This window comes from Streptomyces canus (assembly GCF_041435015.1).
GTDB classification, from domain to species: Bacteria; Actinomycetota; Actinomycetes; order Streptomycetales; family Streptomycetaceae; genus Streptomyces; species Streptomyces canus_G.
Map to the genome: position 1 here is coordinate 1,880,004 of NZ_CP107989.1, position 56,478 is coordinate 1,936,481.

Here is a 56,478-nt window from a genome sequence, read left to right on the forward strand (position 1 = left end):
AGGTAGGGGTCCCGGTCGTGCAGGATCCAGTGCTGGGGGCCGTCCAGGCGGGGCGCCAGCCAGCGGCCCATCGAGCCGGTACCGCAGCCCAGGTCGTGGATGACGAGGCCGGCCTTGCCCGGTAGGTTCGCCAGGCGGATCCGCAGCGGGTCGATCAGATCGCCCGCCCGCGCGGCCGCATCGGGCCCCTCCCGAAGCTCGAGCCACTCGGGGGCATAACGCGGAGCGTCGTCGGGACCCGCGTCCCTGAGCCGTACGGTGGGACGCTCGCCGGGGTGGGTGCTGGGACCGGCCCCGGGGATGACCGATTCCGCGTCGGAAGGAACTCCGGGCCTCACCGACGCCACCTCTCGCGGCCCCGGCTGTGCCGGGATCTTCCCGCTCTGCTTGATCGCCGTCTTCCTCATGCCGCCCTCCTGGGCTCGCTCGGGAGTCGGCCGAGTACTCCGGCCAGGCTGCGGGCCGTGGTCGCCCAGCCGTCCAGGGCGGCCCGCCGGCCCCGGGCAGCCGCCTTCAGTCGGCGTCGTACGTCCGCCTCGCCGAACCAGCCGCGCAGTTCGGCGGCGAGGGCGGCGGGGTCCTCCGGCGGGACGAGGATGCCGGGCACGCCGCCGTCGGGGGCGCGGCCGACGGCCTCCGGCAGTCCGCCGACGTCGGTGGCCAGCACCGGGATGCCGCGCGCGAGGGCCTCGGTGACCGCCATGCCGTAGGTCTCGGCGTAGGAGGCGAGGACCATCAGGTCGGCGGCGGCGTAGCTGGCGTCGAGCTCGGCCCCGGCCTGCGGTCCCGCGAGATGCAGGCGGTCCTGGAGGCCGTACTTCTTGATGAGCATCCGCAGACTGGCGACGTACTCGGGATCCTGGGTGATCCCGCCGACGCACACGCAGCTCCACGGCAGGTCCTGCGCGCCGGCCAGTGCCTCGATCAGCCGGTGCTGTCCCTTGCGGGGGGTCACGGCGGCCACGCACAGCAGCCGTGAGACACCGTCGGTGCCGGAGGCGAGCGGGGCGATGTCGGCACCGGGGGTGGCGACGTGGACGCGCTCGGGGGCGAGGCCGTGGTGCGAGACGAGTCGCCGTACGGCCCAGTCGCTGGTGGCGATGACGGCGGGCACGGCCCGCAGCACCTCGCGCTCCTTGGCGTCCAGTTCGAGGGCGAGTCGCGGTTCGAGCCCGGTCTCGTCGCCGAGCGGCAGGTGGACGAGGACGGCGAGCCGCAGCCGCTCGGCCTCGGGGACGATGATCTCCGGGACCCCGCAGGCCACCAGTCCGTCGATCAGGACGACGGTGTCGTCGGGCAGGTCCCGCAGGGTGCGGGCGAGCTCGGTACGGGCCGGCGCTCCCGGCCGGGGCCAGCTGCCGGCCACCGCGTGCCGCTCGACCTGCCAGCCGAAGCCGGGCAGGTCCAGGCAGACCCGCCGGTCGTAGGCGTTGCCGCCGCTCGGCGCGGTCGAGTCGTCCACGCCACCGGGCATCACGAAGTGCACGGACCGCAGGGACATCGGGATGATCTCGGCCTTCTTGAGGGCGGAGTGCTGCACGGGTACGTAGTCCAGCGTGCCCGCCCGCCCGGTGGTCATGTCGGTCACAGGGCACGCTCGTAACTCGCCCAGGCGACATGCGACTCGTGCAGGCTGACGGTCAGGCCCGCGAGGCCCTTGGCGCCCTCGCCGAGAGCGCCCTTCTCGATGCGCTCGGCGAGCCGGTCGGCGATGACCTTCGCCAGGAACTCCGTCGAGGTGTTGACCCCGGCGAAGTCGGGTTCGTTGTCGAGGTTGCGGTAGTTCAACTCGCTGACGACGGCACCGAGTTCCTGGGTGGCCAGTCCGATGTCGACGACGATGTTGTCGTCGTCCAACTGTTCGCGCCGGAAGGTGGCGTCCACCAGGAACGTGGCTCCGTGCAGACGCTGCGCGGGGCCGAAGACCTCGCCGCGGAAGCTGTGGGCGATCATGATGTGATCGCGGACGGTGATGCTGAACAACGGACGACCCTCCAGGTGCGGCGCGTCTGGTCCCCCGGCTGATCCCTGCCGGGGGATACCGTTTAGTACGGCTCTTCGCGTCCCCTTGTTCAGCCGGCTCTCACTCTTTTCTCAGGTCAGGCGCTCTTGCCGTACCTCACGAGGTGACAGAGGGCCGGAATTTCCCCACGGGCCAGCTTCGGCATCACCTCGGGGAGTTCCTCGAACGCGCTTTCCCCCGTGATGAGGGCGTCGAGCGCCGGATCGGCAAGCAGCTTCAGCGCGAGGGCGAGCCGGTCGCCGAAGCTACGGTTGCCGCGCGCCGGGGACACGGTGCCGACCTGGCTGCTGCGGATGACGAGCCGCCGGGAGTGGAAGGCCTCGCCGAGCGGGAGGGCGACCTTGCGGTCGCCGTACCAGCTCAGTTCGAGGACCGTGCCCTCGGCGCTGAGGAGTTCCAGGGAGCGGGCCAGGCCCTGTTCGGTGGCGCTGGCGTGGACGACCAGGTCGCAGTCGCCGAGGGCGTCCGCGGGGGACGCGAAGCCGACACCGAGGGCCTCGGCGGTCTTGGCGCGGGCGGGGTCGGCGTCCACCAACTGGACCCGGACGCCGGGAAAGCGGGCCAGCAGCGCGGCGACCGAGCAGCCGACCATGCCGCCGCCGACCACCGCGATCCGGTCGCCGATCAGGGGGGCCGCGTCCCAGAGGGCGTTCACGGCGGTCTCGACCGTGCCGGCGAGGACGGCCCGTGCGGCGGGCACGTCGTCCGGTACGACCGTCACGGCGCTCGCGGGAACTACGTACCGCGTCTGATGCGGGTACAGACAGAAGACGGTCCTGCCCTTCACCGCGGCAGGGCCCTCCTCCACCACTCCGACGCTGAGGTAGCCGTACTTCACCGGTCCCGGGAAGTCGCCCTCCTGGAACGGTGCCCGCATGGTCGCGTACTGGCTCTCGGGCACCCCGCCGCGGAACACGAGTGTCTCCGTGCCCCTGCTGACTCCTGAGTACAGCGAGCGGACCAGCACCTCGTCCTCACGCGGGGCCGGAAGGGTGACCTCCCGTATCTCGCCCTCGCCCGGAGAGCGGAGCCAGAACGCGCGTGCGGCGGCCTTCATCGAGAACCTCCTGAACGATCGGGAACCCGGGCACGTACCTCGTCACGTACCGAGATGTGCACAGGCCGCGCACAGTACGCGGCCTTGATCGACTCTGTCATCTGGCCGGAGGAATGTGCGGTGGCCCTGAACAACACTTACGAAGCAAGGCTGGTCCAGCAGGAGACCGCTGTGGGAGCGGGTCTGCAGATCCTGTTGCTGGCCCTGCTCGGCACGGCGATAGGCATGGGGCCCGCGGGCTGGCTGACCGGCCTCGCCTTCGCCGTCGCCACCTGGGCCGTGCTCTCCAGGGCGTTGCACCGCACCCGGCCTCGCTCCTTCGGACCGGCCAACCGCGTGACCCTCGGCCGGGCGACCCTCGTCGGCGGAGTGACCGCGCTGGTCGCGGACTCCTTCCAGGACTCCCCGCCGGTGACGCTGTTCGTGGGCCTGACCGCGGTGGCCCTGATCCTCGACGGCGTCGACGGCAAGGTCGCCCGCGCCACGGGCACCTCGACCCCGCTGGGCGCGCGCTTCGACATGGAGGTCGACGCGTTCCTGATCCTGGTGCTCAGTGTGTACGTCTCGATGTCGCAGGGTCCGTGGGTCCTGCTGATCGGCGCCATGCGCTACGGCTTCGTCGCCGCGGCCCGTGTCTGGAACTGGCTGAACGCCCCCCTGCCGCCGAGCATGGCCCGCAAGACGGTGGCCGCACTCCAGGGGATCCTGCTGCTCGTGGCCGCGTCCGGGTACCTGCCGTACGCGGCGACCTTCGGGGTCGTGGCCGTCGCTCTGGGGACGCTGGTCTGGTCGTTCGGCCGGGACATCCTGTGGCTGTGGCGCACGCACCGGGCGGACCAGGCGGCGGTGGGCGAGTTGCTGGCGTTGGAGTTCGCGGCGGTGGAGCGGGAACGGGAGCCGGAGGCGGTGGCCTCCTGAAGCCCTGCCGGCTCGAAGGTCAGCTTTTGAGCGGCACCCGGTACACCATCGACTCCCGCTGCCGGAAGCCCTGCCGCTCGTACAGCCGGTTGGCCGCCGCCCGGTCCGGGCGGGAGGTCAGATCGACGGTACGGGCCCCGGCCTCCCGGGCGAGCCGGATGGCCTCCCTGATCAGCAGTCCGGCGATGCCCTGGCCGCGTGCCGCGTGATCGACGATCACGTCCTCGATACGGGCCCGCAGTCCCGCGGGCGCGGGGAACATGACCAGGGTGAGCGTGCCGACGACCGACCCCGCCGACGACCTGGCGATCAGCATGGTGTTGGTGTCACAGGCCAGGATGCGGTCGAGCGCCGCGAGGTCGAGCGCCTCGGCCGTCGAGGACAGCTGCGGCAGCATCCGCCCAAAGGCGTCGACAAGCTCCTGATCCGCGTCCCGGGCGATCTCCACCCGGATGTCCTGAGTCTCCATGGGGTGGACCCTATCGCCGAGAGCTCCTCGTGACGGCGGATCGAGCGGCCACGCCGACGGAGCCGTCCAGCGGGTTCGCGGCCAGGCGCGAGAGCGGTCCGCTGGGTTCCCGGCCGGGTTACCTGACCCGCAACGGTTTCCTGACCTGCGTACTGTCCCCGACGGGTCCTCGCCCCGCGCCAGGACCGGCACCCGCAGAACGGCGAGCCCGACCGCCTCGCCCCTGTCACAGGGTCCTACCGCCGCGGCCACAACCCGATCGCCGCGACCGAAACCGTGCCCGGCCGGTCCTCCCTCCGTGTCGGGGCCGACCCCGCGCAACGGCCGGCCCGACCAGAGCCAGAGCGCCTCGCCCCTGCCGCAGGGTCCTACCGCCGCGGCCACAACCCGATCGCCGCGACCGGTACCGCTGCCGGCACCAGCCACGGCACCGCGGTCGGCAGTCCGGCGGTCAGCAGTGAGCCGGTGACGGAGCTGCCGAGCAGGAAGCGCCCCGCCCACCACGAACAGCCCCTGCTGACTGAAGGTCCTCAGTCCCAGCACGAACCCGACCAGCCAGCCGGCCATGCCGACGGCCTGCCCCAGGTGCTCGGACAGAAAGGGCAGCACGGCGAAGAAGCCGATGTTGAAGGCGAGTTGGGTGACCATCAGCAGCCGTAGCAGCGGGGAAAGCTGGACTGTCCTCCGCAGATCGACCGGCGTGGACGTCATCCGGCCTCCTCCCGCGCGCGCCGTCGCGGCCACCGCACCCCGCCCGCCGCACTCACCGCCAGCGCGCCCAGCAGGGCGAGGGCGGCGGCGGGGGCGAGGACGGCCCAGGGCGCACGTTCGGCGTAGGGCTGGTTCTCGGCGAGGAGCAGGCCCCACTCCGGGGAGGGCGGCTGGGCGCCCAGGCCGAGGAAGCCGAGGGAGGCGAGGGCCAGGGCGACACCGGGCAGGCGCAGCAGGGCGTGTCGGGTGACGGGCGGCAGGATCGCGGGCAGCACTTCGTGTCGCAGGAGGTACCAGCGGCTCGCGCCCAGACCTCGGGTGGCCGTCAGATGCGGGGTGGCCTGTTCCTGGCGGAGCAGCGAGGAGGTGTGCGTGGCGAGCGCCGCCCAGGAGACGGTGGTCACGGCGATCGCGGGCGTGGCGGTGCCGCTCCCGGCGACGGCGGTCACGAGCAGCGCGGCGAGCACCGGCGGTACGGCGTTGACGGTGTCGACGAGCGGCCCGGACAGCCGGGGCAGCAGGCCGAGCAGGACGCCGACGACCAGTGCGGTGGCACTGATGACGAGGGCGACCAGCAGGGTGTCGAGGGCACCGTGACCGACCCGGGCGAGCAGGTCCCGGCCCAGCGCGTCGGTGCCGAACGGGTGCGCCCAGGAGGGGGATTGGAGTCGGCCGCCGGGGTCCAGGGCGAGCGGGTCGCGGAGCAGGCCGAGCGCGATGACGGCGATCAGGAGGCCGCCGTACACGAGAGGCAGGGCGCTGCGGTCGGACCGTCGCGGCCGGTGCAGGGAATTCAGGGCGCCGTCGCGCAGGGCCGGACCGGTCAGGCGGCGGACGGCGAGTGCCGCGAGGCCGGTGGCGGTGACGGCGAGGAGCAGGAGGGCGAGGGTGCCCGCCTGGAGTACGGGCAGGTCCTGTGCGAGGGCGGCCTGCAGGGTGGTGCGGCCGAGGCCCGGGATGTCGTAGATCTGCTCCACGGCGACGGAACCGGCCGTGAGGCCCACGACGAACAGGCCCAGGTTGGGCAGCAGGGCGGGGACACAGCGGCGGACCGCCTTGGCGGCAAGGCTTCGGCCCGGCAGGCCGCGGGCCTCCGCGGCCTGCGCCCAGGGTTCGGCGAAGGCACCGGGCAGCAGGTCGTCGAGGAGGCGCCCGAGCACGGCCCCGGCGGGCAGGCCGAGGGCGAGGGCGGGCAGGACCGTCCAGCGGGGTCCGTACCAGCCGAGGGCGGGCAGCCAGCCGAGTTGCACGCCGACGACGGTGGCCAGCACGGAGGCGGTGAGGAACTCGGGCAGTGCGGCAAGCATCGCCGAGGCGCTGCCCTGGGCCCGTCCCTCGTCGAGGCGTCGGTGCGCGCCGAGCCACAGCGTGCGGGCGCACACCAGGGCGGCGGTGGCGGCGGCGATCACGAGCGCCACCGTGACCAGTAGCAGGGTCGCCCCGAGAGCCTGGACGACGCTCGGGGTGACCTCCGTGCCGTTCAGCCAGGACCGGCCGGCGTCCCCGCGGGGCAGGCCGCCGAGCCATTGACCGAGCAGGTGCAAGGGGCCTTCTTCCAGGCCGAGTTGGGCCCGGATATCGGCCAGCACCCGCGGCGTCGGGTCGCGGTCCGCCGAGCGGGCCTTGAGCACGGTGAGCGCCGGGTCGGTGCGGGACAGCCAGGGCAGCAGGCCGATCCCGCAGACGAGGGCGGCCCCGAGCAGGACCCGCCACAGCAGGGTGGCCGTTCGGTGCCGCATGGATCAGCGTCGCGTTCCGGTGCCGACCAGCGTCCGCTCGTACGGGTCGAGGAGCACACCCCGCACGTCGGTGGCGACGCCGACGATGATCTCCTGGTGGGCCAGCGGGACCACGGCGTCGGTGCCGAGGATCGCCGCTTCGGCGCGCATGGCGGCGTCCTGGCGTTCACCGGTGTCGGCCACGGCGTCGGCCTCGGCGACCGCCCGGTCGGCCTTCTTGTCGCACAGGCGGGCGAGGTTGTAGCCGCCGGCGCAGGTGTAGTCGCTCGCGAGGACGCCGACGGGGTCGCCGGTGTCGACGAGGCTGTTGCGGGCGCCGATGAACGCGTCGAACTTCCCGTCGAGCGCGTCGCTTTCGAGACGTGAGTACTCGCGCACCTCCAGGGTGACCTTGAACCCGGCCTTCTGGAGCTGCTGTTGGAGGACCTGGGCGACCTCGGGGAGCTCGGGCCGGTTGTCGTAGGTGGCGAGGGTGACGGCGGTGCCGTTCGGCTTGGCGGCCCTCGCGCGTCCGGTGGGCTGTACGCGTTTGCCCTCGGCCCAGGTCACGGCCGGTCCGTAGAGGCCGGCGCCGGGATCGGCGTACCCCTCGAACACGCCCTTGACGACGGCGGAGCTGTCGACGGCCTCGCGGGCGGCGGCGCGCAGCTTCGGGTCCTTGAACGGGCCCGACCGGGTGTTGAGTTGCAGGCTCGTGGTGCGGGTGGTCGCGGTCCGCTCGAGGGTGGCCTGGTCGAGGGTGGCGGCCTGGGCGACGGGAATCGCCTCGGCGATGTCGACCTGGCCGGTGCGCACGGCGTTGGCGCGGGCGGTGCCGTCGGCGATGAAGCGGGCGTCGATGCCGGAGGCCTGGGCGCGGCCGCCCCAGTAGTCGTCGAAGCGGTCGAGGGCGGCGGAGGTGGAGCCGTTGACCTTGGTGAGCTCGAAGGGGCCGGTCGCGGTGCCGACCGGGTCGGCGCCGTCCTTGTATGCCTTCGGGGAGAGCACGCCGAGGCTGGGGCTGGACAGGCGCAGGGGCAGGACGGGGTCGGGGTTCGTGGTGGTGATCCGTACGGCGGTGCTCTGCGTCGTGACCGCGAGGGTGACGCCGGAGAGGGCGGCCGGGGCGGGCTTGGCCTCGGTGGCGTGGGTGAGTGCGGCGGCGACCGCGGCCGGGGTGACCTCGGAACCGTCCTGGAAGGTGGCCTCGCGCAGGGTGAACAGCCAGGTGCGGTCGTTCTCACGGCGCCAGGACTCGGCGAGCGCGGGAGCGGCGGCGCCGTTGGCGTCGAGGGCGGTCAGGCCCTCGGTGACACCGAGGCGGCTGAGGAGGGTGGCGTCGGCACCGTACGGCGAGAGGTTCTCGGCGGGCGGGAAGGCGAGGGCGACGCGGAGGCGGGAGCCGTCGCCTCCGGGGGCGCCGCCGTCGGAGCCTTCAGAACCCGCGGAGGCGAAACAGGCGGTGAGGACGGGGGCGAGCAGCAGGGAGCCAAGCAGGTGACGGCGTCGCATGGTTGTCCTATCGCCCCATCGGTATCTCGAAGTGGACGACGCCGCTCGCGCCGCCCGTGGTCTCGCGTTCGTCGTGGACGACCTTGCCGAGCGTGCGCCAGAAGGGTTCGGCGCCCGGGACCGCGGGGTCGGTGTGCAGATACACGGAGCGGTAGCCGCCGTCGGCGGTCGCGAAGGCGAGCAGCTCGTCGACCAGGCGGCGCGCGAGGCCGCGCCTGCGGTGCTCGGGGCGGACGTAGATCCGGCGCAGCTGGGCGGTCTCGCCGGAGGGGTAGCGCTCGGCCAGCTCGCGCGGGTTCGGCGGGTGGGCGGGGCCGCGGGAGTCGAGGGCGGCGGTGGCCACGACGGTCCCGTCCTGCGGGGCGAGGGCGACAAGGAGGGTGTGGCGGGCCGGGACGAGATAGGCGGCGGCCGGGTCGATGATGTCGCCGTGCCAGCGCGGCACGTACCCGGTTCCGAAGTCGCGGTAGACGGTGTCGAGCATCACGGCTCGCGCACCTCCGAGGTCGTCCGGGCACGCGGCCCTGATGCTGTAGTTATGCACTTGCACATCTTATGCATTAAGCCTTCCAGCTTGATCGCGGGGCGATTTGACAGTGATCGAATGGACGCCATAGAACCTACCAACATGACATCCATTTTCAAAAAGGTGGAGCGGTAGTGCGTATCGCGTTCGTCGGCAAGGGCGGCAGCGGCAAGACCACCCTGTCGGCGCTCTTCTCCCGCCAACTGGCCCGTTCCGGCGCACCGGTGCTGGCCGTGGACGGCGACATCAACCAGCATCTCGCCGAGGCGCTGGGCCACGACGGCGACGACCTGGGTGCCCCTCCGCTGGGCGCGCACATGGCCGACATCAAGGACTACCTGCGCGGCGCCAACCCGCGCATCGCCTCCCGCGAGGCGATGATCAAGACGACCCCGCCGGGCCGCGGCTCACGTCTGCTTCGGCTGCTGGGCGATGACGAACTGCACGCCAGACACGTCCGGCGGGTGGGTGACGTCCCGCTGATGGTGACGGGCGAGTTCGACGAGAGCGATCTCGGCGTGGCCTGCTACCACTCCAAGCTGGGCGGGGTGGAGCTGTACCTCAACCACCTGGTCGACGGCCCCGGCGAGTACGTCGTCGTCGACATGACGGCCGGCGCGGACGCGTTCGCCTCGGGCCTGTTCACCCGCTTCGACCTGACCTTCCTGGTGGCCGAACCCACCCGCAAGGGCGTCTCGGTCTACCGCCAGTACCGGGACCACGCACGGGAGTTCGGGGTCCGGATCGCCGTGATCGGCAACAAGGTGACCGGCGAGGACGACCTCCTCTTCCTCAAGGAACATGTCGGCGACGACCTGTTGACCCACCTGGTCCACTCGTCCTGGGTTCGCGCCGCCGAACAGGGCCGGAATGCAGGTGACTTGGGCAGTCTGGAGCCCCACAACCGGCACGCCCTGACGATCCTGCGCGAGGCCGTCGACTCCCACCCCCGCGACTGGTCGGCGCTCCACCACCACGCGGTCGAGTTCCACTTGCGCAACGCCCGCTCCTGGGCGAACGAGGCGACCGGCCTCGATCTCGCGGCCCAGGTGGACCCGGGCTTCGTACCGGGTCCCGCCTCCCTCGGCTGACCCCCTCCTTTCAGATCACGACAACAGGACAGGAACCCCCCTCACATGTCTCTCGACGTCTCCCCCAAGCTCCTCGCCGAAGCCGAACAGGGCGACATCCGCGAGGAGGACTTCGTGGCCACGGTCCGCACGTCCCTCCCCTACGCCTACGACCTGATCGCCTCCCTGGCCACTGAACTGCGCGACGGCACGGTGGAGTTCACCGACAACCAGACCCCTCCCCCGTCCGAGCGGGAACGCGGCCAACTCCTGCGCGCCCTCGCCAGCGACGCCATCCGCGGCAGCCTGGAACGCCACTTCGGCGTGGCCCTGGCCTTCCAGAACTGCCACCGGGTGGCGGCGTTCCGCCCCGAGTCCCTGGACAGCGAGGCATACGCCCGCTTCACGTCGGTGCGCTCGCAGGTGCTGAACCAGTCGCCGGAGTTCAGGGACTGCTGAGAACCCCGCGAGCGGACTGCCATGCTCGCGCCCACTCGACGCCCGTGGGGTCGAGTGGACGCGGCCGGTCTTCGCAACCGTGGCCGAGGATCACAGCAGGCGAGCGGACGTCGGGAACGGGTGGGCCACGATCTCCGACCCGCCCCCGTCGTCCACCAACGCGAGGCGGTGGCGGACGGCGGGGCGGGGGCTGAGCGGAATCGTCCCGCGCGGCCCCATGTCCGTCGGCACTCCGGCTGTCCCGGATCCCACGGAGGTCCTGGAGGAGGTCCGCGGGTTCTGATCCCAGATGGATCTTCAGCGAGTCGGTACCGGCGATCTGGACCGTCCGCCGACGCGCTCGGCCGATGGTCAGCTCGGTCGTCCCGATGATTCCGACCAGGCGGCTGACCACCTCGCCGTACTCCTCGATGGGGAAGGCACGGATGTGCTGTCCCTGCGCGGCCGAGCTCCGGTCGGTGCGGCCTCGGGCGTCCATGAGGCTGAACTCGATGCTCTCGTCACCCAGGTGCGGGCGTGGATGGATGCGGGCGTGGGCGCCGGAGAGATAGGAGTCAGCGCCCGGTTCAAGAAGTCATGTGTGAAGACGGTGGCCCACCTGAAGGCTGCCGGCCTCCCCTCCATACCGCTGTGTGCCGTCGGCACCGCGGGCGAAGCGGAAGCCGTCCGGGTCGGGACCATGCACTCGTTCAAAGTTCTGGAGTTCCGCTGCGTCGCTGTCGTCGGCGTCAACGGGGACGCACTGCCGTTCCTGAAACCGGTCACGCCTGCCGACATGGACCCCCAGCAGCACGAGGCGAACATGATGTCCGAGCGCTGCCTGCTGTTCGTGGCCTGCACGAGGGCCCGCGACAGTCTGTACGTGTCCTGGTCCGGGAATCCGAGCCCGTTCCTGACAGAGGCGGGTGTGTGAAGCGGCGGGCCCGCCGGGCGACCACTTACCGAATGCTCTGCAAGAGTTGCCCGGTGGCCGTAACGGTCCAGAACGACCATCCATTGCGGTTCGGATTGACGTGCGGGTTGAGGGCCCGTACCAAGGCAACCGCCGCCCCACTGGGTGTCTCGTACTCGCCTCGGCCGGGACCGGAGGGGATCGTCAGGGTGCGGGACGACGGGTCGTAGTAAGCATCCACACGCCGTCCTTCGTAGATCGCGTGGATCTCGACGCCCTGCTCCGTGCGGAGTTCTTGAACTCCCGCTCCGACAAGCGTGGGTGCGGCTGGATCCTCTGCGATCACTTCCTCGTCGGCAGGCAGTTCGTCGGTGTCCGGGTGGGCGGCTTGCCCGGCGTAGGAGGGAAGTCCCAACAACTCGTTGAGGACGTCAGCCAGCAAGTGCCTGCGCCCGGCCAGAAAGTCGGGGAACCGTTCCAGGGACCGCAGCTCGGGATCCTCCGGAATCCACTGTTCGGCCAGGCGCTCACCCGCAATCCCCGCCATGTACTCGGCTGGGAGCTTCGAGGAGATCATCTTGTTCGTCTGACCGGTGACGAAGGCCAGGTTGGCGAGACTGTTCCACTCCTCCTTCGCGTACACCGGCTGGACCCGGGCGCGGGGGAACACGTGGTGGAACTCGATCTTGGCCCCGCTGTTCATCGGCTGGTCACTGATGGCGATGTTGGTCGCCCAGTCCCGCGCCCTGCCCCGCAGCGCGGCGATGTAGAGCAGCTTGAAGAAGGGATGCGTGGAGTACTTCTGCTCCAGATCCCTCGCCTGAAGCGGGCTGTCCACGGACCGGGTGCCGGAGGCGCGTCGGATGAGTTCGGTGAACAGGCCCTCTCCTTCACGCGTCCTGATCAGCCTGGCCTCCGCGTCCAGCTTGCCCTCGACCTGGAGCGAGTAGTGGCTGAAGCCCATCGCTGTGTACACCCACCGGCGCAGCAACTGGGCTTCGCCGGCACGTAGCTTGCCGTCCCGGTGGTGCAGCAGCAGGGCCGGCACGATGGTGACATTCGGCGACGAGAGGATCTCGGAACGGGGGATCGAGCACTCTCCCCGCAGGAAGTCGACGGCGAAGCGCAACGCTCGCTCGGTGGCCTGCCACGCCTCCTTCAGCGCAGCTTCGTCCACGTCCGCGCCGATGAGCTTGATGTGATGAGCGCCGGTTCCCGACAGGAGGCTCATGAGGCGGAGCACGGCCTCCCTGTTCAGAGCGAAGTTGCTGTCCTGGAGCTCTTGGTGGAAGGCGTCCATGGTGTCCAGGCCTTCGGACCAACGGGCAGCGATGGCGCTGTACACGAGATCACCCTTGGACAGCCGCCGACCGCCCTTGTTGAGCCGGGCGAAGAGTTCAGCCACCTCCTCGTAGTCGTCGGACTCGTAGGTGATCACAGCGATCTGGTGATTCCGGATGTTGTTCACCTTTTGCATCCGCTGTGTCCACTCGTGGAAGTGCGGATCGTCGAGCGGTACTCCAGCCTTGAGCAGGACTTGGTAGAACTGCGTGTTCTCCTGCAACAGAGTCGATACGGGGAACAGCAGCGGGTCCTTGCGCTGGACCGCGCTCGGATTGACGAACTCCTCGGTGCGCACGTCGAAACGCAGATCGATGAGACGGCCGTCCGCCTTGGACTCCGGTCGGCAGACCCAGGCAAGGGACGTCAGCCGCTGTTGGCCGTCCAGCAGGTACAGGGGTTGGTGCGTGGACTTGGCGGCCTGGACCACGGCAGCGGTCTTGAAGGGGACCGTCAGGTTGGTCTTCCAGAGCAGCAGAGCGCCTACCGGGTACCCCCGGTAAAGGGAGTCGAAGAGGTCGCGCACATCGGGCCTCATCCAGACGAAGTCCCGCTGGATGGAGGGGATGACGACCCTGCCGTTCAGCAGATCCTCCACCTGGGAAATGATCTTCTCGTTCGCCAGCCCCATGCCGTCCCCAACCTGCGAGTGCTGTAAGAGAGACACGATATCCACTCGTGGAACGGGCCACCGAATTGCTTGGACTCTTCGACGGTCCCTGCACAAAGCAGGCGCGCGGTGGGCGCGGTTACGTGACCGCGCCCACCGCGCCTCCGAGGCTCGCAGGCCGGCTACCGCCGGGCCACCGCCTCGGCGGGAGCCGGCGCGTAGCCCGTCGGACGGGCCGTGAAGGTGCCGCGGCCCTGGGTGCGGCTGCGCAACCTCGTCGCGTAGCCGAAGAGTTCGGCCAGGGGCACGGTCGCCGTGACGACCGCCGAGCCGCCGCGCGTGACCGAGCCCGAGACCCGGCCGCGGCGTGCGGCGAGGTCGCCGAGCACCGCGCCGACGGCGTCCTCGGGGACGGTGACCGTCACCTCGACGACCGGCTCCAGGAGGACCATCGCGCAGGCGCGCAGGGCCTCCCGGAGACCGAACCGGCCCGCCGTGCGGAAGGCCGTGTCCGAGGAGTCCTTCACATGGGTCGACCCGTCGGTGAGCGTGACCCGCAGCCCGGTCACCTGGTGCCCGCCGAGAGGGCCCTCGGCCAGGGCATCCCGGCAGCCGGCCTCGACCGCGCGGGCGTACTCCTGCGGGACGCGCCCGCCGACGACGGCCGAGCGGAACTCGAACCCTTCGGCCGACGGCTCCACGTCGAGCACGACATGCGCGAACTGCCCCGCCCCGCCGTCCTGTTTGACGTGCCGGAAGACCGACCCGGACACCCCGCGTCCGACCGTCTCGCGGTAACTCACCCTCGGACGGCCGACGTTGAGGGTCAGGCCATGCTCGCGCCGCACCTTCTCCACAGCGACCTCCAGATGCAGTTCACCCATGCCCGAGAGCAGGGTCTGACCGGTCTCGACGTCCGTGCGGACACCGAGCGACGGGTCCTCCTCGGCCAGTCGGGCGAGCGCCGAGGCCAACCGGTCGGTGTCGACGGACCGCTCCGCCTCGACCGCCACCGACACGACCGGCTCCGCCACACCAGCCGGTTCGAGCACGAGCGGGGCGTCCGGCGCGCACAGGGTCGAGCCGGCGCGGGCCGACTTCAGCCCGACGACGGCGATGATGTCGCCGGCGACCGCCCGTTCCAACTGGGCGTGCCGGTCGGCCTGTACGCGCAGGATCCGCCCGATGCGCTCGGTGCGCCGCGCGCCCGCGTCCCACACCGTGGCTCCCTTCTCGATCGTTCCCGAGTACACGCGTACGTACGTCAGCCGTCCCGTCGGGGTGGCGTTCACCTTGAACGCCAGTGCCGCGAAGGGCGCCGCCGGGTCGCAGGGCCGCTCCTCGCCGTTCTCACCACGTACGGCGGGCACGTCGAGCGGCGACGGCAGATATGCCACGACGGCGTCCAGCAGCGGTTCGACGCCGCGGTTGCGGTAGGCCGAGCCGCACAGGACGACCACGCCGTCGCCGCTGCGGGTGAGGTCCCGCAGGGCGGCGGTGAGGGTGCCGGCGGAGAGGGTCTCCCGGTCGCAGAACTCCTCCAGGGCAGCCGGGTGGCGTTCGGCGACCGCTTCCTCCAGCAGCCGACGTCGCCGTAGGGCCTCCTCACGCAGACCGTCCGGCACGGGTCCCTCGTCGGCAGTGTTGGTGTCGTCAGCCCAGGTCAGCGCCCGCATCCTCAGCAGATCGACGACTCCGGTGAAGCCGTCCTCGCTGCCGATGGGCAACTGCACGACCAGCGGGGCCGGATGCAGCCGCCGCCGGATCGACTCGACGGCCGTGTCCAGGTCGGCGCCCGCGCGGTCCAGCTTGTTGACGAACGCGATCCTCGGCACACCGTGCCGGTCCGCCTGCCGCCACACCGATTCGCTCTGCGGCTCCACGCCCGCGACCGCGTCGAACACCGCGACCGCCCCGTCCAGCACCCTGAGCGAGCGCTCCACCTCGTCGGCGAAGTCGACGTGCCCCGGGGTGTCGATCAGATTGAGGCGATGTCCGTCCCACGCGCAGCTCACGGCCGCGGCGAAGATGGTGATGCCGCGGTCCCGCTCCTGCGGGTCGAAGTCGGTGACGGTGGTGCCGTCGTGGACCTCGCCACGCTTGTGCGTGGTTCCGGTGGCGAACAGGATCCGCTCGGTGACGGTGGTCTTGCCCGCGTCGACGTGGGCGAGGATCCCGAGATTGCGGACGGCGAGCGGGTTGGGGTTGTTGGTGCGCACGGCCCATGGCCTTTCGGGTGCTGTGATGACAGGGCTGCGCAATGACCCGTACGACGACATGACGGCACGTCACATACGTGTGCTACGGCGGTGCTTGACCGTTCAGACAGTCGTCACGGGTGTCCGGAGCCGGCCGCGCAGCGGGCACCGGAGGGTCGAGGACACGAGGATCACGTCGTACGACGTCCGGGGGACGGCGACAGCTGTGCGCACGCACATGGCCGTACTCCCCTCACTCGTCGTTCCTGGTCATGGCGAGTGTAGGGAGCCGGCCAGTTCGGCGCACGGGGATTTCCGCGATCAGCGGAGCAGCCCCTGGAGTCCGTCGTAGGCGGACATGACGAGGTCCAACCCCCGGGTGTCCTGGGCGGGTTCGCGCATCTGGTTGGTCGCGTACGCCACCACCATGCGGGCGTCGGGGTCGATCATGACGAGGGAGCCGCCCCAGCCGCCCCAGCCGAAGGTGTTGCCGAAGAGGCCGTAGCCCAGGCCGTACCGCTGCGCCATGCCGATCACGCGGTCCTCGCCGCTGAACTGCTCCTCCCGGGCCCGCCCGGCACCCGCCGCCGACAGCAGCCGTACGCCCCGGACCGTGCCTTCGCAGGCGAGCGCGGACTGGACGAGCGCGATGGAGCGGGCATTGCCGAACCCGCTGGCGGCGGGGATCTGGGCACGCCGCCAGGCCACGCTGTTTCCGTCCCGGACGCGCAGGGCGGTCACAGTGGAGGGTGTCTCGTCGGGACCGGGGGTGGCGGCGCCCGCGGTGTAGTCCTCGTCCCGACCGGGCGGGGGGACCGTGAGGGCGACGCGGTGATCGTGTTCGGCGGAGAGTCCGATGTGGAAGTCGGCGTCGAGGGGGCCGGTCACCTCGTCGGCCAGGAACTCACCCACGGTGCGGCCGGTGATCCTGCGCAGGACCTCGCCGACCAGGAATCCCTGGGTGAGCGAGTGGTAGCCGGCCGCGGTGCCGGGCTCCCAGATCGGTGGCTGGGCGGCGAGCCGGGCGGTGGCGGAGGTCCAGTCGTAGATCTCCTCGACCGGGCCCTCCCAGTGGGGCAGTCCCGCGGTGTGCGAGAGCAGATGCCGTACCAGCACCTTCTCCTTGCCGGCGGCGGCGAACTCCTGCCAGTACCGGGCGACCGGGGCGTCCACGTCGAGCTCGCCGCGGTCGGCGAGGATCAGGGCGCACAGTGCCGTCATCGTCTTGGTCGTGGAGAAGACGTTGGTGAGCGTGTCCCGCTCCCACAGGGCCGTCCGGGCTGCGTCGGCGAAGCCGCCCCAGACGTCCACCACCGGTTCACCGTCCACGAAGACGGCCACGGATCCGCCGACATCCCCCTCGTCCAGCAGCGCTGCCAGCTTGTTGGGGACGGCGGAGAACAGATCGTCGTACGTGCCCTGGATGTCGGCCATGCCGGGTATTGAGCCTCTGGCGGGCGGGCCGGGTCAAGCGAATTAAGGCGCGCCGGTCCGGCCGTAACGCGAAAGACCCCACGTGAAGTGGGGTCTTGCTGGTTGGTTGTTGGTGTCCGAGGGGGGACTTGAACCCCCACGCCCGATAAAGGGCACTAGCACCTCAAGCTAGCGCGTCTGCCATTCCGCCACCCGGACCAGGTGTCTGCCGCCTTGACGGGGGTGTTCCCCGCGGCGACATGGACAACAATACCAAGCTTTCGGAGTGCCCTTCACCTGCATATCCGCCCTCCCCGAGTACCTCCGGGAGCCTCGCCAGGCCCCGTGACGACAGTATTCTGTATACTGTTGGCCACCAAATGGCCCCTGTTCGGAGGCGACATGGCAGATCTGGATCCCGCGGTGGTGCTCGGCATGGCAGACCAGACACCCGACGGCATAGTGATCATCGACAGCGAAGGGCTGATCCGCTACTGGAACCGGGGCGCGGAGCGCATCTTCGGATTTCCGGCGGCCGACGTGGCCGGTCGGAGCCTGGACGTCATCATTCCCGAGAGGCACCGCAAGCGGCACCAGGACGGGTTCGAGGCGGCCATGGAGCGGGGGTCCAGCAAGTACGGGGACGCGGATCTGCTGAACGTCCCGGCGCTGGCCGCGGACGGCCGCAAGCTGTCCATCGAGTTCAGCGTGGTGCTGCTGGCGGGCCCCGACGGCAGCAGCTACTGCGGCGCGGTGATCCGGGACGTCACCGCGCGACGCGAGCGGGAGCGGGAGCTGATGCGGCGCCGGGCCGAGACGACGACGGTCTGAGCCCCGCCGGACAGCGCGGAAGGGGCCGTGGCCTTGGGGCCACGGCCGCTTCGCGTCGGCTCTACGTCAGACGATGACCCCGCTCTCCTTCAGTCGGCCGATGGTCTCCTCGTCGTAGCCCAGTTCCACCAGTACCTCGGAGCTGTGCTCGCCCAGCAGCGGGGCGCCGACGACCTCCGGCTTGAAGGAGGAGAACTTCACCGGGCTGCCGACGGTCAGATAGGTGCCGCGGCCCTTCTGCTCGACCTCGACGACCGTGCCGCTGTTGCGCAGGTCCTCGTCGTAGGCGATCTCCTTCATGCTCATCACCGGGGCGCAGGGCACCTCCCACTCCCGCAGGACGTCCACCGCCTCGTACTTGGTCTTGTCCGCGAGCCACTTCTCGATCTCCTCGAAGATCTCGAAGATGTGCGACTGACGGGCTCGCGCGGTGGCGTACTCCGGGTCCTCGGCCCACTCGGGGTGGCCGATCACCTCGGCGGTGCGCTTCCAGTTCTGCTCCTGGACCGTGAAGTAGATGTAGGCGTTCGGGTCGGTCTCCCAGCCCTTGCACTTGAGGACCCAGCCGGGCTGGCCGCCGCCGCCCGCGTTGCCGCCGCGCGGCACCACGTCGGTGAACTCGCCGTTCGGGTACTGCGGGTACTCCTCCAGGTAGCCGACCCGCTCCAGGCGCTGCTGGTCGCGCAGCTTGACGCGGCAGAGGTTGAGCACGGCGTCCTGCATCGAGACGGAGACCTTCTGCCCGCGGCCGGTCCTCCCCCGGTCGATGATCGCGGTGAGGATGCCGATCGCCAGGTGCATACCGGTGTTGGTGTCGCCGATGGCGGCGCCGGAGATGGTGGGAGGACCGTCCCAGAAGCCGGTGGTGGAGGCGGCGCCGCCCGCGCACTGGGCGACGTTCTCGTAGACCTTGAGGTCGTTCCAGGACGACTGGTCGTTGAAGCCCTTCACCGAGCCGAAGATCAGGCGCGGGTTGAGCTCCTGGATGCGCTCCCAGGTGAAGCCCATGCGGTCCAGGGCGCCCGGCGCGAAGTTCTCCACCAGGACGTCGGCGTCCTTGATGAGCTTCTCCAGGACCTCCTTGCCCTCGGCGGTCTTGGTGTTGATGGCGAGGGAGCGCTTGTTGCTGTTGAGCATCGTGAAGTAGAGCGCGTCCAGGTCCTCGATGTCCCTGAGCTGACGGCGCGTCACATCGCCGCCGTTCGGGCGCTCCACCTTCAGGACGTCGGCGCCGAACCAGGCGAGCATCTGCGTGCAGGCGGGACCGGCCTGGACCCCGGTGAAGTCGATCACCTTGATTCCGGCGAGCGGCTTTTCACTCATGTGTGCTTCCTTTTCGTGAAGTTGCGCGGTCTAGGAGGTCTAGGCGGTCACTTCTTGGCCGGCGTGATGTTGCCGACGGTGATGCCCTTGGGGTTGAGGTGCGAGATGTGGCCGCTCTCGGTGCCGGCCGAGGGGTCGATCACGCAGTCGATGAGCGCCGGTCCGCCGGAGGCGAGGGCCTCGGTGAGCGCGGCGGTGACCTCGGCGGGCGTGGTGGCCCGGTAGCCCTTGCCACCGAAAGCCTCGATGAGCAGGTCGTGGCGGGCCGCCGACATCAGGGTCGTGGGCGAGGGCGCGTCGTCGTAGGGGTTGGTGTCGTCGCCGCGGTAGACACCGCCGTTGTTCATGATCACGGTGACGACGGGCAGCTTGTAGCGGCAGATCGTCTCGATCTCGATGCCGCTGAACCCGAAGGCGCTGTCGCCCTCGATGGCCACGACCGGGGCGCCGCTCTCGACGGCGGCGGCGATCGCGTAGCCCATGCCGATGCCCATGACGCCCCAGGTGCCGCTGTCGAGGCGGTGTCGCGGCACGTGCATGTCGATGACATTGCGCGCGATGTCCAGGGCGTTGGCGCCCTCGTTGACGATGTACGTCTCCGGGTGCGCGCGCACGACGTCGCGTACGGCCTTCAGCGCGCCCATGAACTGCATCGGGTGCGGGTCGGCCTCCAGGCGCTTGGCCATCTTGGCGACGTTCTGCGCCGAACGCGCCCCGAGCTCCTCGCGCCAGGCCGAAGGGGCCGTGATCTGGCCGGGCTTGGTGCGTTCGGCAAGTGCGTCGAGCACCGACTCGATGTCACCGACGAGGGGTGCGGAGATGGGCCGGTTGCTGTCCATCTCCTTCGGGTCGATGTCGATCTGGACGAACTTGGCGTCGGGGTTCCACCCCGCCTGGCCATGGCCAAGGAGCCAGTTGAGGCGGGCGCCGATCAGCATCACGACGTCGGCCTTCTTCAGCGCCAGCGAACGGGCGGTGGCCGCGGACTGGGGGTGGTCGTCGGGCAGCAGGCCCTTCGCCATCGACATCGGTACGTACGGAATGCCGGTCGACTCGATGAACTGCCGTACCTTGGCGTCCGCCTGGGCGTACGCGGCGCCCTTGCCCAGCACCACCAGGGGGCGCTCGGCGGAGGCAAGGAGCTCGATCGCCCGTTCCACGGCCTCCGGAGCGGGCAGCTGGCGCGGCGCGGGGTCGACGAGACGGCTCAGCGTCCGGTCGCCCTCCTCCTTGGGCATGATGGCGCCGAGCACCGCCGCGGGGATGTCGAGATAGACACCTCCGGGGCGCCCGGAGATCGCGGTGCGCAGGGCGCGGGCGATGCCCCGGCCGATGTCCTCCACCCGGCTGACCCGGTAGGCGGCCTTCACGAAGGGCTGCGCGGCGGCGAGTTGGTCCATCTCCTCGTAGTCGCCCTGTTTGAGGTCGACGAGGTGGCGCTCGCTGGAGCCGGAGATCTGGACCATCGGGAAGCAGTTGGTGGTCGCGTTGGCCAGGGCGACCAGGCCGTTGAGGAAGCCCGGGGCCGAGACCGTGAGGGCCACGCCGGGTTTCTTGTTGAGGTAGCCGGCGATGGCGGCCGCGTGTCCGGCGTTGCTCTCGTGGCGGAAGCCGATGTAGCGGATGCCCTGCGCCTGGGCGAGACGGGCCAGGTCGGTGATCGGGATGCCGACCACCCCGTAGATGGTGTCGACGTCGTTCATCCTGAGCGCGTCGACGACCAGGTGGTACCCGTCGGTGAGCTCGGTCGGAACGTCGGCTGCTGCCGCGGTCTCCAGTGTCGAGGGGGCGGTCATGGTCCGAGGTCCTCCTTGGGCAGGTCCTGCCGGAGCGGCTACTTCTCTCACCATCCGCAGCGCGCTCGTCCGCGTCCAAGACCCATCGGCGACCAGCCGATAAACGGCGTCTATCGAGGGCTGGTCAGGGGCTTGACACCTGCCGTTGATAGACAGCTGTTATCGGCCGTTCGCCAGCGGGTATTGGACGCGCACCGGGTGCCACCGCACGCTCGCAGTGGATGTTTCGTCGGACCTGTGCGAGGGGGTGGGGTCATGGCCGTTCCGGCCGCGGCATCCGTGCGTGACGCGAACCGGTACCGGCCTTCGGAGGTCGCGGGCCTGGTCGACCTCCTCGACCGGCAGGTACGTGAACGCCCCGACGCCCGGGCCCTCGTGGTGACCGGCGAGCGTGTGCACCTGTCGTACCGGGGGCTCGCGTCCCTGGCCGACGACGTGGCCGGCCGGCTCGGTGGTGCGGGGCTGCGCCCCGGTGACGCGGTCGGCCTGATCTGTGCCAACACGGCGGAGTTCGTCGTCGGGTTGCTCGGCGCGGCGCGGGCCGGGCTGGTGGCGGCTCCGCTGGATCCCGCGCTGCCCGAGTCGCAACTGTCCGCGCGTCTGCTGGCGTTGGGTGCGCGGGCGGTCCTCCTCGATGCGTCCGCGCCCGGTGTCGTCCCGGTTCCGGTGCCGGCCTGGCCGCTGCGGGTGGACGTCTCCCGTGCGGCCATGACTGCGGTGGTGCTCGAACCCGGTGTCTGTGAAGTGCCGCAAGGCTGTGGCGCGGCCGGTGAGTTGTCGGACCGGGACGCCCTCGTGCTGTTCACCGCCGGCACCACCGACCGGGCGAAGATGGTCCCGTTGACGCACGCCAATGTGGCCGCCTCGCTTCGGAACATCTGCGCCACCTATGAATTGGGCCCCGGGGACGCGACGGTCGCGGTGATGCCGTTCTTCCACGGCCACGGGCTGTTCGCCGCGCTGCTGGCGTCCCTGGCGAGCGGGGGCTGTGTGCTGCTGCCCGAGCGGGGGCGGTTCTCGGCGGGCACGTTCTGGGACGACATGCGGGCCGTGGGCGCCACGTGGTTCACGGCGGTGCCGGCGATCCACGAGATCCTTCTGGACCGGTCGGAGCGGGAGTACCCGGGTCCGCAGGCGCCGCCGCTGAAGTTCGTCCGCAGTTGCAGCGCGCCCCTCAATACGGCCACGCAGCGGGCGCTGGAGCGCACGTTCGGCGCGCCGCTGCTGTCCGGGTACGGGATGACCGAGTCCTCGCACCAGGCGACCAGCGAACCGCTGCCGCAGCGGGGAGCGCTCAGGCAGGGGTCGGTGGGCCGGCCGACCGGGGTCGAGGTGCGGGTCGTGGACCGGGGCGGGCGTCCCTGTCCGGTGGGTGTCGAGGGCGAGGTGTGGGTGCAGGGGCCCACGGTCGCCCGGGGCTATCTCGCCGACGGGGACGAGTCGGCGCGGACCTTCGTCGACGGGTGGCTGCGCACCGGTGATCTGGGCGCGCTGGACGAGGACGGGTACCTCTCGCTGACCGGGCGGATCAAGAACCTCATCAACCGGGGTGGGGAGAAGATCTCGCCCGAGCATGTCGAGGACATCCTGGCCGGCTGCCCCGGGGTCGCGGAGGCGGCCGTGTTCGCCGTGCCCGACGGGGTCTACGGGCAGCGGGTCGGCGCGGCCGTGGTGGTGCGCGAGGCCGACGGCGTCGGCCGCGAGGAGATCCTGCGGTACTGCCGTGACCGGCTGGCCCCGTTCGAGGTGCCGGACCGGCTCGAGCTGGTCGCCGCACTGCCGTACACCGCGAAGGGAGGCCTGGACCGGAAGGCGGTACAGGCGCGGTACGCACCCTGACGGGGCAGTCGGGGCAGGGCCCGAGGAGGCCGTCTCGGGGGCGGCGCACCGACGGGGCCGTCTCGGAGGCAGGGCCGACGGGGCAGTCGGGGCAGCGCCCGCCGTGCCCGGCGGGGAGCGGCCTGCCGGAGACAGCGCCCGACGAGGCAGACGGCGCAGCACCCGACCTGCCCGGCGGCAAGCGGCCTGCCGGAGGCAACTCCCGATCAGGCAGGCCTGGGAGCAGCACCCCGACGGGGCAATCGCGACAGGGCCCGCGGTGCCCAACGGGAACGGCTTGTCGGAGGCAGCGCCCTGACAGGCAGTCTTGAGGGCAGCGCCGCGACGGCGGAGCAGGACCCGCCACGCCTGCCGGGGAGCGGCCTGCCGGAGACAGCGCCCGACGAGGCAGACGGCGCAGCACCCGACCTGCCCGGCGGCAAGCGGCCTGCCGGAGGCAACTCCCGATCAGGCAGGCCTGGGAGCAGCACCCCGACGGGGCAATCGCGACAGGGCCCGCGGTGCCCAACGGGAACGGCTTGTCGGAGGCAGCGCCCTGACAGGCAGTCTTGAGGGCAGCGCCGCGACGGCGGAGCAGGACCCGCCACGCCTGCCGGGGAGCGGCCTGCCGGAGACAGCGCCCGACGAGGCAGACGGCGCAGCACCCGACCTGCCCGGCGGCAAGCGGCCTGCCGGAGGCAACTCCCGATCAGGCAGGCCTGGGAGCAGCACCCCGACGGGGCAATCGCGACAGGGCCCGCGGTGCTCGGCAGGGAGCGGCCTGCCGGAGGAGCGCCCCGACCAGGCACGCTTGGGAGCAACGCCCCGACAGGGCAGTCGCGGCAGCGCCCGCGGTGCTCGGCAGGGAGCGGCCGGGAAGGAGTTCGTCCCGGACAGGCCCGCCCGCCGCCGCGCTGCCGTACACCGCGAAACGAGATCCGGACCGGAGAGAAAGCAGCGCCGGCCGGACACCGCACCCCGGCGGAGCTCAGCGCACCCGGTGTTCGGTGGGTAGGGGGCGGGCGAAGAAGTCGTCCAGGGAGAGGCCGGTCGCCGCGTTGACGAACGCGCGGGCGGCGACCGACCCGGGGGTCGCCGCGTGGATCGCGACAGAGACCTGGGCTCCGGCCTCCGGGTCGATCAGCGGGAGGGCTCTCGTCCGGCCGACCACCGGCATCGCGCGCAGCCAGGTGTGGGGCACGATGCTCGCCCAGCCACCGCCGCCCACGTGCGCGTAGAGGGAGGCGATCGAGTCCGTCTCGACCTGCGGGGTCACCACGTACCCCTTCTCCGCGAACACGGTGTCGACGATCTGGCGGATCCGCATGTCCGGCGTCAGCAGCGCGAGCGGCAACTGGGCCGCGTCCGCCCAGGACACGGTGGCGGACTGGGCCACCAGCTGGTCGTCGGAGACCAGGAGCATGTACCGCTCCTGGTAGAGGGGGACGACCTGGAGGCCCTCCTGGTCGTCCGGGTCGAAGTGGGCGATGGCCACGTCGAGTTCGTAGTCGCGCAGCTGGCGATGGAGTTCCTTCGTCGACAGCCGGGAGCGGACCTGGACCTTGGCCAGCGGGTGCGCCGCGCAGAAGGCGGCCACGGGAAGGGCGAGGGTCGTGGACGCGGTGGGGTCGGTGCCGAGCCGCAGGGTCCCCGTGATGCCGGACTGCACGGCGGCCACCTCGGCCTTGAAGGCGTCCTGTTCGGCGAGGATCCGCTTGGCCCACACCACGAGCCGCTCGCCCTCCGGGGTGAGGCCCTGGTAGTTGTGGCCGCGGTTGATCAGCGTGACGTTCAGCTCCCGCTCCAGTTTGGCGATCGCCGCCGAGAGCGCGGGCTGGGAGACGTAGCAGGATTCCGCCGCCCGGGCGAAGTGCCGTTCCCTCGCCACCGCCACGAAGTATTCGAGCTGCCGGAACAGCATGAGCGGCTCCTCCCTGCCCATGGGATCACTGCCTCCATACTGTATGCAGTGTGAAGTGATGTACAGGGAGGAGACCGCACGGGTCAGCGCAGAAGCTTCACCGCGGCCACCACCAGGGGGTCCAGGCCGTCCACCCCGGCATCGACGAACTCGTGGAGCCGCGTGCGCATGCGCGGGTCCCAGAACCTGCCGATGTGCCCCGCGATCGCCTCCGCGGCGTCCTCCCCCGGCAGGTGACCGAGGTTCCTGGCGATGTCGTTGGCCATCCTGCACTCCGCCGGCACGGTCGCGGTCATCTCAGTCCACCACCGTCACGAGGTCGTTCCCGGCGGCTTCGGTCTCGCTCGACCGGCCCGGGCGGGCGAGCGCCACCTGTACGGCAGTCACCTTGTACTCCGGGCAGTTGGTCGCCCAGTCGGAGTTCTCCGTGGTCACCACGTTGGCGCCGGTGACGGGGTGGTGGAACGTGGTGTACACGACCCCGGTCGGCATGCGGTCGGAGAGCTCCGCGCGCAGGGTGGTCCGGCCGACGCGGCTGGCCAGGGTGACCATGTCGCCGTGGTTGATGCCGCGGTCCTCGGCGTCGTGGGGGTGCAGCTCCAGTACGTCCTCGGGGTGCCAGGCGACGTTGCCGGTACGGCGGGTCTGCGCGCCGACGTTGTACTGGCTGAGGATGCGGCCCGTGGTGAGGACCAGCGGGAAGCGCCGGGTGCTGCGTTCGTTGGTCGGCACGTAGGAGGTGACCACGAACTTGCCCTTGCCGCGCACGAATTCGTCCACGTGCATGACGGGCGTGCCCTCCGGGGCCTCCTCGTTGCACGGCCACTGGACGCTGCCGAGCTTGTCGAGGAGGTCGAAGGAGACTCCGGTGAACGTCGGTGTGACCGACGCGATCTCGTCCATGATCTGGCCCGGATGGTCGTACGACATCTCGTAGCCCATGGCCGTGGCGATCTCGCTGACGATCTGCCATTCGTGCTTGCCCGTCTTCGGCTTCATCACCGCGCGCACCCGGTTGATGCGGCGTTCCGCGTTGGTGAAGGTGCCGTCCTTCTCCAGGAAGGACGCCCCGGGCAGGAAGACGTGCGCGAACTTGGCCGTCTCGTTGAGGAACAGGTCCTGGACGACGACGAGTTCCATCGCTTCGAGGGCCGCGGTGACGTGCTTGAGATTGGGGTCGGACTGGGCGATGTCCTCGCCGTGGACGAACAGGCCGCGGAAGGTGCCGTCGATGGCCGCGTCGAACATGTTGGGGATGCGAAGTCCCGGCTCGGCGAGGAGGGTTCCGCCCCAGAGGTTCTCGAAGACGGTCCGGACGGCGTCGTCGGAGACGTGCCGGTAGCCGGGGAGTTCATGGGGGAACGAGCCCATGTCGCAGGAGCCCTGCACGTTGTTCTGGCCGCGCAGCGGGTTCACTCCGACGCCGTCACGGCCGATGTTCCCGCACGCCATCGCGAGGTTGGCCATTCCCATGACCATGGTCGAGCCCTGGCTGTGCTCGGTGACGCCGAGGCCGTAGTAGATGGCGCCGTTGGGCGCTTCGGCGTACAGCCGTGCGGCGGCCCGGAGTTCGGCGGCCGGCACTCCGGTGATCTCCTCGACGGACTCCGGACTGTTCTCCGGGCGGGCGATGAACTCGGCCCAGTCGTCAAAGCCTTCGCACCTTGCGTCGACGAAGGACCGGTCGACCAGGCCCTCGGTGACGACGACGTGCGCCATCGCGTTGACCACGGCGACGTTGGTGCTGGGCCGGAGCTGGAGGTGGTGCCGCGCCTCGATGTGCGGGGAGCGCACGAGGTCGATGCGGCGCGGGTCCACGACGATCAACTGGGCGCCCTCGCGCAGCCGGCGCTTCATCCGGGAGGCGAACACCGGGTGGCCGTCGGTGGGGTTGGCGCCGATCACCATGATGACGTCGGCCTCGGCGACCGAGCGGAAGTCCTGGGTGCCCGCCGACTCGCCGAAGGTCTGCTTGAGGCCGTATCCCGTCGGGGAGTGGCAGACGCGGGCGCAGGTGTCGACGTTGTTGTTGCCGAAGGCCGCGCGGACCATCTTCTGTACGACGTAGACCTCTTCGTTGGTGCACCGCGAGGAGGTGATCCCGCCGATCGCGCTCGCTCCGTGCCGGTCCTGGATCTCGCGCATCCGCCGGGCGACCGTGCCGATCGCCTCGTCCCACTCGACCTCGCGCCAGGGGTCGGTGATCCGGTCGCGGACCATGGGCTTGAGTTGGCGGTCGGGGTGGGTGGCGTAGCCGAAGGCGAAGCGGCCCTTGACGCAGGAGTGGCCCTCGTTGGCGCCGCCGTCCTTGTACGGCACCATACGCACGAGTTCGTCGCCGCGCAGCTCGGCCTTGAAGGAGCAGCCGACCCCGCAGTACGCACAGGTGGTCACCACCGACCGGGTGGGCATGCCCAGTTCGACGACCGAGCGCTCCTGGAGCGTGGACGTCGGGCAGGCCTGGACGCAGGCCCCGCAGGAGACGCACTCGGAGTCCATGAAGGTCTCACCGGCGCCCGGCGAGACCTTGGAGTCGAAGCCGCGGCCCTCGATGGTGAGGGCGAAGGTGCCCTGGACCTCGCCGCAGGCGCGGACGCAGCGGGAGCAGGCGATGCACTTGGAGGGGTCGAAGTCGAAGTACGGGTTGGAGGTGTCCTTCTCGGCGACGAGGTGGTTCTCGCCCTCGTAGCCGTAGCGGACCTGTCGGAGGCCCACCACCCCTGCCATGTCCTGGAGTTCGCAGTCCCCGTTGGCCGGGCAGGTCAGGCAGTCCAGGGGGTGGTCGGAGATGTAGAGCTCCATGACGCCCTGGCGGAGCTTCTCCACCTTCGGTGTCTGGGTGCTCACCTTCATGCCGTCGGCGCACGGGGTGGTGCAGGACGCCGGGGTGCCGCGCCGGCCGTCGATCTCCACCACGCACAGCCGGCAGGAGCCGAACGCCTCCAGGCTGTCGGTGGCGCAGAGTTTGGGTATGTCGACGCCGGCCTGTGCGGCCGCGCGCATCACCGAGGTGCCCTCGGGGACGGTCACCGGCAGGCCGTCCACCTCGACGGACACCGTCGCCGGGCCGGGCCGCTCGGGGGTTCCGAAGTCGGGTTCCTTGAGGAGTGTCATTCCGTGCCCTCCGTCCTCGCGCCCGTCGCCTGTACGGGCTGGATGTCCAGGAGTCGACGGCCGCCGAGGAAGTCGTCGGGGAAGTGGGTGAGGGCGCTGCGCACGGGAAGCGGGGTGAGCCCGCCCATCGCGCACAGCGAGCCCTCGGTCATCAGGTCGCAGAGGTCTTCGAGCAGGGCGAGGTTCTCGTCCCGGTGGGTGCCGCCGACGATCTTGTCGATCACCTCGACGCCGCGCACGGCCCCGACTCGGCACGGTGTGCACTTGCCGCAGGACTCCTCGGCGCAGAACTCCATCGCGAAACGGGCCTGTGCGGCCATGTCGACGCTGTCGTCGAAGACGACCACTCCGCCGTGGCCGACCATCGCCCCGGCCGCCGCGAACGCCTCGTAGTCCATGGGCAGATCGAACATCGACTCCGGCAGGTACGCCCCCAGCGGGCCGCCGACCTGCGCGGTGCGCACCGGGCGTCCGGAGTGGGTCCCGCCGCCGTACTCCTCGATGAGCTCCCGCAGGGTGATGCCGAAGGCGGTCTCCACGATGCCGCCGTGGGCGATGTTGCCGCCGAGCTGGAACACTTGGGTGCCGCGGGAGCGTTCGACGCCGAGCCGCTCGTACGCCGTCGCGCCCTCGGCCAGGACCACGGGCACGGTGGCGAGGGTGAGGACGTTGTTCACCACGGTCGGTTTGCCGAACAGGCCCTCGATCGCCGGGATCGGCGGTTTCGCGCGGACCATGCCGCGCTTGCCCTCCAGGCTCTCCAGCATGGAGGTCTCCTCGCCGCAGATGTACGCGCCGGCGCCGACGCGGACGTGCAGGTCGAAGTCGAGGGCGGAGCCGAGGATGTTCTTGCCGAGCCAGCCGTGCTCGCGGGCGATCCCGATCGCCCGGCGCATCGTGGCCACCGCGTCCGGGTATTCGGAGCGGATGTACAGGTAGCCCTCGCTCGCTCCGACCGCGTGCGCGGCGATCGTCATGCCCTCGATGAGCATGAACGGGTCGCCCTCCATGACCATCCGGTCGGCGAAGGTCCCGCTGTCGCCCTCGTCGGCGTTGCAGCAGACGAACTTCAGCTCGTCGGCGCCGTCCAGCACGGTCTTCCACTTGATGCCGGCCGGGAATCCGGCGCCGCCACGGCCGCGCAGTCCGGACGCGGTGACCTCGGCGACCACGTCCGCGGGGGCGAGCTCCAGGGCGGCGCGCAGTCCCCTGAGGCCGCCGTGCGCTTCGTAGTCCTCGGTCGACAGCGGGTCGGTCACGCCGACTCTGGCGAAGGTGACGCGGTTCTGGCGTGCCAGCCAGGGCAGTTCGTCGACGAGTCCGAGCCGCAGGGGGTGATCGGCGCCGTCGAGCATGCCCGCGGCCAGGAGATCCTCGACGTCCTCCGAGGTCACCGGGCCGTAGCCGACACGCCCTTGGGGGGTCACCACCTCGACCAGGGGCTCCAGCCACAGCATGCCGCGTGATCCATTGCGCACGACGTCGAGGGCGAAGTCCCCGCGGACGGCAGCGTGTTGAAGGGCCTGCGCGACCTCGTCCGCGCCGACGGACCTGGCCGCGGAGTCGCGCGGGACGTACACGGTGGCCGTGGAGTGCGCTGGGTTGTTCATGAGGAGACCGTCCCGTTGAGGATCGAGCCCAGCTTGGCCGGGCCAACTCGTCCGTACAGCCGTCCGTCGGCTTCCACCGACGGCCCGAGCGCGCAATTGCCGAGGCAGAAGACCTGCTCGACGGTGACCGAGCCGTCCGCCGCCGTCTCACCCAGGGGCAGTCCGGACTGGCGCGCGTAGTTCACCAGTTGGTCGGCGCCCAGTGCCTGGCAGGCCTCGGCGCGGCAGATGCGTACGGTGGTACGGCCCGCGGGCTCGCGACGGAAGTCGTGGTAGAAGGTCACCACTCCATGGACGTCCGCCCTGGAGAGGTTGAGCTCCTCGGCGAGTACCGGCACGGCCTCCTGCGGCACATGGCCCAACTCGGCCTGGACGGCGTGCAGTACGGGCAGCAGTGCTCCACGCTCGCCCCGGTGACGGGCCACCACCCTCCGGACCACGCTCTCGACCGTCACGTCACTTCCGCTGGTCGTCATGATCGCTTCGCCTTCCGTCACACGGGTCCCCGGCGAGGGATGCAGGAGACTCCGACCATACTCCATACAGACTTCTGTATACACAACCCTGCCGCACAGCGGGCAGACGGAGAAGTGTGGACACCGGACTGCGCGTCAGGTGTGCCCACCAGGGCGAATCCCGCGGCGACGCCCGCCATGTTGCATACCAAAACCTGTATGCTGACGCGGCCGTTCGGCGACCCTCCGCACGGCCCCACTCGGCAAGGCCGCCATTGCGTGACACCGGCGGCAGAACGGGACAACCATGCGCGAGGCACTCACGGCCGCAGCATCCCGGCGCGTCACCCGCCCGGCACCGCTGCGTCAGGCCGTGTACGACGCCCTGACCGAGCTGATCGTCAACGGCTCCCTCAAGCCGGGCCAGCATCTGGTCGAGGCCGAGCTCGCCGAACACCTCGGCGTCAGCCGCCAGCCGGTCCGCGAGGCTCTCCAGCGGCTCCAGACCGCCGGCTGGGTCGATCTGCGGCCCGCCCAGGGCGCCTTCGTCCACTCCCCCACGGAGGAGGAGGCCGCCCAGCTCCTCGGCGTCCGCTCGGTCCTGGAGACCTACTCGGCCCAGCTCGCCGCGAAGAACGCGAAGCCCGAGGACATCGCGCGTCTTGACGAACTCCAGCTGGACGGGGTCGCCGCTCTCGCCGACGACGACGTCGAGCGCCTGGTCGCGGCCAACACCGCGCTGCACGACTTCATCACCGCCGTCGCCGACAACGCCGTGCTGGCCGAACTGATCGCCCAGGTCGGCCAGAAGGTCCGGTGGTACTACACGCCCATCGCCAAACCCCGCGGCAAGGAGGCCTGGAACGAGCACACCCAGCTCATCAGGGCCATCGCCAAGGGCGACGCGGAGCAGGCGGGCGAGGTCATGCGCAAGCACACCGAGCGCACGACCGACTTCTACCGCAGGCAGATCGCGGCCAGGGCGAACCAGGACTGACGTTTTCCCTGGCACGGTTCAGGACGCGGCGAGGGAGCCGGCGGGGCGGCGGGCGCTCCCGAGGTCGAGGGCCGGCGGGCGGCGGGTCTCGGCGGCGGCCCGCAGTTCGAGCAGCCACGGCAGGACCGTGCGCAGCAGGATGTCGAGTCCGCCGCCGTCCGCTCCGAGCATCGCTTCCGCGGGCACCCGCACCGGGTCGGCGAACACCGTCGAGGTCGCGCTGCCGCGGGGTCCCGCGGCGCCGGGCCTGGCCGGGACGAACAGGTCCGGGGCATGCGCCGGGACCGCCCAGAGCGTCAGCCCGTCGGGGGCGGCGAGGGGCCGGGAGGACCAGACGTACAGGTCGGCCTCCCCCGCCGCGACCACCCGCTGCTTGCGGGCCCGCAGGGCTACCACGTCACCGGAACGGGTGGCCACGGAGTGCGGCACGAAGAGCTGAGTCTCGGATGTCGAGCCGTCACCTCCGGCCTCCGACTCCCCCTCCGACTCGGCGAGCGCAAGACTGGCGAGGTGGCGTCCGGCGGCGATCTCGCCCCGTGTCCAAGGGCCGCCGTATGCCTCGATGACGGCGACCGCCGTGTAGTGGGACTGGAGGACGGCCGCCGTCGCCGGGCAGACGCGCGCGGTCCGCGCGACCACGTCGACGGCTGCCGGCAACCCCCGCCCCCCGCCGCCGAATTCGGTGGAGACGGTGAGCCCCAGCAGCCCGGCGCGGCCGAGGGCCGTCACGGCGCCTCGAGGGAACCTGCCCTGGACGGCGGTTGCTTCGGCGACGGGTCCGACGACACTGGTCAGGACTTCGGAGAGAGCGGTGCGGTACAACACGGGGCGACCCCCTCGGGCGTGGCTGCTGGTCCACTGTCGAATGATGATTGCATACAGTATTCTGCATGGGAAGGTCGCCGCGCCAGGGGTCAGCCGGGCAATTTCCGGGACCCATCAGCCGAACGAGGGAGACAGGGCCCATGCCCGACACACCCACCGTGACAGCCCGTGGCCCGATCAACAGGCCCACCCCGCTCCGCCAGGCCGTGTACGAGGCCCTCACCGAACTGATCATCAACGGCTCGCTGAAACCCGGCCAGCACCTCGTCGAGGCCGAGCTGGCGGAGAGCCTCGGCGTGAGCCGGCAGCCGATCCGTGAGGCGTTGCAGCGGCTCCAGACCGCCGGCTGGGTCGACCTGCGCCCTTCGCAGGGGGCCTTCGTCCACTCCCCCACCACGCAGGAGTGCGCCCAACTCCTCAGCGTCCGGGCACTCCTGGAGACCCACTCCGCGCGCGGCGCGGCCCGGCACGCCACCGCCCGTGACGTCGCCCGGCTGTGGGAACTCCAGCAGACAGGTCTGGCCGCCCTCGCGGCCGGGGACGCCCGGGCCATCGTGGAGGCGAACGCCGCCCTCCACGGCCACATCACCCTGTTGTCCCGCAACGCGGTCCTCGCCGAACTCATCCCCCAGGTCGACCGGCGGGTGCGCTGGTACTACATGCCCATCGCCAAGCCCCGCGGCAAGGACGCCTGGAACGAGCACGCGAGGATCATCGAGGCCATCGGCGAGGGTGCCGCCGACCGCGCCGAGGAGCTCATGCGCCGGCACACCCGCAACACCACCGACTTCTACTGCGAGCAGATCGCCGCGGTGGTCGGGCGGGACGACTGACCCCGGCCGACCACCACCGCCAACGGGCTTGGACGGCTCAGGAGTTCGGCTCGATCTCCCGCAGCAGCCCCGTCGTCACATCGAAGACGAACCGTTCCTGTGGACTGAGCGGGAGTGAGTCCGTTCAGCCGCGCGCCCCGAACGGTCTTGGGCGAGCTGGTCCCCGGCGTACTCGACCCCGGGTGGCGACACGCATCCTGTGCGTGGTCCGAGCCCGGGAGGCCAGTTCCCTCACGACCTGGCCATGTGGGTACGGCCAGAGGCGACGGGGAGGCCCTGAACCATCCTCAGGTGGAGCAGGGGCCCCGCACGCTGACGCCGTACCCGGTGTCCCAGGTCGCACGACCACGCTAGCCCAAACAGCCCAGGGCGCCGCAAGCCCGCAAGTGGACGATCACACGATCGAGCTAATGCGGCCTTGTGTGCATTCCCTGGTGAGCAGCACGGACCCCCGCACATCGTCGGTGTGTGGGAGGAACGGCGAGGTGCGCACGCGTTGCATGGACTGCCGTACGTCCTGGTCGACGTCCCGGAAGGCCTCCACCGCCCACGCGGGACGCTGACCGACCTCCAGTTCCAGTTCGTGCCGGAAGTCCTCGGTCAGGGTCTGGAGACCGCAGCCGGTGTGGTGGATGAGCGCCACACTGCGGGTACCGAGCGCACGCTGACTGATCGTCAGGGAACGGATCGTGTCGTCGGTGACGACTCCCCCGGCGTTGCGGATGGTGTGACAGTCGCCGAGCTCCAGTCCGAGCGCGGCGTGCAGGTCGAGGCGGGCGTCCATGCACGCCACGTCGGCCACGCGCAGAACGGGGCGTGCGCCCATGCCGGGGTCGGTGAAGCGGGCGGCGTAGGCGCGGTTGGCCTCCACGAGCCGGTCGGTGACCGTCGCGGTTCGGGGTGCTGAAGTCGACATGCGGGGCTACCTCACTCCGGTCGGGACGGTCAGATGACGCCTTGCTCCTTGAGCTGCGGCAACTCCTCGTCGCTGAGTCCGAGTTCGTTGATGTAGATCTCTTCGTTGTGCTGGCCGAGGAGGGGTGGGGTGGTGATGGTGGTGGGGGAGTCGGAGAGTTTGAGGGGGTTGCCGACGGTGGTGAAGGTGCCGCGCTGGGGGTGTCCGACTTCGACGATCATGTCGTTGTCGGCGAGGGAAGGGTCCTCGATGATCTCTTTCGGGGACAGGATCGGCCCGCACGGAATGTTGTGGCGGTTGAGTTGTTCCAGGACCTGCCATTTGGGCAGGGTCGCGGTCCATTCCTCGATCAGCTGGAACATCTTGGCCAGCTTGGGCAGGCGGGCCTCGGGGGTGGCCCACTCGGGGTCTTCGGCGAGTTCGGGCCGGCCGATCAGCGCGGACAGCGGCTGCCAGCCTTGCGGCTGGACGATGACGTACACGTAGTCGTTCGGCCCGCCCGGCGCGCACCGCACGGCCCAGCCGGGCTGCCCGCCCCCCGACGCGTTGCCCGAACGCGGCACCTCCTCGGTGAAGTCGTCGTTGGGGTACTCCGTCAGCGGGCCGTGTGCCAGGCGCTGCTGGTCCCGGAGTTTGACCCGGCACAGGTTCAGCACCGCGTGCTGCATCGCCACGTTCACCCGCTGGCCCCTGCCCGTTTTCTCGCGCTGGAGCAGCGCGGCCAGGATGCCCGCGACCGCGTGGATCCCGGTCCCGGAGTCACCGATCTGCGCACCGGTCGCCAGCGGCGGCCCGTCCTCGAAACCGGTGGTGGCCATCGACCCGCCCATCGCCTGCGCGACCACCTCATACGCCTTGAAGTCGGTGTAGGGGCCGTCCCCGAAACCCTTGATCGAGGCATACACGATCCGCGGGTTGATCTCCCTGATCCGCTCCCAGGAGAACCCCATCCGCTCCACCGCACCCGGCGCGAAGTTCTCCACCAACACATCCGCACCCCGGATCAGCGCGGTCAGGATCTGCTGCCCCCGCCCGGTCTTGGTGTTCAGCGTGATACTGCGCTTGTTGCAGTTGAGCATCGTGAAATACAGCGAGTCCGCGTCCGGGACATCCCGCAGCTGCCGGCGTGTGATGTCCCCGCCCGGCGCCTCCACCTTCACCACATCCGCCCCCAGCCACGCCAGCAACTGCGTCGCCGACGGACCCGACTGCACATGCGTCATATCCAGCACCCGCACACCATCAAGAGCCAACGTCATGCTCGCCACCCCATCTCTGCGTCGTCGTGTGTTCGCCGGTGGCCGGGCGGCCGCCCCTTCACGGGGCGCCGCCCGGACTCGCCTCACGGCATCAGCTGGTACTCGGGGAAGTTGCCGGGCAGTCGCTCGCCGGCCGGGCCCCGGGTGACCGCGCGCACCAGCAGCTCGCCGCCGACGAAAGCGCCGCGCCAGGAGGCGCCGAACCCGCCGAACAGTTCGTCCCGGTCACCGCGCGAACGCGGCTTGCCGTGACCGACCTTGAACGCGCGGATCTGCGGGGCGAGCCGGTCGAAGGTGGCCCGGTCGTCGGTGGACAGGGTGGCCACCAGGGCGCCGTTGGAGGCGTTCATCGCGGCGAGCAGTTCCGCCTCGGTGTCGACCAGGACGATGGTGTCGACCGGGCCGAAGGGCTCCGCGTGGTGGAGGGGCGAGGACGGCGGCGGGTTGAGGAGGGTGACGGGCTGGACGTACGCGGAGGTGTCCTGGCCGGACAGGAAGCGGGCGTCCGCCTCGCTGCCGCGGTGGACCGGGACGGCTCCGCGGTCGATGGCCTCGGCGACCTGGTCGCGCAGTTCCTTCGCCTTCGCCGCGTTGATCACCGGTCCGAAGTCCAGTGCCGGGTAGGGGTCGTCCGCGTGCTCGACGGCGAGCGGGTGCCCCAGGCGCAGGGTGCGCACCGCGGGAAGGTAGGCCGACAGGAACTCGTCGAACAGCTCGCGCTGGACGACGAACCGCGGGTAGGCGGTGCAGCGCTGTTTGCCGTAGTCGAAGAGCTTGGGGATGACGGCGGTCAGCGCGTCCCAGTCGGTGTGGTTCCAGATGCCCCAGGTGTTGAGTCCCTCCTGTTCGAGGACATGACGCTTGCCGAGGTCGGCTACGGCCGTGGCGACGGCGGCTCCGGTGTCGCGGCCGCCGACGAAGGAGACACAGCCGATCTCGGGCGCCCGCACCAGCGCCTGAGACAGCTCTCCCCCGCTGCCGCTGACGAGGGTGACGGGGAGGCCCTCGCGGGCGGCCAGCGCGCAGGCCAGGGTGAGACAGGCGACGCCGCCGTCGGTCGGGGTCTTGGCGATGACCGCGTTGCCCGCCAGGGCCTGAACCAGCATGGCGTGAACGAGCACGCTCATCGGGTAGTTCCAGCTCGCGATGTTGGACACCGGACCGTCCAGCGGGACCCGGCCCTCGACCATCGGCTCGATGCCGTCGACGTACCAGCGCACGCCGTCGATGGCCCGGTCGACGTCCGCCTGCGCGAGACGCCAGGGCTTGCCGATCTCCCAGACCAGCAGGAGCGCGAGGAGTTCGCGGTGCTGGGTGAGGGCGTCGAGGGTGGCCGCGACGCGGGCCCGGCGCTCTTCGAGCCGTATGTACCGCCAGGCGCGGTGCTGGTCGAGGGAGGCGCGGACGGCCTGGTGGGCGGCTTCCCGGTCCAGGCGCGGCGGCCCGGCGATCGGGCTGCCGTCGACGGGGCTGGTGGCGGGCAGGGCCCGGCCGTCGGCCCGCCAGGCGGAGGCCCAGAGGTTGAGGACGCGGTCGTCCCGGAAGGCCTCGGGGGCGACGGCGAGGCAGCGCTGCCAGGCGTCGTTCCAGGAGGTACCGGACTTCACCACGAGCTGGGTGGAGTTGAGGGTGGTGGTCATGCGATGTCTCCGCTCTCGGTGCACGGTCGGGGGCGGGGTAGGGGGACGCGGCGGAGCGGGACTGATCTCCGTCCGCCGCCGTGTGGTTCCGGGTCAGGCCCGAGGTGTCTCGCGGGCCGTGTCCTCGCGGTCCGTGTCCAGCAGGGCGAGCACGAGGCGGGCCGTCTCGGTGGGTGTGTTCCCGACCTTGACGCCGACCGCCTCCAGCGCCGCCTTCTTCGCCTGCGCGGTGCCCGCCGAACCGGACACGATGGCGCCCGCGTGGCCCATGGTCCTGCCCTCGGGCGCGGTGAATCCGGCGATGTAGCCGACGACGGGCTTGGTGACGTGCTCATGGATGTACGTGGCCGCCCGCTCCTCGGCGTCCCCGCCGATCTCCCCGATGAGGACGATCAGTTCGGTGTCGGGGTCGTCCTGGAAGGCCGCGAGGCAGTCGATGTGGGTGGTGCCGACGACGGGGTCTCCGCCGATGCCGACACAGGTGGAGAAGCCGATGTCGCGCAGCTCGTACATGAGTTGGTAGGTGAGCGTGCCCGACTTGGACACCAGACCGACTCGGCCGGAGCGGGTGATGTCCGCGGGGATGATGCCCGCGTTGGACTGGCCGGGGGTGATCAGGCCGGGGCAGTTGGGGCCGACGATCCGTGTTCCCTTCTTCTTCGCGTACGAGGTGAAGGCGACGGAGTCGTGGACGGGGATGCCTTCCGTGATGACGACGACCAGTCCGATTCCCGCGTCGGCGGCCTCGACAACCGCCGCTTTGGCGAAGGCGGGTGGTACGAACACGACGGTGACGTCGGCTCCGGTTGCCCGCATGGCGTCGGCGACCGAGCCGAAGACGGGGACGAGACGGTCGTCGAAGTCGACCGTCTGGCCGGCCTTGCGCGGGTTGACGCCGCCGACCACGTTGGTGCCCGCCGCGAGCATGCGCCGGGTGTGTTTCATGCCCTCGCCGCCGGTCATGCCCTGGACGAGGACCCTGGACTCCTTGGTCAGGAAGATGGCCATGTCCCGCTCCTTCAACTGGCTGTGGCGAGTTCGGCGGCACGGCGGGCGGCGCCGTCCATGGTCGTGGCCTGCTGGACCAGGGGGTGGGCGTGCCCGTCGAGGACGGCCCGGCCGCGGGCGGCGTTGTTGCCGTCGAGGCGTACGACGAGCGGCTTGGTGAGCCGGACCTCGTCCAGGGCCCGGACGATGCCGGCGGCGACCGCGTCGCAGGCGGTGATGCCGCCGAAGACGTTGACGAACACGGACTTCACCGCCGGGTCCGACAGGATGACCCCCAGTCCGTCGGCCATGACCTGGGCCGAGGCACCGCCGCCGATGTCGAGGAAGTTGGCGGGACGGGCTCCGCAGCCGGCGACCACGTCGAGGGTCGACATGACCAGGCCGGCGCCGTTGCCGATGACGCCGACCTCGCCGTCGAGCTTGACGTAGTTGAGGCCCTTCGCGGCGGCGGCCGCCTCCAGCGGATCGTCGTACACGATGCTCTCGGTACTCCAACGGGCCTGCCGGAAACGGGCGTTGTCGTCGAGGGTGACCTTGCCGTCGAGGGCGAGGATGTGCCCCTGGCGGGTGCGGACGAGCGGGTTGACCTCGACGAGGACCGCGTCCTGGCGGACCAGTACCTCCCACAGCCGTACGAGAACGTCGACGGTCTGCGGTGGCAGTCCGGCCGCCTCGGCGATCTCGCCCGCCTTCGCCGAGGTGACACCTTCGGCGGGGTCGATGTGGATACGGGCGACCGCCTCCGGGCGGGCCGCGGCGACCTCCTCTATGTCCATGCCGCCCTCCGCCGAGGCGATGGCCAGGAACCGGCCCGCGGCCCGGTCGAGAACGTAGGCGACGTAGAACTCGGTCTCGATGTCGACGGGTTGGGCCAGCATGACCTCGCCGACCGTGTGTCCCTTGATGTCCATGCCGAGGATCCGGCGTGCCGCCCGCTCGGCCTCGGCCGGATCGGCGGCGAGCCGGACACCGCCCACCTTGCCCCGGCCTCCGGTTTTGACCTGCGCCTTGACGACGACGCTGCCGCCGAGCCGGCGGGCGATCGCACGGGCTGCCTGGGGTGAGTCGGTGACCTCCGCCCTGGGCACCGGGATCCCGCGTTCTTCGAAAAGCCCCCGGGCTTCGTGCTCGTACAGGTCCATGCTTGGGCTCCCGTCTCAAAGTGCACGACTCAAAAGTGCTGCACGCCCCCTGGACATCACCCATCGGATGCGGGATAACAATCTTCATACAGTATTCGTCGACTGTATGCAATGTGCCAAGCATGGCCGTGAGGTGATCCGTGACGACGTTGGCTCTTGATGGTGTGCGGGTGCTGGATATGACGCATGTGCAGTCGGGTCCGTCGGCGACGCAGTTGCTGGCGTGGCTGGGGGCGGATGTGGTGAAGGTGGAGGCGCCGGGCGGGGACATCACGCGCCGGCAGCTGCGGGATGTCCCGGACGCGGACTCGCTGTATTTCACGATGCTCAACTGCAACAAGCGCAGTATCACGCTGAACACCAAGACCGGGCGGGGGCAGCAGATCCTGACCGCGCTGATCCGGGGTGCGGATGTGTTGGTGGAGAACTTCGCGCCGGGTGCGGTGGAGCGGATGGGGTTCTCCTGGGAGCGGATCAGGGAGATCAACCCGCGGATCGTGTATGCCTCGATCAAGGGTTTCGGGGACGGCCCCTACACCAACTTCAAGGCGTATGAGGTGGTCGCGCAGGCGATGGGCGGGTCGATGGCCACCACCGGTTTCGAGGACGGGCCGCCGCTGGCGACCGGTGCGCAGATCGGTGACTCCGGGACCGGGATCCACGCGGTCGCGGGCATCCTGGCCGCGCTGCTGCAGCGCGAGAAAACGGGCAGGGGCCAGCGGGTGAACGTGGCGATGCAGCACGCGGTGCTGAACCTGTGCCGGGTCAAACTCCGCGACCAGCAGCGCCTGGCACACGGCCCGCTGACGGAGTACCCCAACGACGACTTCACCGACGAAGTGCCGCGTTCGGGCAACGCGTCGGGGGGCGGGCAGCCCGGCTGGGCCGTGCGGTGCGCGCCGGGCGGGCCGAACGACTACGTGTACGTCATCGTCCAGCCGCAAGGCTGGCAGCCGCTGTCCGCGCTGATCGGCCGGCCCGAACTCGCCGAAGACCCCGAGTGGGCCACCCCCGAGGCCCGCCTGCCCAAGCTGGCCAAGATGTTCCAGCTGATCGAGGAATGGACCGCGACCCTGCCCAAATGGCAGGTCCTGGAACAACTCAACCGCCACAACATCCCGTGCGGGCCGATCCTGTCCCCGAAAGAGATCATCGAGGACCCTTCCCTCGCCGACAACGACATGATCGTCGAAGTCGGACACCCCCAGCGCGGCACCTTCACCACCGTCGGCAACCCCCTCAAACTCTCCGACTCCCCCACCACCATCACCACCCCACCCCTCCTCGGCCAGCACAACGAAGAGATCTACATCAACGAACTCGGACTCAGCGACGAGGAGTTGCGTCTGCTCAGGTCGGGCGGGGTGATCTGACGTGGTGAACAGGAGCCACATCCCGGGGCCCTTGGGCGGTGGTCCATGACGTGAATGAGCACGGGGTCCTGCGGCGGTGCGCGTCGGCGGACCCCGGGGATCCGTGCGCGCACGAAAGGAATTTGGACAGGGGGCGCTGGCCAGATCTTTCGACGCAAGGAGTGCTTGAAGACTATGACAACTGTCGACTATTCGTCGTCCGCCGCCTTCAGGGAGGTGACGGACCGCAACGGCCGCGTGTACCGGATCGGCGAGACAGACCGGCACATCATGGGACGGCCACGATGGACCATGGTGCTCTTCCCGTGGATGGGCATGCTGGGCATCAGTTCCTCGGAGTACGCGTTCACGTCGGCCGAGGACACACTGCACGAGGCGCATCTGTGGAGCAGTGGGCACATCTTCTGGCTGATGGGCGTCTGGGTGTTCTTCCAGGCGGCCGTGGCCTTCCCGGCCGGGCAGTTGCGGGAGAGCGGAAAGCTCCCGGCCCGCTACGCGATGATGCTCGGCGCGGTGGGCACCATCCTCGGCTACATCTCGCTGGCGTTCGCGCCGAACGTGATCGTCGCCTACCTGGGCTTCGGCGTGTGCAGCGGTATCGGCGCCGGTCTGGTCTACGCGACCTGCGTGAACATGGTCGGCAAGTGGTTCCCGGAGCGCAAGGGCGGCAAGACCGGCATGGTCAACGGCGGTTTCGCCTATGGCTCGGTGCCCTTCGTCTTCCTGTTCACCTCGTACATGGACCTGAGCAACTACCGGGGCGTCCTGGTGACGGTGGGCCTCGTCTGCTGTGCCGTGGTGGCGTTCGCGGGCTGGTTCTTCAAGGACCCGCCGAAGAACTGGTGGCCCCCGCACGTCGACCCGCTCCGGCAGACCGACGACCCGAAGATCCGGCGGGCGCTGGAGAAGAACCCGCCGGCCGTCAAGCAGTACACCCCGAAGGAAGCGGCGCGTACGCCCGTCCTGTGGATGATGTGGTTCTGCCTGCTGTGCACGGCCGGGATCAACATCTTCGGCATCGCCTTCCAGGTGCCGTTCGGCAAGGACATGGGCTTCGCGGGCGGGATCGTGGCCACAGCGATGTCGCTGAAGGCGATCGTCAACGGCACCGGGCGCGGGGTGATCGGCTGGATCTCCGACAAGTTCGGCCGGCGCAACACGCTGATCATCGTGTGTCTGGTGCTGGGCACCGCGCAGTTCGGTGTGCTGGTCTCGGGCCAGATGGGCAGCATGCCGTTCTTCCTCTTCTGCTCCATGGTCTCCGGCTTCGGCGGCGGCGCGATCTTCCCGCTGTTCGCCGCGATGACGGCCGACTACTTCGGTGAGAACAACAACGCCTCCAACTACGGCATGGTCTACAGCTCGAAGCTCATCTCGGGCCTCGTGGGCTCCGGTGTCGGCTCGATCGTGGTCGGCGCCTGGGACTACCAGGGCGCGTTCGTCCTGGCCGGCTCCATCGGCCTGGCGTCCGCGGTCCTCGCGCTGTTCCTGAAGGCGCCCGGCAGGCCCCGGACCAGCCGTCGGACCGTACCCAACCCGCAACCGCTCGGCGAGGAAATGGCCTGACATGACGGCAGATCCGTACGCAGCCCGCACCGAGACCGACAAGAGCGCACACTCCACCGCCGCACCACGTCCCTACCGAGAAGTGACCGACGCCAACGGCCGCGTCTACCGCATCGGCGAGACCGACCGGGACATCCTCGGCCACTCACGCACACTCATGGTGTATCTCCCCTGGATCACCATGATGGCCATCAGCGTCTTCGAGTACGCGTACGGCTCGGCCGAGGACACCCTGTCCCACGCCCACGGCTGGACGCAGAGCAACACCTTCTGGATCCTCAGTGTCTGGGTCTTCTTCCAGGCCGGCATCGCCTTCCCGGCGGGCTGGCTGCGGGAGAAGGGCATCCTGACCGCCCGCAAGGCCATGTACATCGGCTCGGGCATGTGTCTGGTCGGGTTCCTCGCCCTGTCGCACCTCGACAACGTGCTGCTGGCGATCCTGGGCTTCGGCGTCGTCGGAGGTATCGGCGCCGGACTGGTCTACGCGACCTGCATCAACATGGTCGGCAAATGGTTCCCCGAACGCCGGGGGGCGAAGACCGGCTTCGTCAACGGCGGCTTCGCGTACGGATCACTGCCCTTCATCTTCATCTTCAACTACGGCTTCGACACCGCGAACTACCACCGCGTGCTGGACCTCATCGGCGGCTACATCCTGATCGTGGTCGTCGGGTGCGCGTTCTTCTTCAAGGACCCGCCGAAGAACTGGTGGCCCGCGAACATCGACCCGCTCACCCACGGCGGCAGCGAGAAGGGGGCCGGCGCTCTCGCCAAGAACCCTCCGGCGGTACGGCAGTACACGCCGAAGGAGGCCATAAGGACCGGCATGCTTCCCCTCATGTGGGTCGCCCTCGTCATGACCGCGGGGGTGTCGATCTTCGGGATCTCCTTCCAGGTCGACTATGCCAAGGACGTGGGTTTCGGCCCGCTGGTGGCGGCCTCCTCCATGGGTGTCATGGCGGTCATCAACGGCGTCGGGCGCGGGGTGGTGGGCTGGCTGTCCGACAAGTGGGGCCGTAAGTCCACGCTGGTGTTCGTGATCGTCGTGCTGGGTCTCGCCCAGTTCGGAGTGATCTGGGCGGGCGACATCAGGAGCGAGTCGCTGTTCCTGGTCTTCGCGTTCCTCTCCGGATTCGGCGGCGGCGCGTTCTACCCGCTGTTCGCGGCGCTGACCCCCGACTACTTCGGGGAGAACTTCAACGCCTCCAACTACGGGCTGGTGTACAGCGGCAAGCTGATCAGCGGCCTGTTCGGCGGCGGCCTCGGCTCCATGGTCGTCGCGGCCTGGGGCTACGACGGGGCGTACGCCCTGGCCGGCGCCACCTCGATGGTCGCGGCGGCGATCGCCCTGCTGCTACGCCAGCCGGGACGGCCCCGGGGCGGCACCTCGGCACCGCAGCCGCAAACCGCGGTCTGAGCGGGGAAGTTCGGACGGATCAGGCGGCCCTCCGCCTCGGCGCTCGCCGGGGTAGGGCCGCCTGATCCGATGGTTCGGTGCCCGGTGGCCCGCCCGCGGGGCCCAGAGGTTCAGCGGTCCGGAGGCGGGGAGGAGTCTCTTGCGGGGCTGCTGCCGGTGCTTCGGAGCAGCGGGGGTGCGGCTTTCGGCGGCCCGGCCGCGGTGCCCCGGCTGGTTGCAGGAGACCGTGCGGGTGATCATGCGGCTGCCGGGGAGGCGTTTCGCGGGTGCGGCGCAGGTAGCCGTGGGTTTCCAGTTCCCGCAAGGCGGCGAGCGCGGCAGTGACCGCAAGCGAAAACCGCTGGCCCGGGTTGAGTTCGCTGCCTGGATGCCAGGCGGCCCGGCGGCCAGGCGGCCCGGCTGCCTGGATACCCGGCGCTGGACGGTCCGGCGGTCCGACGGCTTGGCGGTCCGGCGGCTCCGCGGCTTGACGGTCCGACAGCTCTGCGGCTTGAAAGTCCGGCAGCTCTGCGGCCTGACGGTCCGGCGGCTTGGCGGCCCGGCAGCCCGGCAGCCCGGCAGCCCGGCAGCAGCCTGTCGCCTCGCGGTCGCGGTCGCCGCCGCCGCCGCCGCCGCCGCGGACAGGATCGGACGCTACTTCTCGCGGTCGTGGTACATCTTCCGCGTGTGTTCGGTGTGTTGGCGCATGACGGCGGTGGCGCGCTGCTCGTCGCGGTCGGCGATCGCGGCGATCAGTTCACGGTGTTCGATCCAGGACTGACGGCCACGCTGCCGGGCGATCGGCGTGTAATACCAGCGCACCCGACGATCCACCTGCCCCGCCAACTCCGCCAGAACCGCGTTACCCGCCAACTCCATGATCGTCGCGTGCAGACGGGCGTTCAACGCCACCGCGGCATCCACATCGTCCGCCGCGACCGCACTCTCACCCTGCGCACACAGCTCCTCCAGCACCGCGACACCAGCCTTGCCCGCATTCGCCGCCGCCAGCCGCGCCGCCTCGGCCTCCAACAACGTCCGCACCGTGAGAAGCTGATCAGCCTCCTCATCCGTCGGCTCATGCACAAACGCACCCTGCGCAGGCCGCAAGTCCACCCAACCCTCGGTGTTCAACCGCTGCAAAGCCTCACGCACCGGCTGCCGCGACACCCCCAGATGCCCGGCCAACTCACTCTCCACCAGATGCTGACCCGGCTGCAGAGCACGAGTCGTGATCAGTTCGAGCAACGCCCCATAGACACGGTCGCGCAGCGGACCGGGACGCTCGAGCCGGGGCACCGTCCCGTACGGCAGTCCTGTCGTCGGCAACATCGCGGTCCCTCCTGCACAGCGTCGTCGCTGCAGCTGAGAGCCAAGTATGAATTGGTTTTCGCCTACAGTCTACGGCGCACAAGGGCGTAGCAGCAGCTCACCAGGCTTGGTGACGTCATGACCCTTGCTGAGCACTCTCCCCATCCTGTAGACAATATCCAGTCGACAAAGTCGGCAGTTCCTCGGTCACCCTCACCGAACGGAGCTTCCCCCCATGAAAGTCGCCATCCTCGGCGCCGGAGCCATCGGTGCCTACGTCGGCGCGGCACTCCACCGCGCCGGCGCCGACGTCCATCTCATCGCCCGCGGTCCGCATCTGGCGGCCATGCGGCAGCACGGTGTCCAAGTCCTCAGCCCCCGCGGTGACTTCACCGCTCTCACCCATGCCACCGACGACCCGGCCGAGATCGGTCCGGTCGACTACGTCTTCCTCGGTCTGAAGGCCAACTCGTACGCGGCGTGCGGGCCGCTCATCGAGCCCCTTCTCACCGACAGCACCGCGGTCATCGCGGCCCAGAACGGCATCCCCTGGTGGTACTTCCACCGGCACGGCGGCCCGCATGACGGCCACCGCATCGAAAGTGTCGACCCGGGCGGTGCGGTCAGTGCGGTGCTCGCGCCCTCCCGGGCCATCGGCTGTGTCGTCTACGCGGCGACCGAGCTCGAAGGGCCAGGTGTCGTACGGCACTTGGAAGGCACCCGGTTCTCCATCGGGGAGCCCGACCGCAGCCTCTCACTCCGGTGCCAGGCCTTCAGCGAGGCCATGCAGGCCGGCGGGCTCAAGTGCCCGGTCGAGCCGAACCTCCGGGACGACATCTGGCTCAAGCTACTGGGCAACATCTCCTTCAACCCCATCAGCGCGCTGGCCCGTGCCACCATGCGCCAGATGTGCCTGCACGGCGGCACCCGCAAGGTCATCGAGACGATGATGGCCGAGACTCTCGCGGTCGCCGAGGCCCTCGGCTGTACCGTCGGTGTCTCCATCGAACGCCGCCTCGCCGGCGCCGAACGGGTCGGCGACCATCGCACCTCCACGCTCCAGGACCTGGAGCGCGGCAAGCCGCTGGAACTCGACGTCCTCCTCACGGCCGTCATCGAGCTGGCGGAGATCACCGGCGTGGACGTGCCCACACTCCGCACCGTCCACGCGCTCTCCGACCTCCTCGCGATCCGGTCCGCCGCATGACGGAACTGGGCACCTACGTGATCGGGTCGGGACCTCGGATCCGGCCGAACGCCGGATCCGAGGTCCCGATGGCCCATGCGATCGGCCGGGAGATCATCCGGGCGGGCCTGGCCGACCGGGAGTTCATCGATCGTGCGACCCAGGGCTTCGAGGAGTACAGACAACTCGTCGAGCCGTGGACGGTGTCGCTCGCGGTGAAGGTGACAGGCGTACCGGCGGCTGTCATCAGGGAGTTGGCACAGGCCTACGCACGGGGCGAGCCGTTCCGGGCGTTCGACGGCACCGAGCACGACGAGGACCGCGCGCTGATCAACCTGTCACTGCTCACCGGCCGCGGTCACACCGATCGAGAGCGGCGTACACCGTTCCAGCTGGTCCGGCACGCCCCTCCCGTGGACCTCACGGACGAGGAGTATCCGGTCAGGCTCACCAGGGGCCGCCGTCCGGACACGTACAACACCCGCTTGCAGAGCGGTGGTTCGGCGTCTTCGCTGCGGCGTGCCGAGTGTGTCGAGCTGAGTCCGGAGGACGCCGAGCGCTACGGCGTGGTCGTCGGCGTGCAGGTGCGGGTGGCGACCCGACGGGGTTCGACAACGGCACCGGTGTGGGTGGATCCGGCGCTGCGGCCGGGTGTGGCGTTCATGACCGGCCGCCCACCGGATGGTTCGGACGCCGACCAGTGTTCTGCCAGGGCCAGTTGTCCGATCGCGGGGGCTGTGGAGTTCGAGGCTGCCGCGATGCGGATCGAGAAGATGCCCGTCGTGGCGATACGGAACTGAGGCCGAAAATGGGACGAGTCACGGAACGACGCAAGGTGATCCGCATCCGCGACGGGGCCATCTCCTCCCGCCCCGACACCCTGGTCACCGAGGAACCGCTGGAGATCCGCCTCAACGGCAAACCCCTCGCCATCACCATGCGCACCCCCGGCGACGACTTCGCACTCGCCGCCGGCTTCCTCGTCAGCGAAGGCGTCCTCGCCGAGCAGAGCGAACTGCAGAACATCGTCTACTGCGCCGGAGCCACCACCGACGGCTCCAACACCTACAACGTCGTCGACATCACCACCACCCCCGGCACCCCCATCCCCGACATCACCCTCCAACGCAACGTCTACACCACCTCCTCCTGCGGCCTGTGCGGCAAAGCCAGCCTCGACGCCGTACGCACCACCACCCGCTGGCCCATCAACGACACACCCCCCCTCCACATCGAAACCGACCTCCTCACCAGCCTCCCCGACCGGCTCCGCACCGCCCAACACGTCTTCGACCGCACCGGAGGCCTGCACGCCGCCGCCCTCTTCACCGAACACGGCGAACTGATCGACATACGCGAAGACGTCGGCCGCCACAACGCCGTCGACAAACTCATCGGCCGCGCCCTCCAACACAACAACCTCCCCCTGTCCCGCCTCATCCTCCTGGTCTCCGGCCGCGCCTCCTTCGAACTCGCACAAAAAGCCGTCATGGCCGGCATCCCCGTCCTCGCCGCCGTCTCCGCACCCTCCTCCCTGGCCGTCGACCTCGCCACCGAAACCGGCCTCACCCTCATCGGCTTCCTCCGCGGCCACTCCATGAACGTGTACGCGGGCGAGGACCGCATCACCCTGCAGGCCGTCGCGGCCGCCCAGGGCTGACGGTCCTCCCCGCTGCACGAACGGCGGGACCCCGACCGGCGGGGAGCGCCCCCTGCGCCCTCGGGGTCCCGCCTTCACTCGTGTGCTGTCAGCACTTCTCCCGCAGCGAGTGCAGGTACGCGCTGGAGCGGCGGGCGAACGTGAAGGACTCGGTGGGCTGGTCGTGCTCGGCCTGCCAGTGGTGGGCCAGGCGCTCGCCCCGCAGCCGGGTCACGGCGGAGATGAACTTCTGGTAGTCGATGTCTCCGTCGCCGACGTCGGTCATGCGGTAGCCATAGGTGTTGGACGGATCGCTCACCCCGTCCTTGACGTGGAAGAGCGGGTAGCGGTGCGGCTGCCTGAGGACGTAGTTCAGGGGTTCGAACGGGGCGGGGGTGCCGTCGGGCCGGGTGGAGAAGCGGAACTGTCCCGAATACGCCCAGTAGATGTCCATCTCCAGGAACACCAGGTCGGGGTCGGTCTCCTTGAGCAGCACGTCGTAGAGACGGACCTTGGGGTTGTCGGTGGCGAAGGAGAACTCCTCGGAATGGTTGTGCTGGTAGAACTTCATGCCGCGTGCCTTCGCCGCGGCTCCGTAGGTGTTGAACTCCTCGGCGGCGCGCTTCCACGCGTCGACGGTCGAGCCGTAGCGGAACGGTCCCGAGGCGGTGCCGATGTGCTTGAGGCCGAGGGCCTGGGCGTCGTCCAGGACCTTGGTGAGGTTCTGGGCGAAGGTGTAGGCGTTCGGGTCGTCCGAGTAGTAGCCGACGTGGCTGCCGATCGGGTTCAGGCCGTGGTCGCGTGCCAGCCGCTTGAGCTGGGCGAGCGTGATGGGTCCGGCGGAGCCCTGGGTGTAGCCGGCGAACTCGACCTCGTCGTAGCCGTACTTCTCCAGTTCGGCGAAGACCGGGGCGAAGCCGAGCGTGGAGACCTTGTCGCGGAGGCTGTAGAGCTGGATGCCGAGGCGGCCGGGGGGCAGGACGGGGCGGCCGCGGCCGGACGTCTTGTCGGCCGTCTCGGCGGCGGTCGCCGGGGTCGCCGCGGCGCCCAGCAACGCGGCTGCGGTGGCGCCCGCGGCCACGCCGAGCATGCCTCGTCTGGTGAGGCGGTGGGTGAGTTCGGGGTCGGGCTGGGAGATGCGGCTCATGCCTGGGACTCCTCGGTGTCGGAGGGCGTTGTCAGTGGTGGGTGCTTCACTGGGGACCAGTCGGAAGAGACCGGTCGTCGGGTGCCGATCTTTCGGGCCGGTCAGCCGAGACCGGCGAGGTGGAGCAGGAGTGACTTCACCTCGGTGGCCGCGATGCGGTCGCCGAGGGTGCGGGGGGTGGAGCAGATGAGGAGCGGACCGTCGTCGTCGCTCTCGGGGAGGCGGCCGTGGCTGCCGCGAATAGGTGACGGGTCGAGGGGCACGACCGCCATGCGGTAGCGCAGGCCGAGCTTCTTGCGGGCCAGCGCGGTGGCCGCCTTGACCTTGACGTAGGGGTCGAGCGGGTCCATGAAGAGTTCGACCGGGTCGTAGCCGGGTTTGCGGTGGATCTCGACCAGCTGCGCGAAGTCGGGCGCGCGGTCGTCGTCGAGCCAGTAGTAGTACGTGAACCAGGCGTCCGGCTCCGCCACGGCGACGAGTTCGCCGGAGCGCGGATGGTCGAGGTGGTGGGCCTTCTTGCCCTCGTCGTCGAGGAGTTGCTCGATGCCGGGCAGGCCGTCGAGGGCGGCGCGGGTGGCGTCCAGGTCCTCGGGGCGGCGCACATAGACATGGGCGATCTGGTGGTCGGCGACCGCGAAGGCGCGGGAGGCCATCGGGTCGAGGTACTCCATGCCGTCCTGTGTGTGCACCTCGAGGAGTCCGGCGCGGCGCAGGGCGCGGTTGATGTGGACGGGGCGGTCCGCGCGGGCGATGCCGTACTCGGAGAGCGCGACGACGGTACGGCCTTCCGCGTGGGCGTCGTCCAGGAGCGGGGCCAGCGCCCTGTCCAGGTCGGCGGCGGCTTGCAGGGAGCGTGGGTCGTCGGGGCCGAAGCGCTGGAGGTCGTAGTCGAGGTGAGGGAGGTAGCAGAGCGTCAGGTCGGGATGGCGGGTGCCCATGATGTGGCGGGTCGCGTCGATGATCCACTGGCTGGAGACCAGGTCCGCGCCGGGGCCCCAGAAGTGGAAGAGGGGGAAGGTGCCGAGTTTCCGGGTGAGTTCGTCGTGCAGGTCCGGGGGCCGGGTGTAGCAGTCGGGTTCCTTGCGGCCGTCGGCGTAGTAGACCGGACGGGGGGTGACGGTGAAGTCGGTATCGGCGCCCATGGCGTACCACCAGCAGATGTTGGCGACCGTGTAGCCGGGGTGGGCGCGGCGGGCGGCGTCCCAGAGCTTGTCGCCGGCGACCAGACCGTTGTGCTGTCGCCACAGGAGTACGTCGCCGAGCTCGCGGAAGTACCAGCCGTTGCCGACGATGCCGTGCTCCGACGGGTGGGTGCCGGTGAGGAAGGTGGACTGGGCGGCGCAGGTGACGGCGGGCAGCACAGTGCCGAGCGGGGCGTGGGATCCGGACTGGGCCAGGGACTTGAGGTGGGGCATGTGGTGGAGGAGACGGGGGGTGAGGCCTACGACGTCGAGGACGAGGAGAGGGGTGGGTCCCGCCTCGTGGGGCTGGTGGCTCATGGCAGCTCCTTCAGGCCGAGGTCCGTCAGCAGGTCGCGCGCGAGGGTGAGTTCGGCGGCGATGCCGTCGGCGAGCTGGGTGCGCCCGCGGGGGCGCAGTTCGGGTGGGAGGGCCTGCCAGGTGTAGGTCTCGACCTCCAGGTGGCGGGTGAGCGGGTGTGGGCCGCCGACGAGCCGGGTCAGGGCGGAGGTGAGTACGGGGAGCGTGGAGGTGAGAGGTGCGGCGGGGGGAGCGTGCAGCGGGACGTGGAAGTGGGCGCGCCAGGGTGCCCCGTCGGGCAGGGCGTCGCCTGCCAGCGCCTCGCCGAGGTCGTCGGTGCCGCGGAGGCCTGCGGAAGTACCGGTGCGTGTCTGGTGCAGAAAGCGGGGTTCGTCGAAGGCGGCGAGTGCCTCGCGGACCTCGGGGAGATGGGGGTGTTCGGCGTGCAGGGCGGCTGAGAGCTGGGACTTGACGACGGGGACACGGGCCGCGGTGAGCGCGTCCAGGGCGGTCTGCGGGTTTTCGAAGGAGGTGGCGAGGTGGCAGGTGTCGACGCAGATGCCGATGCGTTCGTGGGCGATCGCGGTCAGCGGTGCGATGGCGTCGCCCGTGGTCTCGACGACGCAGCCGGGCTCGGGTTCGAGGCCGATGCGGATGGAGCGGCCGGTCAGCTCCTGGAGGGCGTCGAGGCGTTCGGCGAGGGTACGCAGGGCGGTGCGGGCCTTGTCGGCGCTCCCGTTGTCGTAGGCGGTGCGCCAGGCGAGCGGCAGGGTGGAGATGCTGCCCTCGGTGACGTCGTCGGGCAGGAGTCCGGTGAGGACGCGGGCCAGGGCGGTGGTGTGGTCGAGGCGTTCGGGGTCGGTCCAGTCCGGCTTGTAGACGCGGTGCTTTACCTCTTCGGCGCCGAAGCCCTCGTAGGGGAAGCCGTTGAGAGTGACGACTTCGAGGCCGCGGCGGTCGAGTTCGGTGCGCAGGTCGCGCAGCGCGGAGGGGTCGCTGACCAGGGCGTGGGCGGCGTCGCGGGCGAGCCACAGGCCGATGCCGAGGCGGTCGCGGCCCAGGCGGCGGCGGACGGGTTCGCAGTGGTCGCGGAGTTGCGCGAGGACGCCGTCGAGGGTCTCGGCGGGGTGGACGTTGGTGCAGTAGGCGAGGTGGACGGTGGTGCCGTCGGGGTGGCGGAAGCGCATGGCTCACGCCCCGCCGCGGAGGATGGAGTTGCCCTCGTGGGTGGCTTCGGTGGCCGCGATGTCGAGGGTGAGCCGGCCGCTGAGTCCGTAGAAGGCGACGGGGTTGCGCCACAGGACGCGGTCGACGTCGTCCTCGGTGAAGCCCTCGGCGAGCATGAGGTCCGCGACCTTGCGGGTCTTGAGGGGATCGCTGCGGCCCCAGTCGGCGGCGGAGTTCACCAGGACCTGTTCGGGGCCGTAGGAGCGCAGGATCGCGATCATCCGCTCCTCGTCCATCTTGGTGTCGGGATAGACGGAGAAGCCGAGCCAGCAGCCGCTGTCCTTGGCCTCCTTGACGGTGGTCTCGTTGAGGTGGTCGACCAGGACCCGGTCCGGCGCCAGGGCGGACTCGCGGACGACGTCGAGGGTGCGGCGCAGACCGGCGAGCTTGTCGCGGTGCGGGGTGTGGACCAGCGCGGGCAGCTCGTGGTCGGCGGCGAGCTGGAGCTGGGCGGCGAGGGCGGTGTCCTCGGCCGGGGTCATCGAGTCGTAGCCGATCTCACCGACGGCGACGACCTGGTCCTTGACGAGATACCGGGGCAGCTCGTCGAGGACGGGGACGCAGCGCGGGTCGTTGGCCTCCTTGGGGTTCAGGGCGAGGGTGCAGTGGTGGGCGATGCCGTACTGGGCGGCGCGGAAGGGCTCCCAGCCCAGCAGGGAGTCGAAGTAGTCGAGGAAGGAGGCGGGAGAGGTGCGGGGCTGGCCGAGCCAGAAGGACGGCTCGACGACGGCGCGGACGCCGGCGGTGTGCATGGCCTGGTAGTCGTCGGTGGTCCGTGACGTCATGTGGATGTGGGGGTCGAAGATGCGCATCAGGACTCCTTGCCGTGGGTGCCTTCCGCGCCGTTCGGGCCGTGGTCGGCGGCCGGCGCGGGTGGGGTGGCCGTGGGGTCGGTCAGGGTCAGGACGCGGTGCAGGTCCTCGGGCACAGGACGGCCCGCGGCGGTGCGTTCGGCGGCGTAGTCGCCGAGCATGCGGGCGAGTTCGGCGTCCGCGTGGGCCCGTCGGTCCAGGTCCGCCACCTCTGCGACGGGTACCCCGGTGAACAGGCACTTCAGAACGGCGTGGCGCCAGTGGTGGGTGTCGAGGTGGCGGGCGGCGTAGGGGCCGACGGCGGCGGCCAGGAGCCGGGTGTCGTTGGTGCGCAGGGCGTCCTCGACGAGCGGGATGGCTTCGGGGCCGGACACCAGATGGGGCAGGGCGTGCAGGACGGCGCGGCGTTCGGCGGCGGTGCCCTGGGCGTAGACCCGGGTCAGGGCGTCGGTGTCGGCGCGGGCCGCGTGCAGGATCAGGATGCGGACGGCGTCGGCGTGTTCGGGGCCGCAGCGGCGGCCGGCCTCGGCGAGGCGCAGCTCCCACACGGAGATGGGGCCGTGGGCGCCGGGGTGGGCGGCGGCTTCGTCGAGGGCCTGGTCGAGCCAGGTGCGGGCGGCTTCGCCGAGGCGTTCGGAGACGTGGCTGTGCAGGTCGTGCAGCGGGGTTCGGGCGAGGGTGGTGCCCTGGAGGTCCGCCGGGGAGGTTGCCTGGTGGGCATGGGAGTGGGTCATGGGGTGCTTCCTTGTGAGAGCGCCACTGCCTGATGGAGGAACGGGAGGGAGAGTTCGGCGAAGTGGGGGCCCGCGTGGGAGTGGCGGGGCAGTTCGACGACCGTCAGGCCCTGGTAGCCGGTGTCGGCCAGGGCGGCCAGGACGGGCGGGAAGTCGATGTCGCCGTCACCGAAGGGGAGGTGCTCGTGGACGCCCCGGCGCATGTCCTCGATCTGGACGTGGCGCAGCCAGGGGCCCGCGGCGCGCACGCACTCGGCGGGCGACAGGGGTTCGAGGCACTGGCAGTGGCCGATGTCGAGGGTCAGTCCGAGGGCCGGCGGGTCGCCGAGGGTGGTGCGGAGGTGGTGGAAGTCGGCGAGGGTGGCGAGGAGGTGGCCCGGTTCGGGCTCGATGGCGAGGGGGATGCCGGCGGTGGTGGCGGTGTCGAGGACGGGGGTGAGGGTCTCGGCCAGCCGTTTCCACGCCGTGTCCGGGTCCGTGCCCGGCGGGGTGACACCGCTGAAGCAGTGCACGGCGTGCGCACCGAGGTCGGCGGCGACCTGGACGGCCCGGACCAGCAGGTCGACGCGGCGGGCGCGGTCGTCCGGGTCGGGGTCGAGCAGCGAGGGGCCGTGTTTGCGGCGTGGGTCGAGCACATAGCGGGCGCCCGTCTCGATGGTGACCGTCAGTCCGAGCGCGTCCAGGCGGTGCGCGAGGCGGCGGGTGCGGGCGGCCAGGTCGGAGGCGAGGGGGTCCAGGTGCATGTGGTCGAGCGTCAGACCGACGCCGTCGTAGCCGAGGTCGGCGAGCAGGGTGAGGGCGTCGTCGAGACGGAGGTCGGCGAGACCGTTGGTGCCGTAGCCGAAGCGGAGGGGGGTGGGGCTGGGGGTTGGGGCGGGGCGGGGTGAAGCCAGGGGGGTGGTCATGGTGCCGTCGGGGCCAGGAGCGGGCCGGGGCGGACCAACTGGGGCAGTCGTGTCGCCGCCGGGGCCGGCGGAGGGCCGAGGCCGAGCAATGGGGCCGGTCATGTCGTCGCGGGGGGCCGGAATGAGTGGGCGCGGAGCGAGGGGGTCGGTCATGTGACGCTCACCCTCCTCGCGAAGCGTCCTGCCAGGGGGGCGAGGGCGGTGGTGAGCAGGGCCGTGACGGTCGCGCCCTGCGCGCCCGAGCGGGCGGTGAGGGCGGCCTGGAGGGGGATCGTGGCTCGGATGCCGGCGGTGACGGCTCGTTGGGTGACCGGGGGTGAGGGGTTGAGGGTGGCGTGGAGGTAAGGGCGGGCGGTAGTGGCCGCGTAGGCGGCGGCGAGGGCGAGGCGCAGGGCCGCGTGTGCGTCGAGGCGGTCGGGGCTGGGGCTGGGCGGGGGGACGTGATCGCCGGTCTGCCGCGGGGGGTGTGACAGCCGGGACATGGCCGCAGCGGCCAGGTCCGCCAGCCGGGGCGTTCCGGTGCCGCGTCGTCCACCGGCGATCCGGTCCGTTGGGAGCGAACGCTGTCGGGTCACCGTCCGCGTCAGTGCGGCCGTCGCGGCGAGCGCTGCGAAGGAGGCCAGGGGTGAGCCGCCCTGGGCCTCACGGCGGGACACGGTGGTGACGGCGAGAGTGTGGACGCCGAGCAGGGCGGCGGACGGCAGGGCCTGTCGGATGCCGTCCAGGGCGCCGGGAACGGCTGACGTCCCCAAGGCCACCCGAGGCTCGTCGGCGACGGCCGTGGCCCACGCTCGGCACGCACCGACCTTCCGGCCCACGCCGTCCACGCCGGCCCTCTCGGGCACCCGGCCCACCACGCCGACCCCCGCCGTCGCCCCCGCGCCGAGCAGCAGGTCCAGCCCTCGTGCCGTCGCCATGGCGAGCGGTCCTGCCGGGGTGTTCTTCAGGACGAGGTCGTACGCCCAGACCGTGGCCGCGAGCGGGACAGCGACCGTGAGGGCGGGGCGGCCCGCGCAGGCCGCCAGGGAGAGGCCCGCGCCGGTGAGAGCGCAGGCCGCGCCGAGGGCCGCCGCAGGGCGGATACGACCGGAAGGGAGGGGGCGGTGGGGGCGTTCCACAGCGTCCACGTCGCGGTCGGCCCAGTCGTTGAGGGCCATGCCGGCCTCGTAGAGACAGAGGGAGGACGCGATCGCGAGGAGAGTCCGCCCGGTGGGGCGTGCGGAGACTGCCGCCGCTCCGGCGAAGGCGTCGCCGGGGACGGTGAACAGGGCGGGCAGGCGCAGGAGTTCGGCCCAGGCGCGGTCGCGGTCGGGGTCGCGGTCGCGGTCGCGGTCGGGGCGACTGGTGTGCGTACGGCTCGGTGGTGCGGTCAGTGCCGAAGGCCCCTTGAGAAGGGGCGTGGTGGGGGTCGCCGTCGTCCCGCCCGCGCCCTTGGACAGGCGCTCCGATGCCGCGGCTCTGCTCGCCCTCACCACTGCTCCCCCGAACCATCGGCCGGCTCGCCGACGGGGCCGCCACGGTCGACCGAACTTGAGGCGCCGCCGCCATCGCCGCAGTCGCCCGCGCTGCTCAGCCGCTCCGCGAACCCCACCAGCCGCGCGTACTGCTCCCCCAGTCCCGCGGGCCCTTGCCCCACCGGGTCCTTGAAGTAGAAGCCCAGTTCGCTCAGTGGGCCGGACAGCCCCCTCTCGTGCGCGCGGGCGGCCAGACGGGCCAGGTCGAGTACGAGAGGTGCGGCAAGGGAGGAGTCGCAGCCCTGCCAGGTGGTCTGAAGGACCATGCGGGTGCCGAGGAAGCCCTCGAAGGCGATGTGGTCCCAGGCGGTCTTCCAGTCGCCGAGGGCGGGGACGTCGTCGATGTGGACCTCGCCCTCCGGGGTGGTGCCGAGGGTGTCGGCCAGGACGCGCTCCTTACCGGCGTTCTTCGCCGCGGCGGCCGACGGGTCGGCGAGGGAGGCTCCGTCGCCGCCGCCGAGGAGATTGGTGCCGGACCAGGCCCGGACCGTCAGGGCGCGTTGGGTGAACATCGGGCCCAGGACGGACCGGAGCAGGGTCTGCCCGGTCTTGCCGTCACGGCCCGCGAACGGCAGGCCCGAGGACTCGGCCTGCCGCGTCAGCGACGGGTGGTGCAGTCCGGTCGAGGGCGTGAAGTTCACATACGCGCAGCCCGCGCGCAGGGCCGCCGCCGCGTACAGGGAGCTCGGAGGCAGGGCGTCGCCGGTGGGCGCGGGCTCGGTGGAGGCCACGTTGACCACTACCGCGCGCGTCAGCCGGCATCGTCCTACGAAGGACCGTATGTCCGCGGCGAAGGCGGCGATCAGGTCGTCCTCGGACCTCGTGTCGCCGGGGAGGGGGCCGCCCGGCCTGATCTCCCGTTCCGCGGCGGCGAGTTCGGCGCTCACCGCTGTCGGCAGGCCGTGGGGCAGGACGCCGCCCGCCGCCAGGGTCTCCGCCCGTTTGGGCAGGGGGCAGTCCAGCGTGTCGTGGCCGCCGAAGACCAGGGAGGACAGGGCCGGCAGGCCGCTTTCGGTGAAGGGTGGTGTCTCGGTGAGCAGGCCCGTCGGCGGGTGCAGGCCCGCGGTCATGGCGGCGCAGCCCGCGACGACCGTCGTGGCGACGGAACCGCGGGCCCCGATCAGCCAGACGCCGACGCGCGGTACGGAATCGGACGCGGACATGGCAGCCTCCTTGCCGAGCACATGGGTACGCAGACTCTGCGACGAAGGGATGAACGACGACGGGGCGAAGACGGCGGGCGGGAGTCCGGCGTCCCCCGCCCGCCGCCGCTCAATCGCCCTTGCCGAGCGGTTCCTTGATCCGGATGTCGCGGAACGACACCTGGTCGTCGGCTCCGTGGTTCTGGATGCCGACATGCCCGTCACGCAGGCTTCGGGCCGGATCGGTGTTGGTGAAATCGTTGATCTTCACGCCGTTGAGCCAGACGCGGAGGCGTTCGCCCTCCACGCGGATCTCGTACGTGTTCCACTCCCCCGGCGGGTTCAGCGCACGGTCGCGCTTCTTCAGGTCGGCGGAGCGGAAGCCGTAGACGGACCCTGTGGTCTTCTCGGGTACGTCGGTGGCGTCGATCTGGATCTCGTAGCCGTTGTCGACGGCGGACCAGGGGTCGTCCGAGGGCGGGAAGCCCACGAACACGCCCGAGTTGTCGTCACCGGAGGCGCCGGCCATCTTCCAGTCGAGCTTCAGGGAGTAGGACCCGAAGCTCTGACCGGCGTACCAGAGCATCCCCATACCGCCGGACGAGGTGAGTGTGCCGTCGTCGGACCGGGTGAAGGAGCCCGG

48 protein-coding genes, 1 tRNA gene and 3 pseudogenes (2 of these 52 running past the window's edge) are annotated in these 56,478 nt (G+C 70.6%); 14 read left to right on the forward strand and 38 right to left on the reverse strand.

Annotation, left to right across the window (positions count from 1 at the left end):
- From OG841_RS08525 to OG841_RS08540, 4 genes are all read right to left on the reverse strand, one after another.
- Positions 1 to 407, reverse strand: partial view of a class I SAM-dependent methyltransferase gene (locus OG841_RS08525; protein WP_328641994.1) — the 5' end (the start) only. Its footprint begins 601 nt before the window's first position; only the first 407 of its 1,008 coding nucleotides appear in the window; its start codon is at positions 405 to 407; the stop codon falls past the left edge of the window.
- Entirely contained in the window at positions 404 to 1,579 is a 1,176-nt protein-coding gene (locus tag OG841_RS08530) for a glycosyltransferase family 4 protein (protein ID WP_371570619.1), read from the reverse strand. Before OG841_RS08530 ends, OG841_RS08525 begins: the two co-directional genes overlap by 4 nt.
- A 5-nt stretch (positions 1,580 to 1,584) precedes the next feature.
- Positions 1,585 to 1,983, reverse strand: a complete 399-nt coding sequence (locus OG841_RS08535; RefSeq protein WP_328641992.1) for a 6-pyruvoyl trahydropterin synthase family protein — start codon at positions 1,981 to 1,983, stop codon at positions 1,585 to 1,587.
- A gap of 116 nt (positions 1,984 to 2,099) precedes the next feature.
- On the reverse strand, positions 2,100 to 3,080 hold the full coding sequence (locus tag OG841_RS08540) for a zinc-dependent alcohol dehydrogenase (RefSeq protein ID WP_328641991.1): 981 nt from the start codon (positions 3,078 to 3,080) through the stop codon (positions 2,100 to 2,102).
- Between the two features lie 120 nt (positions 3,081 to 3,200).
- On the opposite strand from OG841_RS08540, the gene OG841_RS08545 reads away from it, so the two are divergent.
- Complete coding sequence (locus OG841_RS08545) at positions 3,201 to 3,998, forward strand: CDP-alcohol phosphatidyltransferase family protein (protein ID WP_371570622.1); 798 nt, start codon at positions 3,201 to 3,203, stop codon at positions 3,996 to 3,998.
- A gap of 19 nt (positions 3,999 to 4,017) precedes the next feature.
- Here OG841_RS08545 and OG841_RS08550 read toward each other — a convergent pair whose 3' ends face one another.
- The 5 genes and pseudogenes from OG841_RS08550 to OG841_RS08570 form a co-directional block, all read right to left on the reverse strand.
- On the reverse strand, positions 4,018 to 4,467 hold the full coding sequence (locus OG841_RS08550) for a GNAT family N-acetyltransferase (RefSeq protein ID WP_328643706.1): 450 nt from the start codon (positions 4,465 to 4,467) through the stop codon (positions 4,018 to 4,020).
- A gap of 477 nt (positions 4,468 to 4,944) precedes the next feature.
- A pseudogene (locus OG841_RS08555) lies at positions 4,945 to 5,178 on the reverse strand (MFS transporter); the annotation flags it as partial.
- On the reverse strand, positions 5,175 to 6,917 hold the full coding sequence (locus OG841_RS08560; protein ID WP_371564287.1) for an ABC transporter permease subunit: 1,743 nt from the start codon (positions 6,915 to 6,917) through the stop codon (positions 5,175 to 5,177). The pseudogene OG841_RS08555 and the gene OG841_RS08560, both read right to left, overlap by 4 nt.
- 3 nt (positions 6,918 to 6,920) lie before the next feature.
- Positions 6,921 to 8,408: an ABC transporter substrate-binding protein gene (locus tag OG841_RS08565; RefSeq protein WP_371564289.1), complete on the reverse strand. Its 1,488-nt coding sequence runs from the start codon at positions 8,406 to 8,408 to the stop codon at positions 6,921 to 6,923.
- Between the two features lie 7 nt (positions 8,409 to 8,415).
- Positions 8,416 to 8,952, reverse strand: coding sequence for a GNAT family N-acetyltransferase (locus OG841_RS08570; RefSeq protein ID WP_371564291.1), 537 nt, complete (start codon positions 8,950 to 8,952; stop codon positions 8,416 to 8,418).
- Between the two features lie 116 nt (positions 8,953 to 9,068).
- Here OG841_RS08570 and OG841_RS08575 point away from each other — a divergent pair, with 116 nt between their 5' ends.
- Together OG841_RS08575 and OG841_RS08580 are read left to right on the forward strand one after the other, a co-directional pair.
- Positions 9,069 to 10,025 carry a nucleotide-binding protein gene (locus OG841_RS08575; RefSeq protein WP_328641986.1) on the forward strand — a complete coding sequence of 319 codons (957 nt, stop codon included), beginning with the start codon at positions 9,069 to 9,071 and terminating at the stop codon, positions 10,023 to 10,025.
- A gap of 45 nt (positions 10,026 to 10,070) precedes the next feature.
- Complete coding sequence (locus OG841_RS08580) at positions 10,071 to 10,463, forward strand: SCO5389 family protein (protein ID WP_328641985.1); 393 nt, start codon at positions 10,071 to 10,073, stop codon at positions 10,461 to 10,463.
- A 90-nt stretch (positions 10,464 to 10,553) separates the two neighbouring features.
- On the opposite strand, the gene OG841_RS08585 is transcribed toward OG841_RS08580, so the two are convergent.
- Entirely contained in the window at positions 10,554 to 10,715 is a 162-nt protein-coding gene (locus tag OG841_RS08585; RefSeq protein WP_371571058.1) for a hypothetical protein, read from the reverse strand.
- Positions 10,716 to 10,761: 46 nt separating this feature from the next.
- Positions 10,762 to 10,941, reverse strand: a pseudogene (locus OG841_RS08590) (hypothetical protein); the annotation flags it as partial.
- 42 nt (positions 10,942 to 10,983) lie between these two features.
- Here OG841_RS08590 and OG841_RS08595 point away from each other — a divergent pair.
- Positions 10,984 to 11,376 carry a 3'-5' exonuclease gene (locus tag OG841_RS08595; RefSeq protein WP_328641984.1) on the forward strand — a complete coding sequence of 131 codons (393 nt, stop codon included), beginning with the start codon at positions 10,984 to 10,986 and terminating at the stop codon, positions 11,374 to 11,376.
- Positions 11,377 to 11,401: 25 nt separating this feature from the next.
- Here the strand turns inward: OG841_RS08595 and OG841_RS08600 are convergent, their stop codons facing one another.
- The 4 genes from OG841_RS08600 to OG841_RS08615 form a co-directional block, all read right to left on the reverse strand.
- Entirely contained in the window at positions 11,402 to 13,327 is a 1,926-nt protein-coding gene (locus OG841_RS08600) for a GmrSD restriction endonuclease domain-containing protein (protein ID WP_328641983.1), read from the reverse strand.
- Between the two features lie 161 nt (positions 13,328 to 13,488).
- Positions 13,489 to 15,525 (reverse strand): elongation factor G, encoded by a 2,037-nt coding sequence (fusA, locus tag OG841_RS08605; RefSeq protein WP_328641982.1) that lies wholly within the window; start codon positions 15,523 to 15,525, stop codon positions 13,489 to 13,491.
- A 300-nt stretch (positions 15,526 to 15,825) separates the two neighbouring features.
- Complete coding sequence (locus OG841_RS08610) at positions 15,826 to 16,938, reverse strand: serine hydrolase domain-containing protein (protein WP_328641981.1); 1,113 nt, start codon at positions 16,936 to 16,938, stop codon at positions 15,826 to 15,828.
- Positions 16,939 to 17,048: 110 nt separating this feature from the next.
- Positions 17,049 to 17,136 (reverse strand) — tRNA-Leu (locus tag OG841_RS08615).
- Between the two features lie 183 nt (positions 17,137 to 17,319).
- Between OG841_RS08615 and OG841_RS08620 the strand changes: the two genes are divergently transcribed.
- Complete coding sequence (locus OG841_RS08620; RefSeq protein ID WP_328641980.1) at positions 17,320 to 17,748, forward strand: PAS domain S-box protein; 429 nt, start codon at positions 17,320 to 17,322, stop codon at positions 17,746 to 17,748.
- Positions 17,749 to 17,814: 66 nt separating this feature from the next.
- Here the strand turns inward: OG841_RS08620 and frc (OG841_RS08625) are convergent, their stop codons facing one another.
- On the reverse strand, positions 17,815 to 19,071 hold the full coding sequence (gene frc / locus OG841_RS08625) for a formyl-CoA transferase (RefSeq protein ID WP_328641979.1): 1,257 nt from the start codon (positions 19,069 to 19,071) through the stop codon (positions 17,815 to 17,817).
- Positions 19,072 to 19,118: 47 nt separating this feature from the next.
- Positions 19,119 to 20,867 carry an oxalyl-CoA decarboxylase gene (oxc, locus tag OG841_RS08630; protein WP_328641978.1) on the reverse strand — a complete coding sequence of 583 codons (1,749 nt, stop codon included), beginning with the start codon at positions 20,865 to 20,867 and terminating at the stop codon, positions 19,119 to 19,121.
- A gap of 255 nt (positions 20,868 to 21,122) precedes the next feature.
- Between oxc and OG841_RS08635 the strand changes: the two genes are divergently transcribed.
- Positions 21,123 to 22,706 (forward strand): FadD7 family fatty acid--CoA ligase, encoded by a 1,584-nt coding sequence (locus OG841_RS08635; RefSeq protein WP_371564297.1) that lies wholly within the window; start codon positions 21,123 to 21,125, stop codon positions 22,704 to 22,706.
- A 967-nt stretch (positions 22,707 to 23,673) separates the two neighbouring features.
- Here OG841_RS08635 and OG841_RS08640 read toward each other — a convergent pair.
- The 5 genes from OG841_RS08640 to OG841_RS08660 all read right to left on the reverse strand — a co-directional run bounded on the left by OG841_RS08640 (position 23,674) and on the right by OG841_RS08660 (position 29,806).
- Complete coding sequence (locus OG841_RS08640; protein WP_371570624.1) at positions 23,674 to 24,606, reverse strand: LysR family transcriptional regulator; 933 nt, start codon at positions 24,604 to 24,606, stop codon at positions 23,674 to 23,676.
- Between the two features lie 83 nt (positions 24,607 to 24,689).
- Complete coding sequence (locus tag OG841_RS08645; protein WP_328641975.1) at positions 24,690 to 24,902, reverse strand: formate dehydrogenase subunit delta; 213 nt, start codon at positions 24,900 to 24,902, stop codon at positions 24,690 to 24,692.
- Position 24,903: 1 nt separating this feature from the next.
- Complete coding sequence (gene fdhF, locus OG841_RS08650; RefSeq protein ID WP_371564299.1) at positions 24,904 to 27,720, reverse strand: formate dehydrogenase subunit alpha; 2,817 nt, start codon at positions 27,718 to 27,720, stop codon at positions 24,904 to 24,906.
- A complete protein-coding gene (locus OG841_RS08655) occupies positions 27,717 to 29,330 on the reverse strand; it encodes a formate dehydrogenase beta subunit (RefSeq protein ID WP_371564301.1) in 1,614 nt (537 codons plus the stop codon). The genes fdhF and OG841_RS08655 overlap by 4 nt, the downstream gene beginning before the upstream one ends.
- Entirely contained in the window at positions 29,327 to 29,806 is a 480-nt protein-coding gene (locus OG841_RS08660; protein ID WP_328641972.1) for a formate dehydrogenase subunit gamma, read from the reverse strand. Before OG841_RS08660 ends, OG841_RS08655 begins: the two co-directional genes overlap by 4 nt.
- Before the next feature lie 286 nt (positions 29,807 to 30,092).
- Between OG841_RS08660 and OG841_RS08665 the strand changes: the two genes are divergently transcribed.
- Positions 30,093 to 30,782, forward strand: a complete 690-nt coding sequence (locus OG841_RS08665; RefSeq protein WP_328641971.1) for a GntR family transcriptional regulator — start codon at positions 30,093 to 30,095, stop codon at positions 30,780 to 30,782.
- A gap of 18 nt (positions 30,783 to 30,800) precedes the next feature.
- Here the strand turns inward: OG841_RS08665 and OG841_RS08670 are convergent, their stop codons facing one another.
- Positions 30,801 to 31,607 (reverse strand): acyl-CoA dehydrogenase family protein, encoded by an 807-nt coding sequence (locus OG841_RS08670; protein ID WP_365123683.1) that lies wholly within the window; start codon positions 31,605 to 31,607, stop codon positions 30,801 to 30,803.
- A gap of 140 nt (positions 31,608 to 31,747) precedes the next feature.
- Here OG841_RS08670 and OG841_RS08675 point away from each other — a divergent pair, with 140 nt between their 5' ends.
- The gene (locus OG841_RS08675; protein ID WP_365123680.1) at positions 31,748 to 32,440 is read left to right on the forward strand and encodes a GntR family transcriptional regulator; all 693 of its coding nucleotides are present in this window, start codon (positions 31,748 to 31,750) and stop codon (positions 32,438 to 32,440) included.
- Positions 32,441 to 32,834: 394 nt separating this feature from the next.
- Here OG841_RS08675 and OG841_RS08680 read toward each other — a convergent pair whose 3' ends face one another.
- The 5 genes from OG841_RS08680 to sucC form a co-directional block, all read right to left on the reverse strand.
- Positions 32,835 to 33,356, reverse strand: coding sequence for a beta-class carbonic anhydrase (locus tag OG841_RS08680; protein ID WP_371564303.1), 522 nt, complete (start codon positions 33,354 to 33,356; stop codon positions 32,835 to 32,837).
- 29 nt (positions 33,357 to 33,385) lie between these two features.
- Positions 33,386 to 34,615 carry a formyl-CoA transferase gene (gene frc, locus OG841_RS08685; protein ID WP_328641969.1) on the reverse strand — a complete coding sequence of 410 codons (1,230 nt, stop codon included), beginning with the start codon at positions 34,613 to 34,615 and terminating at the stop codon, positions 33,386 to 33,388.
- Between the two features lie 83 nt (positions 34,616 to 34,698).
- The gene (locus OG841_RS08690) at positions 34,699 to 36,255 is read right to left on the reverse strand and encodes an aldehyde dehydrogenase family protein (RefSeq protein WP_365124066.1); all 1,557 of its coding nucleotides are present in this window, start codon (positions 36,253 to 36,255) and stop codon (positions 34,699 to 34,701) included.
- Positions 36,256 to 36,348: 93 nt separating this feature from the next.
- Positions 36,349 to 37,263, reverse strand: coding sequence for a succinate--CoA ligase subunit alpha (sucD, locus tag OG841_RS08695; RefSeq protein ID WP_328641967.1), 915 nt, complete (start codon positions 37,261 to 37,263; stop codon positions 36,349 to 36,351).
- Between the two features lie 11 nt (positions 37,264 to 37,274).
- Positions 37,275 to 38,405, reverse strand: a complete 1,131-nt coding sequence (gene sucC / locus OG841_RS08700) for an ADP-forming succinate--CoA ligase subunit beta (RefSeq protein WP_365124063.1) — start codon at positions 38,403 to 38,405, stop codon at positions 37,275 to 37,277.
- 140 nt (positions 38,406 to 38,545) lie between these two features.
- Here sucC and frc (OG841_RS08705) point away from each other — a divergent pair, with 140 nt between their 5' ends.
- The 3 genes from frc (OG841_RS08705) (at position 38,546) to OG841_RS08715 (ending at position 42,761) form a co-directional block, all read left to right on the forward strand.
- Positions 38,546 to 39,778 (forward strand): formyl-CoA transferase, encoded by a 1,233-nt coding sequence (gene frc / locus OG841_RS08705; protein ID WP_328641965.1) that lies wholly within the window; start codon positions 38,546 to 38,548, stop codon positions 39,776 to 39,778.
- Positions 39,779 to 39,952: 174 nt separating this feature from the next.
- On the forward strand, positions 39,953 to 41,344 hold the full coding sequence (locus OG841_RS08710; RefSeq protein ID WP_365124030.1) for an OFA family MFS transporter: 1,392 nt from the start codon (positions 39,953 to 39,955) through the stop codon (positions 41,342 to 41,344).
- A gap of 1 nt (position 41,345) precedes the next feature.
- Positions 41,346 to 42,761: an OFA family MFS transporter gene (locus OG841_RS08715; RefSeq protein ID WP_365124027.1), complete on the forward strand. Its 1,416-nt coding sequence runs from the start codon at positions 41,346 to 41,348 to the stop codon at positions 42,759 to 42,761.
- A 633-nt stretch (positions 42,762 to 43,394) separates the two neighbouring features.
- On the opposite strand, the gene OG841_RS08720 is transcribed toward OG841_RS08715, so the two are convergent.
- On the reverse strand, positions 43,395 to 44,069 hold the full coding sequence (locus OG841_RS08720; RefSeq protein WP_328643705.1) for a GntR family transcriptional regulator: 675 nt from the start codon (positions 44,067 to 44,069) through the stop codon (positions 43,395 to 43,397).
- Between the two features lie 217 nt (positions 44,070 to 44,286).
- Between OG841_RS08720 and OG841_RS08725 the strand changes: the two genes are divergently transcribed.
- From OG841_RS08725 to fdhD, 3 genes and pseudogenes are all read left to right on the forward strand, one after another.
- Positions 44,287 to 45,258, forward strand: coding sequence for a 2-dehydropantoate 2-reductase (locus OG841_RS08725; protein WP_328641962.1), 972 nt, complete (start codon positions 44,287 to 44,289; stop codon positions 45,256 to 45,258).
- A gap of 347 nt (positions 45,259 to 45,605) precedes the next feature.
- Positions 45,606 to 46,037 (forward strand): annotated as a pseudogene (locus OG841_RS48625) (molybdopterin dinucleotide binding domain-containing protein); the annotation flags it as partial.
- A gap of 8 nt (positions 46,038 to 46,045) precedes the next feature.
- A complete protein-coding gene (gene fdhD / locus OG841_RS08735) occupies positions 46,046 to 46,897 on the forward strand; it encodes a formate dehydrogenase accessory sulfurtransferase FdhD (protein WP_371564306.1) in 852 nt (283 codons plus the stop codon).
- An 88-nt stretch (positions 46,898 to 46,985) separates the two neighbouring features.
- Here fdhD and OG841_RS08740 read toward each other — a convergent pair whose 3' ends face one another.
- The 9 genes from OG841_RS08740 to OG841_RS08780 all read right to left on the reverse strand — a co-directional run.
- Positions 46,986 to 48,023: a sugar phosphate isomerase/epimerase family protein gene (locus OG841_RS08740; protein WP_328641960.1), complete on the reverse strand. Its 1,038-nt coding sequence runs from the start codon at positions 48,021 to 48,023 to the stop codon at positions 46,986 to 46,988.
- A gap of 101 nt (positions 48,024 to 48,124) precedes the next feature.
- Positions 48,125 to 49,522 (reverse strand): nucleotide pyrophosphatase/phosphodiesterase family protein, encoded by a 1,398-nt coding sequence (locus OG841_RS08745; RefSeq protein ID WP_371564308.1) that lies wholly within the window; start codon positions 49,520 to 49,522, stop codon positions 48,125 to 48,127.
- Positions 49,519 to 50,688: a metabolite traffic protein EboE gene (eboE, locus tag OG841_RS08750; RefSeq protein ID WP_371564310.1), complete on the reverse strand. Its 1,170-nt coding sequence runs from the start codon at positions 50,686 to 50,688 to the stop codon at positions 49,519 to 49,521. Before eboE ends, OG841_RS08745 begins: the two co-directional genes overlap by 4 nt.
- Positions 50,689 to 50,691: 3 nt before the next feature.
- Positions 50,692 to 51,540, reverse strand: a complete 849-nt coding sequence (locus tag OG841_RS08755) for a TatD family hydrolase (protein ID WP_328641957.1) — start codon at positions 51,538 to 51,540, stop codon at positions 50,692 to 50,694.
- On the reverse strand, positions 51,540 to 52,274 hold the full coding sequence (locus OG841_RS08760) for an EboA domain-containing protein (protein ID WP_371564313.1): 735 nt from the start codon (positions 52,272 to 52,274) through the stop codon (positions 51,540 to 51,542). The genes OG841_RS08755 and OG841_RS08760 overlap by 1 nt, the downstream gene beginning before the upstream one ends.
- On the reverse strand, positions 52,271 to 53,179 hold the full coding sequence (locus OG841_RS08765; RefSeq protein ID WP_365123562.1) for a sugar phosphate isomerase/epimerase family protein: 909 nt from the start codon (positions 53,177 to 53,179) through the stop codon (positions 52,271 to 52,273). Before OG841_RS08765 ends, OG841_RS08760 begins: the two co-directional genes overlap by 4 nt.
- 149 nt (positions 53,180 to 53,328) lie before the next feature.
- Positions 53,329 to 54,651, reverse strand: a complete 1,323-nt coding sequence (locus tag OG841_RS08770) for an SCO3242 family prenyltransferase (RefSeq protein WP_371564315.1) — start codon at positions 54,649 to 54,651, stop codon at positions 53,329 to 53,331.
- Positions 54,648 to 55,856 carry an inositol-3-phosphate synthase gene (locus OG841_RS08775; protein ID WP_371564317.1) on the reverse strand — a complete coding sequence of 403 codons (1,209 nt, stop codon included), beginning with the start codon at positions 55,854 to 55,856 and terminating at the stop codon, positions 54,648 to 54,650. Before OG841_RS08775 ends, OG841_RS08770 begins: the two co-directional genes overlap by 4 nt.
- Before the next feature lie 109 nt (positions 55,857 to 55,965).
- On the reverse strand, positions 55,966 to 56,478 hold the final stretch of the coding sequence (locus tag OG841_RS08780) for a ThuA domain-containing protein (protein WP_328641952.1). The gene runs 831 nt beyond the window's last position; the window shows 513 of its 1,344 coding nt (coding positions 832-1,344); its start codon lies off the right edge, out of view; the stop codon is at positions 55,966 to 55,968.

Bases quoted from the DNA above. Each gene is read 5' to 3' on its own strand.
- OG841_RS08740 (WP_328641960.1), bottom strand. From the start codon at position 48,023: ATGAGCCGCATCTCCCAGCCCGACCCCGAACTCACCCACCGCCTCACC.
- OG841_RS08775 (WP_371564317.1), bottom strand. From the start codon at position 55,856: ATGTCCGCGTCCGATTCCGTACCGCGCGTCGGCGTCTGGCTGATCGGG.
- frc (WP_328641979.1), bottom strand. From the start codon at position 19,071: ATGAGTGAAAAGCCGCTCGCCGGAATCAAGGTGATCGACTTCACCGGG.
- OG841_RS08645 (WP_328641975.1), bottom strand. From the start codon at position 24,902: ATGACCGCGACCGTGCCGGCGGAGTGCAGGATGGCCAACGACATCGCC.
- OG841_RS08680 (WP_371564303.1), bottom strand. From the start codon at position 33,356: ATGTCGACTTCAGCACCCCGAACCGCGACGGTCACCGACCGGCTCGTG.
- oxc (WP_328641978.1), bottom strand. From the start codon at position 20,867: ATGACCGCCCCCTCGACACTGGAGACCGCGGCAGCAGCCGACGTTCCG.
- OG841_RS08725 (WP_328641962.1), top strand. From the start codon at position 44,287: ATGAAAGTCGCCATCCTCGGCGCCGGAGCCATCGGTGCCTACGTCGGC.
- OG841_RS08665 (WP_328641971.1), top strand. From the start codon at position 30,093: ATGCGCGAGGCACTCACGGCCGCAGCATCCCGGCGCGTCACCCGCCCG.
- fdhF (WP_371564299.1), bottom strand. From the start codon at position 27,720: ATGACACTCCTCAAGGAACCCGACTTCGGAACCCCCGAGCGGCCCGGC.
- OG841_RS08690 (WP_365124066.1), bottom strand. From the start codon at position 36,255: ATGACCACCACCCTCAACTCCACCCAGCTCGTGGTGAAGTCCGGTACC.
- OG841_RS08550 (WP_328643706.1), bottom strand. From the start codon at position 4,467: ATGGAGACTCAGGACATCCGGGTGGAGATCGCCCGGGACGCGGATCAG.
- OG841_RS08560 (WP_371564287.1), bottom strand. From the start codon at position 6,917: ATGCGGCACCGAACGGCCACCCTGCTGTGGCGGGTCCTGCTCGGGGCC.
- OG841_RS08675 (WP_365123680.1), top strand. From the start codon at position 31,748: ATGCCCGACACACCCACCGTGACAGCCCGTGGCCCGATCAACAGGCCC.
- fdhD (WP_371564306.1), top strand. From the start codon at position 46,046: ATGGGACGAGTCACGGAACGACGCAAGGTGATCCGCATCCGCGACGGG.
- OG841_RS08610 (WP_328641981.1), bottom strand. From the start codon at position 16,938: ATGGCCGACATCCAGGGCACGTACGACGATCTGTTCTCCGCCGTCCCC.
- OG841_RS08595 (WP_328641984.1), top strand. From the start codon at position 10,984: ATGGATGCGGGCGTGGGCGCCGGAGAGATAGGAGTCAGCGCCCGGTTC.
- OG841_RS08760 (WP_371564313.1), bottom strand. From the start codon at position 52,274: ATGACCCACTCCCATGCCCACCAGGCAACCTCCCCGGCGGACCTCCAG.
- OG841_RS08745 (WP_371564308.1), bottom strand. From the start codon at position 49,522: ATGAGCCACCAGCCCCACGAGGCGGGACCCACCCCTCTCCTCGTCCTC.
- OG841_RS08620 (WP_328641980.1), top strand. From the start codon at position 17,320: ATGGCAGATCTGGATCCCGCGGTGGTGCTCGGCATGGCAGACCAGACA.
- eboE (WP_371564310.1), bottom strand. From the start codon at position 50,688: ATGCGCTTCCGCCACCCCGACGGCACCACCGTCCACCTCGCCTACTGC.
- OG841_RS08660 (WP_328641972.1), bottom strand. From the start codon at position 29,806: ATGACGACCAGCGGAAGTGACGTGACGGTCGAGAGCGTGGTCCGGAGG.
- OG841_RS08580 (WP_328641985.1), top strand. From the start codon at position 10,071: ATGTCTCTCGACGTCTCCCCCAAGCTCCTCGCCGAAGCCGAACAGGGC.
- OG841_RS08710 (WP_365124030.1), top strand. From the start codon at position 39,953: ATGACAACTGTCGACTATTCGTCGTCCGCCGCCTTCAGGGAGGTGACG.
- OG841_RS08715 (WP_365124027.1), top strand. From the start codon at position 41,346: ATGACGGCAGATCCGTACGCAGCCCGCACCGAGACCGACAAGAGCGCA.
- sucC (WP_365124063.1), bottom strand. From the start codon at position 38,405: ATGGACCTGTACGAGCACGAAGCCCGGGGGCTTTTCGAAGAACGCGGG.
- sucD (WP_328641967.1), bottom strand. From the start codon at position 37,263: ATGGCCATCTTCCTGACCAAGGAGTCCAGGGTCCTCGTCCAGGGCATG.
- OG841_RS08600 (WP_328641983.1), bottom strand. From the start codon at position 13,327: ATGGGGCTGGCGAACGAGAAGATCATTTCCCAGGTGGAGGATCTGCTG.
- OG841_RS08640 (WP_371570624.1), bottom strand. From the start codon at position 24,606: ATGCTGTTCCGGCAGCTCGAATACTTCGTGGCGGTGGCGAGGGAACGG.
- OG841_RS08635 (WP_371564297.1), top strand. From the start codon at position 21,123: ATGGCCGTTCCGGCCGCGGCATCCGTGCGTGACGCGAACCGGTACCGG.
- OG841_RS08755 (WP_328641957.1), bottom strand. From the start codon at position 51,540: ATGCGCATCTTCGACCCCCACATCCACATGACGTCACGGACCACCGAC.
- OG841_RS08530 (WP_371570619.1), bottom strand. From the start codon at position 1,579: ATGACCACCGGGCGGGCGGGCACGCTGGACTACGTACCCGTGCAGCAC.
- frc (WP_328641969.1), bottom strand. From the start codon at position 34,615: ATGACGTTGGCTCTTGATGGTGTGCGGGTGCTGGATATGACGCATGTG.
- OG841_RS08655 (WP_371564301.1), bottom strand. From the start codon at position 29,330: ATGAACAACCCAGCGCACTCCACGGCCACCGTGTACGTCCCGCGCGAC.
- OG841_RS08565 (WP_371564289.1), bottom strand. From the start codon at position 8,408: ATGCGACGCCGTCACCTGCTTGGCTCCCTGCTGCTCGCCCCCGTCCTC.
- OG841_RS08540 (WP_328641991.1), bottom strand. From the start codon at position 3,080: ATGAAGGCCGCCGCACGCGCGTTCTGGCTCCGCTCTCCGGGCGAGGGC.
- OG841_RS08765 (WP_365123562.1), bottom strand. From the start codon at position 53,179: ATGACCACCCCCCTGGCTTCACCCCGCCCCGCCCCAACCCCCAGCCCC.